This window comes from Polaribacter sp., from assembly GCF_965660385.1.
Lineage (GTDB): Bacteria > Bacteroidota > Bacteroidia > Flavobacteriales > Flavobacteriaceae > Polaribacter.
The window spans coordinates 283-57,953 of sequence record NZ_CBFHZT010000006.1; the positions used below are offsets into that span (position 1 = coordinate 283).

The window sequence follows — 57,671 nt, forward strand, 5'->3', positions numbered from 1 at the left end:
ATTTGTATATTGTATTTAGAAAAAACCGTGCCAAAAAAACTTTCGACATTACAAATGTACAGTTTTCCTAGAATTGTCTTCCGATAATAAAATGTGTTTGCCAGCCAGATTTTTCGGTAAACCCTGGTAAAGGATCAAACCCGTGCGCAAAATCTATACCTAATAAACCAAAGGCAGGCATAAAAATACGAACTCCAACACCAGCTGAACGTTTTAAATTAAACGGATTAAATGTCTCAAAATTGTTATAAGAGTTACCAGCTTCTAAAAATCCTAAAGTGTATATAGAAGCAGAGGGTGCATCTGTAATAGAATATCTTAATTCCAACTGAAATTTATTATAAATAGATCCTCCTTCTAAAGGTGATAATTGATTGTTTTCATAACCTCTTAAACCTACAACTTCTCTACCATCTAATTGAAAAACAGCAATACCATCACCACCCACAAAATAACGTTCAAAAGGAGAAAGACCAACATCAGAATTATAATAACCCAAATACCCCATTTCAGCATTCGTCATCAATACTAATTTATCTGTAAAAGAGGTATACCATTTCCCTTTTAAACTTAATTTATAATATTCTAACCATTTGTAGTTATCTGCTATTTTTGCGCTTGCTTCAGCCTCTGATATTCCATCAGGTATTGAATAATCTTTATTGTTTACTAAAGAATATGGGAAAGTAGCCTTTACACCAAATGTAAACTCAGATCCGTAGGTTGGAAAAATTAGACTAGGTCCTGCTGAGTTTCTTGATAATGTTGCACTATAAGATAAATTATTAAGTGTACCATTACTTAAAATATTGCCACCTACTCTAAAACCATAATCGTTTAATTGAAAGCTTTGATAACTGATAGATTGCGATAATTGAAAATAATCATCTGGCCATTTTAAACGTTTCCCTAAACCAACAGAGGCACCTGTTATTGCTAAACTTCTAGTTCTATCCACATCAAAAGTTTGTGGATTTAATTGAAATTGCTTTGATTGATACACAGAAAAAGATAACGATTGAGGTTTTCTACCTCCTAACCAAGGTTCTGTAAAAGAGAAACTGTAGGTGCTAAACGTTCTACTGGTTTGTAAACGTAAGGCTAAATTTTGACCATCACCCATTGGTAAAGGTTTATATGCATCTTTATTAAATAAATTTTTGATAGAGAAATTGTTAAAAGATAGCCCTAAGGTACCAATAAAAGCTCCACCTCCATAACCACCTTGTAATTCGATTTGGCTACCACCTTTTTCTACCACATTAAAATTAATGTCAGCAGTTTTATTACCATAATCAGGAATCACATCTGGAGTAACATTTTGGTCAAAGAAGCCCAATTGCCCAATTTCTCTAATAGATCTAATAATGTTACTTCTACTAAATAAATCACCAGGTTTAACTCGTAATTCTCTGAAAATTACGTGATCGTTGGTTTTGTCGTTTCCAGAAACTGTAACTTTTTTAATTCGTGCTTTTTCATCTTCTCGAATTCTAATTTCTACAGTTATCGAGTCGTTTTCAACTTTAGTTTCAACAGCATTTACTTGAGAAAATAGAAAGCCACTGTCTTGGTATAGGGTAGATAAATCTTCTGAAGTTGGAGAGCCATCTCCTTTTACTCTTTCTTTAAGAACTTCACCATTGTAAACATCTCCGTTTTCAATTTTTAAAACCTTTCTTAACTGGTCATCTGTATATTCTTTATTACCTACAAACAGTATTTCTGAAAAGCGGTATTGCTTACCTTCTTCTAAATCAATGGTAATGTTTATGGTGTTATCTTCATTCCATGTAATACCTTCACTTAAAATACGAGCATCTCTATAGCCCAGTCTGCTATAGGTTTTTATAATTTCTTCTAAGTCTTCTTGGTAGTCTTCTTCGATGTATTTAGATCCTTTCCAGAAACGACCAACAAATTTTTGTTTGGTATTTTTCATTGCTTTTCGTAGCTTTTTATCGGAAAGCGCTTTATTACCATTAAAAAAAATGTATTTAATTTTAATTTTAGACCCTTTGTCTATAAATACGTTCATATTTACAGCATTGATATCTGAAGTGTCTTTTTTTACATCAAGATTTACTTTAGTTTTTAAAAACCCTTTATCAGTATATTTTTTTGTGAAGTAGTTTTTTGTGGTTACCACTAAGTTATCTGTAACCATTGCACCTGTTTTTAACTCTGCCTCTTTTTTTAGTTCTTTAGCTTTTGATTTTTTTATACCCGAAATCTTAACTTCATTTAATTGCGGCAGTTCTTGTACATCAAACTGAAGATACACAGTGTTTCCATCAACTTTAGCTAAATAAACATCTACATTGCTAAATTGCTTACTTTCATATAGTTTTTTAATGGCGCTTGTTAGTTTGTCACCAGGTAATTTAATAGGTTGTCCATTTCTTAAACCTGTAAAAACTTTTACAGTTTCTTCGCTAAATTTTCTTAGGCCAGTTACTGAAATGCCTCCTAGAATGTATTCTTTGCCTTTTTCAAAAGAAAGATTAGCATTAGAAACAGTGTCTTTTTTAGATTGTGCAGTTGCATTAAAAGTAAAAAATAGTGCTATGAGCACTACTGTAGCAGAAATTAAATTAATAGATAATTTATTCTGTAATTTGTTCGCTTGTTTTTCCAAATCGTCTTTCTCTATTCTGATAATCTATGATGGCATCATAGAAATGTTCTTGTCTAAAATCTGGCCAAAGTACATCTGTAAAATATAATTCGGCATACGCCATTTGCCATAATAAGAAATTGCTGATACGTTTTTCTCCACTAGTTCTTATCATCAAATCAACATTGGGCAAATTAAATGTATATAAATGGTTATTAATAGTATTTTCGTCTATTTTTTCTAAATCAAGTTCTTTATTAACAACTTTTTTAGATATGTTTTTGATTGCATTAACAATTTCTTCTCTTGCTCCATAGCTTAAAGCAAGTGTTAATACAATTCTATCATTATTTTTAGTTTTTTCAATAACACTAGCTAAGGTATTTTGTGCTTTTTCTGGTAAACTTTTTATGTTTCCAATAGCATTTACTTTAACTTGGTTTTCTTGAAAAGTTTTTAATTCGTTGTTTAATGAGTTAATTAAAAGTGTCATTAAAGCTTTAACTTCACCTGCTGGTCTATTCCAATTTTCAGTAGAAAATGCATATAGGGTAATGGCTTCTGTACCAATTTCTGCAGCAGCCTCAATAGATTGTCTTACCGCAGTTAACGCGTTTCTATGGCCAAAAACACGACTCATACCTTTACCTTTAGCCCAACGTCCATTGCCATCCATAATAATGGCCACGTGTTTTGGTACTCTTTGTAAATCGATACGTAGTTTTTTATCCATATATTAAAATCCTGTGGTGTAACATGGTGGTCTTCCAAAAGTGTAAATTAAAGAAATTCCTGTAAAGGTATACCAATCATTACCAGTTCCGCCAAAATTTAAATCAGCAATTTTTTCTGTGGTGTAATCTAAATCATCAGCAAATGAGTATCTAAATTTTGTTTCAACAGCAAAAGCAAGATTACCTAATAATTTAGATTTGTAACCAATACCAAAAGGAATGGTAATTGCGTTTTTGGTATCGTATTCGTATTGATTAGGTGTTGGTTCTGCAACAATATAGTTGTAATTGAATGCAGCAAGGTCTAGTGTAATATAAGGTGTCCATGTTTTACCTGGTGTAGATAAATCATATTCATAAAAATTATATTCTATTCCTACTGCCAATTCGTGTATAGTGTTAGTAAAACGTAAACCTCTATTTTGTTTAAAATCTGTATCAGCCTCCAAATCGTTTCCTGTAATAGGTAAAAAACTGTAAGTTGCTCTATAGGCTATTCTAGGATTTTTGTTATATTTAAAAAAAACAGCTCCAGCAGGTTTATTTGGGTAAATGTAATTGGTGCTACCAATATCTCCAATGTAATTAGAGCCTCCTAAAAACACTCCTACTTCATAAACTTGGCCAGATAAAACACTAGCAAAACATACAAAAACTATTATTAATATTTGTTTTTTCATCCTAAAAAATAGCGAGCAAATATAGGCAATTCAATTTGCTTTATAAAGTTAATATTCGGTCTTTTTTGAATAACTATTTTTTTGGTGTTTTATTGTAATGTATAGATTATAAGTTGGTTTCGTTTCGTGTATCTTCTCCCCATAACAATTTGGTACGTAATGTTTGTAAAAATGATTGATTATTTGGGATAATTGTTTTTACGGTAAAATTAGCTTTTTTAATAAAAATTGCTGTGTTTTTTGTTACTGAGGTTATTCTAGAATCTAATGAAATTAAGAAGTCTTTTTCTCTAGAATCTATAGTTAATTGGATGCTGGTTTCATCTGAAATAACCATAGGTCTTGCATTTAAATTATGTGGTGCAATTGGAGTGATAATTACATTTTTAGAGTCTGGCGAAATTACAGGGCCATTACAACTTAAAGAATAACCTGTAGAGCCTGTTGGGGTTGCAATAATTAAACCATCTGCCCAATAATTGGTTAAATATTCGTTGTTTAAACTTGTTTTAACACCAATCATAGATGTTGTGTTTTTTCTGGCGATGGTAACTTCATTTAAAGCAAAATTTAACTCACTAAATTCTGCTGTTTTGGGTGATGTTGCTACTTCTAATAATGTTCTTTTTTGAATGGTATATTCTCCTTTTAAAATAAGGTTTATACTTTCTCTAATTGTTTTTTTATTGATGGTTGCCAAAAAACCCAATCTACCAGTGTTAATACCCAAAATAGGAATGTCTAAATTTCTAATATAAGTTACTGCTCTCAAAATTGTACCATCACCTCCTAAAGTAAATAAGGTTTCGAAAGAAGCGTTTAAATCGTTAAAATGAGAAAATGTTGGGTATTTTTTATCTAAAATATTGCCTGCTATTAATAAGTCGTAAAATTCTTTTTCTATAAAACTAACAATATTATTTTCCTCAAGAACTTTAAGTAAAATTTGAATTTCCTTTTCTGCTGAAATTGAATAAGACTGACCGTAAATTGCAACTTTTTTCACTTTACTCTTTTATTTTTTATCATTTAACTTCCAACATCCAACATCCAACTTCCAACTTCCAACTTCCAACTTCCAACTTCCAACATCCAACTCATCAACTACATTTCTAGGTATTTTTGCAAATATTCTGACCTGTTTTTCAAATCTTCTAAATAAATATCATTTTCATGAGTAGAAACTATTTTATAATCATAACGCCTAAAGGTTTGAATGATTTCGTTTACTTCATCAGAAACAATTTTTAGGGTTATTTGTACAAAACTATCTTGTTGTGAAGAGATGTAAAGCCCTAATAATTTTGCGCCATTGGCTTCTACAATTTGAGTTACCTCACTCATAGAATACTCTAAAGCTAGTTTTTCTATGATGAGTGTTTCGCTTTGCTCTATCATAAATGGGCTTGTAGAAAAAACATCTAAAACATCACACAAATCATAATACCCTATGTAATTTTTATCTTTATTTAAAACAGGTATTATGGTGGTGTCATTATCAGCAAAAATCTTTAATAATTCTAAAACTGTTGCTTTTTCATCAGCAAAAAAAGAATTTAGTAAATGCGAATAAGCACCTAATTCAGCTTCATTATTTTCAATAGTTTGTATGTCATCTTCAGCAAAAGAACCTAATAATCTACCTTCTTCAACTACAGGAAAATGGGTAATAGGGTAGTTCTTAAAAAGATTTTGCCCTTTTTTAACCTTGTCTTTTAAATGAAAAGTTTTAATCTCTTTTAATATGTAATCGTTAATATTCATACTCTACGAATATAGGATAAAATGATTTAATAAATTATCTTTGCAAGCTAATTTTAGACCATGACAAAGTTAAGTGTAAATATTAACAAAATTGCAACTTTACGCAATTCTAGAGGGGGTAATGTGCCAAATTTGTTAAAAGTAGCTTCAGATATTGAAAATTTTGGAGGCCAAGGTATTACCATTCATCCTAGGCCAGATGAACGTCATATACGTTATCAAGATGCTCGAGATTTAAAAAATACGGTTACTACCGAATTTAATATTGAAGGAAATCCGATAAAATCTTTTATGGATTTAGTGTTAGAAACTAAACCTACACAAGTAACTTTGGTGCCAGATGCTGTAGATGCAATTACATCCAATGCAGGTTGGGATACAATTACACATCAATCTTTTTTACAAGAGGTAATTGCTGAATTTCAACAAAACGGAATTAGAACTTCAATTTTTATTGATACCGACAAAAAATTGATAGAGGCAGCTGCAAAAACAGGAACAAATAGAATAGAATTGTATACAGAGCATTTTGCAAGCGAGTTTGAAAAAGGCAACAAAAAGGCTGTAAAGCCATACACAGAGGCCGCTATTTTAGCGCACGAATTGGGTTTAGGAATTAATGCTGGTCATGATTTGAATTTAGAGAATATTAATTTTTTTAAAGATAATATACCAAATTTAGCTGAGGTTTCTATTGGTCACGCCTTAATTGCAGAAAGTTTATATTTAGGTTTAGAAAATGTGGTGAGCATGTATTTGCACCGACTTAAATAGTAGGCAGTTTTCAGGCATCAGTATTCGGTTAAACTTGCCATCAATAAAAAACTTTTTTGAGCTGTTGATAAATCTAATAATCTAATAATCAAACAATATAAATGTCTAATCAAATTTTACACTCAACTATAAAAGGAGAAGGGAAACCGTTATTGATTTTGCACGGTTATTTTGGGATGTCTGATAATTGGAAAACATTAGGCAATCAGTTTGCAGAAGATTATCAAGTGCATTTAATAGACCAAAGAAATCATGGGCGTAGTTTTCATACAGATGATTTTAATTACCAACTTTTAGCAGAAGATTTGTACAATTACATTGATCATCATCAGTTAGAAAATGTGTTTTTAATTGGTCATTCTATGGGAGGTAAAACAGCGATGCTATTTGCGGTTACGTATCCTAATTTAGTCGATAAATTAATTATTGTTGATATTTCTCCAAAAGCTTATGAACCTCATCATAATGCAATTTTAGCAGGCTTAAATTCTGTTGATTTTTCGATTCAAAATTCAAGAAAATTGGTTGATAAACAACTATCATCTTATATACCTGAATTAGGCATTCGTCAATTTTTGATGAAAAACGTATACTGGAAAGAAAAAGGCTTGTTAGGTTTTCGATTTAATTTAAAATCTTTGACTGAAAATAACGATGAAGTTGGAAAATCGTTACCACAAAATACATCATTTAGCAAGGAAACTTTATTTTTAAAAGGAGAAAAATCGGGTTACATTGTTTTAGAAGAACATTTAATTATCGATAAGCATTTTCCTAATAACAAAGTAGTTGAAATAGCAAATTCCGGGCACTGGTTGCATGCTGAAAATCCTAAAGATTTTTATACAGAAGTTTGTAGTTTTTTAAATTAAGTTATTTCAATTTATTGATTATTCTTGAAAATAATTGATGCTTTATTAGTGTCTAAAACACAATTGATAACTTCTAACTTTATTTTAAAAAAATCAGATTACCTAAAAAATGATAAAGAAAGAGTATAGACCATAATAAGGTACGAAACCAATTTCTTAATATTAGTTGTTTTAATAGTTTCTGAGAGTGTGTTCCTTTTGATATTTTAAAGTGAACAGGTGCAAAACTTAAAAATGTAAAAACCCATAGCAAAACAACAATACACAAAGTAATAATTGTGGCAGTACTAAGGCCTAAGTACACATCTAAGAGAGCAATTGCTAACTGTACAACCATTAATGGAGCTACAATAACAGTGATACGTTTCGTATATTTTTGATGCCAAGAAATTAAGTTTTTAGCATCGAAAAACAAGAAACTGGGATACACAATTAACTGAACCATCCAGATTAAAACTACCAAACCAAAATCTACAATTAGTTGTATTTGTGAGATGTTAAAATGACTAACTTCCAACATATTGATATTTTTGAAGTAATTCTAAAGTGGTGTATTGTAAAGTTTTAAGATGAGTAGCTTCCAAAATAATTGGAGGTGCTTTCCCTGCTTTTTCAGCCTCTAACCATCTAGAAATGCATAAACACCATTTGTCTCCTGGTTTTAATCCTGGAAAATTCCATTGCGGAATAGGTGTCATTAAATCATTTCCTTTAGCTGCTGAATAACTCAAAAATTCTTGGGTAACGATTGCACAAACTGTATGCGTGCCAACATCTTCAGAAACAGTTCTGCAAAATCCATCTCTAAAATATCCGGTTGCTGGGCTTGTGCAACAAGATTGTAAAGGATTGTTAAATACATTTAATTCCAAAATAAACTAGTTTTAACTAAAAATATAAAGATACGAAATGTTAGGTTTTAAAACTCCTTAGCTCCAAACTCACTCTTAATAAACTTTGATTTATTTTTATTAGAATTAAAATTATAAGACAAGTTTAATGTGATCATATCAACCTCATACACATAATTGGTGGTGGTAAAAAAAGATCCTGGTTTAGATGTTGTAATTCTTTGCTCATTGGTATCTAACAAGCCTAAATCCATATGCTGCCATTGTAAAGTAGCTGCTAATCTATTGTTGTAAAATGTTTTTCGAAAGGTTAGATTTGGCGAATAAAACCTAGAATCTTCACCTTGTGCTGTAACTCTATTTGATAAATAATTTAACGTAAATTGTAAAGAAGTAGTAGTATTAAATTGATAGGTAGAATTTATATTGATGGAATATTGGGTAGCATTTGTTTCAATTTTATCACCATTATAAGCGCCATCAATATCAAAATTGAAAATATTAGCACCAATAAAATTACTCCATTTTTCTGTTGGTTTTAATTGCGCACCGAGTTCTAAACCTAAAGATTTTCCTCTACCAACATTTGAATAGATTCTATCTAGAATGGTGTCGTTAAATACTTTGTTTACTCTATTTACCAGGTTTTTTACATTTCTATAATAAGCAGTTGCATATACTGAATTTCCTTTTTTGTAACGTTTAGAAACTCTGATTTCAACCAAATCTACAAATTCTGGCTTTAAGTTTTTGTCACCTTGCTCTAAGGTTTCAGAGTGTTCTCTTTCACGAAAAGGATTCATTTTAAAAGTGGTTGTTCGCTGTACTCTTCTGCTGTAGGCTGCTTTTAATTTGGTTTTATTTTCGAGTGAATATTCAACACTGGCAGATGGAAATAATTGTAAATAATCAAAAAGAATTACTTCTGGTGTTAATTGATCTGCTCCTTGTAAAGTTAATTCTCGATCCATTTTTTCTAAACGAACCCCAGCAGCATATTGCCATTTTTCTTTTTTGTTGGTTAAGTTGATGTAACTAGAATGCAAGGTTCTTTTCAAATCAATTTCACTTGTAAATTCAGGAACAGTTGCAAAAACTCCTGTTGTGTTATTTCTTCTGGTATATAAAAAATCTCCTTGATGATCTAAAAAACGATATTGGTAACCTGTTTCTAATTTTCCGAAAGAAAAATTAGCAAACTCATAATCTACACGAAATAATGTTCCAAAAAGAGGATTGTCGTTTGTGTTAAATTCATCTTGAATGATTTGAGTTGTATCAGGAAACCCTAAATTTCTATTGGTTGTTGGCCCACCTAATAACGTGTATTCATACAGTAATGATGCTGAAAGTTTAGATTTATCAGCGAATTTATGAGTATAATCAAAGCTACCTAAAGCAAAATCACTTTTTCGAATACGTAAGTTTTCATTAAAGTATTGAAAGGTGTATAACCTATCATTGCTATTGGCTGGTTGTACAGCATTATTATCAAAGTATACAATATCTGCTCTTCTGTCTTTGCTTCTTTTTCCTGCAAAGAAACCTAAAGAAAATTCGTTATTTTCATTCGGAGTGTAGTCTAAAGTGATGTTTCCACTATAATTTTCTTCATCAAAAGAACGCTCTCCATCAGAAGGGAAACTTGTTTTTATATCGTTAATAATGGTAAAAACATCCCCTTCGCGTCTTCCAGATTTATCATTTCTTTGATAGCTTGCGCCTAAAGAAAAGTTCCATTTGTCTTTTCTGTAATTGTAAGTAGCATCAATTCCATAACGTTTTGCACTTTCAGAATTGTTATAATCTTCAATAGAAGGTGCACCAATTCTTGTATTTATTTGTGCAAAAGTTCCGTTTAAAGCGCCTTTTTTGGTAAAAATATTTAGAATACCAGCTTTTCCTTCAGGATCAAATTTGGCTGATGGGGCTGTTATTACTTCTACTTTATCAATGGCATTAGCTGGTAGTTGATTCAAAATTGTAGCAGGATTTCCCTGAACTGGTTTTCCATTTAATAAAACTACAAAACCTGTAGTTCCTCGAACAGAAATGTCTCCAGTTCCATTGATAGAAACCGAAGGCAAGTTTCTAATAACATCAGTACCAGAACCTCCTTGGCTATTTTGAAATTTAGTGGCATCAAAAACTTGTTTGTCAATTTTGCTAACAACAGTAGCTCTTTCTGTGGTAATAACAACTTCGTTTAAGGTGTTTCCTAAAGATAATTGTAATGTTCCTAAATCTTTTTTATCACCAGTAAAAATAATACTTACTATTTTTTTAGGTTGATATCCAATAAAAGAAATTTCAATACTGTAGCTTCCTTTTTTAAGTTTGTCGAAAGTGAAAACACCATTTGCATTGGTAACAACCCCTGTTAATAGTTTTTTAGGAGATTGTTTATACAATGCAACAGTTGCATACTCTAAGGGTGTGTTGTCTTCCTTATCTGTAACTGTACCTGTAATTTGGGCAGCGATTGTTTGGCTAATTGACAACAATACTATGGCCAATAGGTGTTTTTTAAAACTTCTTGTCATTTTTATATGCTGATGCTAATTTTTATTCTGATGCTAACATTTGTGGAGTGGCAACTGTTCTAAAACCCATATGATCCGATCCTGAATCTATAGCAACTCCCATTTTTGCAGATATTCTAAAACTAGCACAATACGAATCATGGCATAAAAATGAACCACCCTTCATAACATGCTCAACTTGATAAGGATTACTAGGGCTATATGATTTTTTTGCGCCTTTTGGGTTTAAAATTGGCTGAGAAGTATCTAATTCTTGGTAGTGATTTACATTAAATAAATCGGCTGTTAATTCCCAAACATTCCCTAACATATCATATATGCCTATACTATTTGGTGGATATGATTTTACACTAGCTATAAACTCAAAACCATCTTTAGATTCATTTTTTGTTGGAAAAATTCCTTGCCAAGTATTGGCATTACTATTCAAAATAGAGGCGTCATTTCCCCAAGTATAAATAGTGCTATTATTACTTCCTTGTGCAGCAGCTTCCCACTCAGCTTCTGTTGGTAAGCGTCTATTTGCCCATTTACAATATGCCAAAGCATCCTCTAAAGCAATATGAACTACAGGGAAATTCTCTTTACCTTCAATTGAAGAATCTGGTCCAGATGGGTGTTTCCAGTCTGCTCCAATTTTCCAAGTCCACCATTGTGTGTAGTTGTTCATATTAACAACCGCATTAATATTTTTATTAAAAATTAAACTGCCTGGCTGTAAAATAGAATCGTGGGGTTTTGGAGTATTAGGAGGAAGCTGATTTTTCATATCTTCCCATTCAATTTTTCTTTCTGCTACAGTAATGTAATTTGTGGCTTTAACAAAATCTTTGAATTGCTTGTTGGTTACTTCTGTGGCATCAATAAAAAAACCAGAAACAGTTACTTTGTGAGCGGGTTTTTCTCTTCGCATAGCAAATACATCACCTTTTTTTGCTCCTCTTAAAAAGGTTTTTCCTTTAACCCAAACCATATTTTTGGGAGCTTTTATGTTTTTTTCTGATTTACTTTTAAGGGGCTTTTCTTTTTGATTATTACAACTAATTGTGGTGAAAAGAAAGACTAAAGACACTAAGGTAAAATTAATAAATGTTTTTTTATAAGAATAGATCATACTATTGTTTGAAATGTTTTTGGTCAGTAAATGTAATAATTTATGGGATCGAAACGCTTTGATATACTGTTTATTTTGTGATGTTCTGTAAAATAAACTATACTAGTACATACTAGTATATTTAATTAATAAAAATTGTACATTTGCTTTATGGAAATTATTTTTCTTCGAAATAAATCAGGAATGCCTAAGTATAAACAAATTATTGCTTCAATAGAGGAAGCAATAGCAAGTGGCATTTTAAAAAAAGGAGATCAATTACCATCTTTAAATAAAATTAAAAACAAGCATAAACTTTCTAGGGATACTGTTTTAATGGCTTTTAATGAGCTCAAAAATCGTGGAATTATTTATTCTGTAGTTGGTAAAGGCTATTATGTTTCAACCGAAGATATTGCTGTAAAGCAAAAAATATTTTTACTTTTTGATGAGTTAAATTCTTTTAAAGAAGATTTATACAATTCATTTCTTCAAAATTTAACAAAAAACATTCAAGTAGATATTTTTTTTCATCACTTTAATACTGATCTTTTTGCGAAGCTAATTAATGATAATATTGGCGATTACAGTTATTATGTAATTATGCCAGCGAATCTTAAGGATACCGAAAAAGTAATTCAAAATTTACCCGATGATAAAGTGTATATTTTAGATCAGTTGCATAAAGATTTAGAGAAATATCCTGCAATTTATCAGAACTTCGAAAAAGATATTTTTAAAGGATTATCATCAGTTTTACCAAAAATTTTGAAGTATAAAAAAATTATTTTGTTATATTCGGAAGATAAACAACCAAAAGGAATTTTAAATGGCTTTTTACAGTTTTGCAATCAGTATAACATCACTTCCGAAGTCATATCATCTCTAAAAGATAGGGTATTACAAAAAGGTGAAGTCTATGTGCTTTTAGAGGATAAAAACCTGTTAAGATTTATAAAAAAAGTAAAACAGAGTACACTAATTTTAGCTAAAGATATTGGTGTAATTTCTGTGAATGATACCATTCTTAAAGAAGTTGTTGAAGATGGTATAACTGCAATTTCTACTGATTTTAATTTAATGGGACAGAAATTAGCAGAAATGATCTTAAATAACCAACGTATAAAAATAGAAAACCCAAGTAGTTTAATCTTAAGAAAATCTATCTAAAAGTGTATAAAATTAACACCCTCAAAGAAAACGGAATGCGTATTATTGAATTGGTAAACGCATCAAAAACCACATCAGCAAAAATTAACCTTGACCAAGGTGCGCGATTACAAGAATTAAAGTTTAACGATATTTATCTTATTAAAGAGCAAGAAGGTTTCGATTATGCAACTTCGTATGCATCATCCCTACTATTTCCATTTGCAAGTAGAATTGAAAATGGTGAGTACAACTTTCAAGGATATGACTATAAGTTTAATTGTAATGATGGCAATAATGCTTTACATGGTTTAGTACATAATAAACCCTTTGAACTTTTTGAACCAGAAGAGCACATGCATTGTTGTTTTGCTACATTTAATTATTTTGAAAAAAAGAAAAGTGAGGGTTTCCCATTTCCATACTTTTTCTCTGTTACCTATACACTATTTGAAGATAAATTAGATGTAAGCATGAGTATTCAAAATACAGGTTCTTATGCTTTTCCTTTTACTTTAGGATGGCATCCTTATTTTAATTGTGATGATTTCGACAATAGCTTTTTAACTTTTAAAAGTGATAAAAAAGTAGTGTTGGATAAAAATTTAATTACAAAAGAAATTAAAGAAGAAAAAACACCTGAAGTTTTTAAAATTAGTAATAAACAATTAGACGATTGTTTTGTATTAAATGATAATAAAGTTGGTTTTACAACACCTAATTACAAAGTAGAAATTAGGCAAAACTCAGAAAATAGTTTCTTACAGCTTTATACTCCTAAAGATTTTCCTGTAATTGCTATAGAACCCATGACTGGTATTTCTAATAGCTTTAATAATAAAATAGGCCTAAAAGTTTTAGAACCACGTAGAAATTACTCACTTAAATGTAGTGTAAAAATAATCAACGAATAACCAGGAATTAATGAGTGCAATATTAATTAAAGATGTAAAGGAAAAGTTTATTAAAACTTTCGAGACAGAGCCAATATTAATTTTTTCTCCTGGAAGAATAAATATTATTGGAGAACATGTAGATTACAATGGAGGTTTTGTTTTTCCTGCAGCTGTAGATAAAGGAATTGCAGCCGCTATTCAAAAAAGTGATCAGGGTTGTTGTACTGCAATTGCATTAGATTTAGAGAGTACTATTGAGTTTGAATTAGATAAACTTAAACCATCAAAAGAAGGTAGTTGGGAGAATTACGTTTTTGGGGTGGTTGCAGAAATTAAAAATAGAAATAAAGTAGTTGGCGATTTTAACATCATCTTTAAAGGTAATATTCCTGGAGGTGCAGGGATGTCTTCATCTGCAGCTTTAGAAAATAGTGTGGTTTTTGGGTTAAATGAATTGTTCGATTTAGGATTAACCAAAACAGAAATGATTTTAATTTCTCAAAAAGCAGAACACAATTATGTTGGTGTAAACTGTGGAATTATGGATCAATACGCAAGTATGTTTGGTATTAAAAACAATGCATTATTGTTAGATTGTAGAACTATTGAATCTAAACCTTATGAAATTGATTTTAAAGAGCATCAACTAATTTTAATCAACACCAATGTAAAGCACAGTTTGTCTGATAGTGCATATAATGATCGACGTTCTGCCTGCGAGAGTATTGCTACATTATTAGGCGTAGATACTTTACGAGAAGCATCAGAAGAAGATTTAGAGAAAATTATTGATAAAGTAACACCAGAAAACTATCAAAAAGCGTTGTTTGTAATTCAAGAAATTGCAAGAACTCAAAAAGCTGCTAAAGCTATCGAAGATAATGATTTAGAAAAATTAGGGGCTTTAATTTACGGTTCGCACAATGGGTTACAGCATCAATATAAAGTAAGTTGTAATGAGTTAGATTTTTTAGTAGATCAAGCCAAAAAAAACAAAAGTGTTTTAGGAGCTAGAATGATGGGGGGTGGCTTTGGTGGTTGTACCATTAATTTAATTGAAAAAAATGAAGCAAATGCTTTTGCGGAATCTGCAGCAAAGGCCTACAAAAATAAATTTGATAAAGAGTGTTCTGTATATTTTATCGAGTTGGCAGAAGGAACACATGTTGTACAGTAAATAATAAGCGATAAGAAAGCATCATGGAAAATACAAATTTGCAAGATTATTCTCATAAGAGATTTAATATTTTAACTGGAGAATGGGTTTTGGTTTCTCCACATAGAGCAAAACGCCCTTGGCAAGGTCAAAATGAAGAAATATCAAAAGAAAAAAGACCTGCTTATGACGAAAAGTGTTACCTCTGTGCAACAAATACAAGAATTAGTGGTGATGTAAATCCAGATTATAAAGACGTATTTGTTTTTACAAACGACTTTGCAGCCCTACAAAAAGATTCTCCTACATTTAACGTAAATGACGGATTATTTAAAGCACAAAGCGAAACTGGTATTTGTAAAGTTATTTGTTTTAGTCCAGATCATTCTAAAAGTTTAGCAGAGATGGATGTGGAAGATATTAAAAAAGTGGTGCATGCTTGGCAAAAAGAATATACAGAGCTAGGCGAAAATGAGATGATTAATTATGTGCAAATCTTTGAAAATAAAGGTGCTGTAATGGGCTGTAGTAACCCTCATCCTCATGGACAAATCTGGAGTCAATCTACATTACCAAACGAAGTAGAAAAGAAAGATAAACAACAAGCCAACTATTTTGCAGAAAAAAACAGTAGTCTTTTAGAAGACTATTTAGCACAAGAAATAAAAGCCCAAGAAAGAATCATTTTTGAAAATGATGACTTTGTAGTATTAACTCCTTTTTGGGCAGTTTGGCCTTTCGAAGTTATGATTGCGCCAAAAAAACAACAGAAAAACATTTTAGCTTTAACAGATGAAGGTGCCAAAAATTATGCAGAAGCCATTTCTGTAATCACAAAAGCGTATGATAAGTTGTTTAATACTTCTTTTCCATATTCTAGTGGAATTCATCAAGCGCCTACAAATGGTGAAGATAATAAGCATTGGCATTGGCATATGAGTTTTTATCCACCTTTATTAAGAAGTGCAACCGTTAAGAAATTTATGGTGGGTTATGAAATGTTTGGTACGCCACAAAGAGATATTACTGCAGAAATTGCTGCAAAAAGATTAAAGGATTTAATATAGATATTACATTTAATTTATTGATTTTTAATTTTTAATTAAAATAATTTAGTAAATGGATTATTTTTTAAATTTTTCGTAAAAATTAGTAAACTTTATTAATAATATTTGCACATAAAAATTTAATCTTTAGATTTGTCACTCAAAACAAAGAGCATTAAGATGTTAAATAACAATTTTACTCGTTTCTATTTTTACTTTTACTTTTTTAGTAAAAGAAGAGGCTTTGTATCATGTTGTTAAGAAACAAATAAAATATATAAAGTCTCGAATTTACTTCGAGGCTTTTTTTTTGATATTAAATGAATAAAATTATTGCCATACAAGGAGCAGAAGGCTCAAATCATCATAAAGTTGCTAGAGATTTTTATGGTAAAACCATCAAACTAAAAGAATGCATGTCTTTTGATATTTTGGTTGATAGTTTGCTGGATAAATCTGCAGATTTAGGAGTCATGGCTTTAGAAAATACCATTGCAGGTTCAATCATTCCCAATTATGCCTTAATTGATAAATACAACTTACATATTATTGATGAAGAATATTTAAACATTCACCATCATTTAATGGCATTAAAAGGGCAAAATATAAATGATATTAAAGAAGTTTGGTCGCATCCAATGGCATTATTACAGTGTAAAGAATTTTTTAAAAATCATCCGCATATCAAATTGGTAGAAGATGTAGATACTGCTGAAGTAGCCAAAAGAATTGCTAAAGAAAATTTGAGAAGTATTGCTGCAATCGCTCCAAAAATCGCTGCAGATATTTTTGGGTTACAAGTTTTAGAAGATGATATACAGACTATTAAAGATAACTCAACACGATTTGTAATTGTACAAACCACTGAACCAAAAAATGGTGTTTATCAAATTAATAAAGCCTCTTTAAAATTTCAATTAGATCATAAAAGAGGAAGTTTAGCCACAATTTTAAATGTTTTGAGCGATTGTAAAATGAATTTAACCAAAATACAATCGTTACCAGTTATAGAAACACCTTGGAAATATTCGTTTTTTGTAGACATTACTTTTGATGATTACAAAGACTACCAAAAAGCTGAATCAATTATAAAAATTATGGCACAAGAATTTAAAATTTTAGGAACCTATAAAAACGGAAGAAAATAGCGTAGCTATCCTGAACTTGTTTCAGGTTCTCATCAATATAATTATGATACAGCCAGCCAAAAGATTAGATACAGTTCAAGAATACTACTTCTCAAAAAAATTAAGAGAAGTTAGAGGTTTAGTTGCTGCAGGAAAACCAATTATCAATATGGGTATTGGTTCTCCAGATTTACAACCACCAGCAAAAGTTTTAGTAGCAATTTCTAAGAGTTTAGGTGATGCAAATGCACATAAATATCAATCGTATCAAGGGTTACCTGAGTTAAGAAATGCAATAGCTACTTTCTATAACAATAAGTTTTCAGTAGATGCTAATCCAGAAAATGAGATTTTACCTTTAATGGGTAGCAAAGAAGGAATTATGCATATTTCTATGGCTTTTTTAAATGAAGGCGATAAAGTATTAATTCCAAATCCAGGATATCCAACATACACCTCTGTAACCAAATTAGTGGGTGCTAAACCTTTATTTTATAATTTGGATGCAGCTACAAATTGGCAACCAAATTTTGATGAATTGGAGAATGAAGATTTATCTGATGTAAAAATCATGTGGGTAAATTATCCACATATGCCAACAGGTACAGACGCTACTTTAGCAACTTTCGAGAAGTTAATAGCTTTTGGAAAAAAGCACAACATTTTAATCATTAATGACAATCCATATAGTTTTATTTTAAATGATAATCCAATAAGTATTTTACAGGTTGAAGGTGCAAAAGACATTGCTTTAGAGTTAAATTCGTTGAGCAAAACTTTTAATATGGCAGGTTGGCGAGTTGGCATGTTATTAGGAAATGCAGCTTACATCAACGAAGTTTTAAAAGTAAAATCGAATATGGATTCTGGAATGTTTTACGGAATTCAAAAAGGTGCCATAGAAGCTTTGCAATTATCTGATGACTGGTTTTCAACACAAAATAAAGTGTACGAAAAACGCAGAAAACTCATTTGGCAATTGGCTGATAAGTTAGAAGCAAAATACGACACAAACTCAACAGGATTATTTGTTTGGGCAAAAATTCCTGAAGGAAAAAAATCTACAGCAGTAACAGATAAAGTATTGTATGAAAACGATATTTTTATCACACCAGGAACCATTTTTGGTTCTCAAGGAGAAGGGTATATTCGCTTTTCATTGTGTGTTACAGAAGAGGTTATTAAAGAAGCAATTGATAGGCTATAAGCAATAAGTTTAAGCCTATGGCATATTGCCTAATGCTTAAAGCATAAAGAAAAAAAATGAAAAATATCTATATGATTGGTATTGGTTTAATTGGAGGTAGTTTTGCTATCGACTTTAAAAAACACAATCCAGAAGTTGTTATTCACGGCATCAGTAGAAAAGAGGAAACCCTAAATAAAGCGTTAGAATTAAATTTAATTGATAAAAAAGCAACCTTAGACGATTTAGAAAAAGCAGATTTAGTAGTCATTTCAATTCCTGTAGATGCAACCGTAAAATTATTGCCTACAATTTTAGATAAAATTTCGGATAATACTTTAGTAGTTGATGCTGGTTCTACAAAAGAAGCCATTTGTAAAGTGGTTGAACATCATAAAAGAAGACGTAATTTTTTGGCCTGTCATCCAATTGCAGGAACAGAAAATTCTGGGCCAACAGCAGCGATTTCTGGCTTATATAAAGGGAAAACGAATATTATTTGTGAAGTTGAAAAAACAACTTTTAAATTACAAGAAAAAGCTTTAGACCTTTTTAGAGCCATTGGAATGCGTATTCGTTATATGGATCCTGTTTCGCACGACAAACATATTGCGTATGTTTCGCACCTTTCTCACATAAGTTCGTTTATGTTAGGAAAAACAGTGCTAGAAAAAGAAAAAAATGAACGCGATATTTTTGATATGGCAGGTTCAGGATTTGCATCTACAGTGCGTTTGGCAAAAAGTTCGCCAGCAATGTGGACACCAATTTTTAAACAAAATAAAGAAAACGTCATAGAAACGTTAGAAGAATACATTAATAATTTACAACAATTTAAAGAGTTGATGCAACAAGATAATTTCTCCGAAATTTTTAATGAAATGGAGAACACAAATTATATAAAACAAATATTAAACGGCATAAAATAAACGCCACAATCGTTGAGTATTAAGTTAAGAGTACGTTTGTCATTCTGAGCTTGTCGAAGAATCTCAACACAAATTAATTATCAAAAATGAAGAATACAGCAGCATTAAGAACATGGTTGGATGATATGAAGTTAGCACATCCACTAGTAATAGCAGGGCCTTGTAGTGCAGAAACCGAAGAACAGGTTTTAAAAATTGCACACGAATTAAAAGATTCTGATGTAAACTACTATAGAGCAGGAATTTGGAAACCAAGAACAAGACCAGGAAATTTTGAAGGTGTTGGCGCTTTAGGTTTAGGCTGGTTAAAAAAAGTAAAAGAACAAACAGGTATGAAAACCTGTACAGAAGTGGCTAATAAAGACCACGTAAAGTTAGCTTTAGAGTACGATGTTGATTTATTGTGGATTGGAGCACGTACTACTGTATCTCCTTTTATTATGCAAGAAATTGCAGATGCTTTAGAAGGTACTGATAAAATTGTTTTGGTAAAAAATCCAGTAAATCCAGATTTAGCCTTGTGGTTAGGAGGAATCGAAAGATTATACACAGCAGGAATCAAAAACTTAGGAGCTATTCATAGAGGTTTTTCTACCTATGATAAATCAAAATATAGAAACAATCCTAATTGGCAATTAGCCATTGAGTTTCAAGATAAATTTCCAGATTTACCATTAATCTGCGATCCATCACACATTACAGGAAACAGAGAAATGATTCAAGATGTTTCTCAGGTAGCTTTAGATCTAAACTTTGACGGTTTAATGATCGAAACACATTGGGATCCAGAAAACGCATGGTCTGATGCAGCACAACAAGTAACACCATCAAAATTGAAATCAATTATGGAGGAGTTAAAAATTAAAAAACCAACTGAAAGTGCAGCAGATTACAGAGAGTCTTTAGAAAATTTAAGAGCACAGATTAATGTGGTGGATGATCAATTAATTGACCTTTTAGGAAAACGTATGCAAGTTGCTGACAAAATAGGTGAATTAAAAAAAGCTAAAAATGTAGCTGTTTTACAATCTAGACGTTGGAATGAAATTCTTGGAAACATGGTTTTAGAAGGTAACAGCAAAGGTTTAAGTGAAGAATTTGTTTTAAAAATGTTTAAAGCTATTCATCAAGAATCTATAAATCATCAAGAAACAATTATTAACGGATAAAATTCTGTAAATATTTTTATGCTATTTGGGCGTTACTTTATCCTGAAAGCATTCAGGAATAAAGTCAGGCTTTCGTTACTCGCTTCCCGATAAAAATCGGGAGAGCTCAAACAGTCCACTCAATCCTTAACGCATATTGCTTACTAAAAAAACAAGTAATTAAAATTTACTTTTAGATTTTTACATAGTCCCTTCAGGTTGTTGAAACCTGAAGGGACTTCTATTCACGAGATACTAAAACGTATTCCAGAATAAAACAACTTGTGATTTTTTAGCATTTTTTCCAAAATCAATTTTAATTCTGCATCTTTGTAAGAATGACAGGAACTATTTATAAATCTACAGGAAGTTGGTATTTTGTAAAAGACCACAATGGTAATTTTCATCAATGTAGAATTAAGGGAAAATTTAGAATAAAGGGTATTAAAAGCACCAATCCAATTGCGGTTGGTGATAAAGTTGAGTTTGAATTAGAAAAGAAAGGAGATGAAGAAATTGGAGTAATCAAAAAAATTAAAGATCGTGAGAATTATATTGTCCGTAAATCTGTAAACTTATCCAAGCAAACACATATTATTGCTGCAAATGTAGACTTGGTTTTTTTGCTCATCACCATAAACAATCCACCCACTTTTACCGCTTTTATAGATCGTTTTTTAGTAACCACAAGAGCCTACAGAGTAGATACAGTACTGGTTTTTAATAAAATTGATGCTTACGAAATTGAGGAACGCGCAGAGATTTTATACCTAAAAGATATTTACGAAGCTATTGGGTACACCTGTCTAGAAGTATCTGCCACAGAAAATAAAAATGTAGATGGCATAAAAGAATTAATGACAGGAAAAACATCAATGTTTGTTGGGCATTCTGGTGTTGGTAAAACCACATTGGTTAATGCTATAGAACCCAGTTTAGACTTAAAAACCAAAGAAATTTCAGAGCAGCATAAACAAGGGCAACATACCACAACCTTTGCAGAAATGTTCGATTTAAGTTTTGATGCAAGAATTATAGACACTCCAGGAATCAAAGGTTTTGGTGTGGTTGATATGAATAAATACGAACTTGGTGATTATTTTCCTGAGTTTTTTGAATTAAAAGAACATTGTAAATTTAACGATTGTTTGCATTTAAAAGAACCAAAATGTGCTGTAAAAGAAGCGTTAGAAGATGAAGAAATTTCATGGTCTAGATACAGAAGTTATCTGCAAATTTTAGAAGGAGAAGAAGAAACCGAACACTACAGAACTGATATTTGGAATGAAGAAGATAATGATTAGCCTATGAAAATTGTAATTCAAAGAGTTTCAAAAGCAAGTGTTACCATTGAAGGTAAAAAAGTAGCAGCAATACAAAAAGGATTATTAATTCTTTTGGGTGTTGTTAATGAAGATACTCAAGAAGATATTGATTATTTAGTTCGAAAAACTACAAATCTTAGAATTTTTAATGATGAAAATGATGTGATGAATAAATCACTTCTTACCATTGATGGCGAAGTAATTGTGGTAAGTCAGTTTACGCTGTATGCATCAACCAAAAAAGGCAACAGGCCAAGTTACCTAAAAGCAGCAAAACCTGATGTTGCTATTCCAATTTATGAGAAATTCGTAGCTACTTTAGAAAAAGAAACTTCTAAAAAAGTACAAACAGGCAAGTTTGGTGCAGATATGAAAGTAGAATTCTTAAATGATGGACCAGTTACCATTATCATCGACTCAAAAAATAAAGAATAACAACAGCTTTGTTAAAGTTATATTAAAAAACATTGAAATATTTTCCTTGGAAAATAAATAAATCATATATTTGCCATGGAAAATAAATTCTAAACAAATCAAATTTAAAAAACATGAAAAAAATAGTTTTATCATTAGTGGTTATTGCATCAGTTTTAACTGCTTGTAAAGGTGAGAAAAAAGAAAAAGCTGTAGAAACCAAAGAAGAAGTAAAAGTAGAAACTAAGGTTGCAGATTTAAATAATGTAGATACAGCAATATCTGTATTAAACTGGAAAGGAACAAAACCAACTGGTGCTCATAATGGTACTGTAGCCTTAAAAAGCGGAGGTTTATTAGTAGAGAATGGTGAGTTACAAGGTGGTGAGTTTATTGTAGATTTAGCTACAATTACCAATGTAGATATGGCAGGAAGTGAAGGTGCAGGAAAATTAGAAGGTCACTTAAAAAGTGCTGATTTTTTTGATGTTGAAAAATACCCAACTTCAAAATTTGTAATTACTAACGTAGAAGATAAAGGTGATAATATTCATGTTACAGGTAACTTAACTTTAAAAGATGTTACTAAGAGTATTACAATTCCTGCTACAATTTCTACTGAGGGTGGAGTAACTACTTTTGAAAGTGAGAAATTTATGGTAAATAGAGCAGATTTTAACATAAAATACGGTTCTAAATCATTTTTTGACGACTTAAAAGATAAGTTTATTGATGATAACATGGAATTATCTTTCGTAGTTAAAACAAAAGCTTAATTTAACCTTTAAATTTTGTTACTATGAAGCTAATAAAAGCAACAAGACCTTGTGGATGTGGTCAAACATTAGATCCTAATGGAAATTGTGACGGATCACACGCAAACAGATAAAGAATGCCTTATTCTTAATTTTATAACCCAAAACTTTTAGTTTTGGGTTTTCTTTTTTACATTGTGCTGCTATTAAGAAGAAAATATTTCTATGAAAATAATCCCTAAAATTCTATTCCCTTTTCTTTTTTTATCGATAACTTTTTTTGCCCAACAAGTAGAGCTATCATCCTTAACAATTCCATTACCATTAAGAGAAAATGCGAATGCAGTTATTCGAAATAACGCTATAAATATTATTATAGATGACGTAAACAAAATGGTGGTTTCTAAAAGAAAAGTTATCACCATATTAAATAAATCTGGTGATAGATATTCAGGTATGTACGAGAGTTATGACAATGACACAAAAATTACAAATCTCTCTGCCATAATTTACGATGCTTTTGGCAACCAAATAAAAAAATATAGAGAAAGAGATTTTTTAGATGTAAGTGCAGTAGATGGTGGTACATTATATTCAGATTCGAGGGTAAAATATGTCGATTATACACCCATTTCATATCCATATACTTTAGTTTTTGAATCTGAATACAAAACATCAACCACAGGTTTTATACCTTGGTGGTTTCCTGTTAGTGGCTATTATGTTGCTGTAGAAAAAAGTAGTTATACCATAAATAATCCAACAGCCATACCTTGGCGTAATAAAGAAACCAATTTTGATGGTTTTGATATAGAAAAGTCTCATGTTGATACACACTTAAATTATGTCTTAAAAAATCAACCTGTTTTTGAATATGAAAATAGCACCTTGCCAGCAAGAGATATTTTACCTATGGTAAAAGTAGCTCTAAATAAATTTTCACTAAAAGGCGTTGATGGCGAAGCTACCAATTGGGAGGAGTTTGGTAAATGGTTACATAAATCGCTCATTGAAGGTAGAGATATTGTTGATGAAGCTACTAAGGTTAAGGTTTTAGAATTAGTAAAAGGCATAGATAATCCTATTGAAAAAGCAAAAATTATTTACCAATTTATGCAAAATAAAACGAGATACATTAGTGTGCAAGTTGGCATTGGAGGTTGGGAACCTATCCCTGCAAATGAAGTAGACAAAGTAGGTTATGGAGATTGTAAAGGTTTAACTAATTATACAAAAGCATTGCTAGATATTGTTGGGGTAAAATCTTATTACACCTTAGTTTATGCAAACGAAAAAAGAAATATCGACAAGAACTTTTCTTCTATGCAAGGCAATCACGCCATTTTAAATATACCAAATAATGGTAAAGATATTTGGTTAGAATGTACAAGCCAAACCATGCCTTTTGGTTTTTTAGGAGATTTTACAGATGATAGAGATGTTTTAGTGGTTACCCCAGAAGGAGGAATTATTAAGAGAACTCCTTCATACAAAAATGAAAAAAGTATTCAAAATATAAGAGCAGATATTGAATTAAAAACAAATGGTAATATAAAAGCAACTTTGCAAAGAATTTCTGAAGGAACACAATATGATGATAAATCATATTATGACAGATACACAGAAGAAGAATTGATTAAAAACTACAAAGCTAACGTTTGGGATTATAACAATAACCTTCACATAGATTCTTTTAAGTTAAATAATGATAAAGAAAAGGTTGTTTTTACAGAGGATTTATCGATTTCAATAAATAATTATGCCTCTATAAATGCGTCAGAATATTTGTTTAGAGTAAATGTATTTAACAGAGAGAGTTATCTTCCAAAAAGATACAGAACAAGAAATTTACCTTTAAAAATAAGTAGAGGTTATAAAGATGTAGATGTATATACCTTTAAAATTCCTGCATCTTATAAAATAGAATATTTACCAGAAGAACGAGAAATCAACTCAAAGTTTGGTTCTTATAAAATCAGTTTTCAAAAAGTCGATGCATCTACTTTCACCTATAAAAAAAGTATTTTAATGAAAGAAGGGATTTATCCTAAAGAAGATTATAAGAGTTACCGAAGTTTTAGGAGAAAAATCGTAAAGTCAGAAAATTTAAGAATAGCCCTAATAAAAAAATAGTTATGTTAAGAAAAATTACAGTATTCATTATTTTATGCATTCAAGTATCCATATCAGCCCAAAATTATAAGTTTGGTAAAGTTTCTAAAGAAGAAATAGCAGAAAAGTTTTATCCCTTAGATTCTACTGCTGATGCAGCATATTTGTACAAGCATCGAAGATCATATTTTGATTGGGATCAATCAGCAGGTTGGTTTCAATTAATTACAGAGATACATCAGCGCATAAAAATTTACAATAAAGAAGGTTTTGAATTTGCAAATCAAGAAGTGGTTTATTACAATCCAGATTCTGGTAAAAGGGAAAAAGTAACCAGTATTAAAGGTTATACCTACAATTTAGAAAAGGGAAAAATAACCGAAGAAAAATTAGCTAAAAGTAATATTTTTAAAGAAAAAATAAATAAATATAATAGTAAAGTTAAATTAACAATGCCGAATGTTAAAGAGGGTAGTGTTGTAGAATTTAGGTATAAAATATATTCTCCTTATGCTACCTCTATTGCAGATGTTGAGTTTCAAAAAGGAATTCCGATTAAAAAATTAAAAACTCAAATAGAGTTTCCTGAGTATTTTAAATTTAATAAAACCAATAAAGGTTTTTTTAGTATACCAATGAAAACCAGCTACAAAAATGGCAATGTTGGTAGTACAATGTATAACGTATCAGTTTTTAATTTTGAAGCAGAAAATATTGAAGCTTTAAAAAATAATGAGCCTTATGTAGCTAACGTAAACAATTATAGAGGGGGTTTAAAATTTGAATTAGCACAAGAAGATTTTGTTTCTATAGGTGGAAATATCACTAATTACGTAACAAGCTGGACCAATATTAGCAAAAAAATATTTGAATCTTCATCATTCGGATCAGAATTAAATAAAACGAGTTATTATAAAAACGAGTTAGAAAATATTTTAAAAACCGCCAAAACAGATACCGATAAAATTAATAGTATTTTTCAATTTGTGAAATCCAAAGTAAAATGGAATGGTTTTTACGGTAAATACACAGAAAAAGGAGTTCGTAAGGCATTTAAAGAAAACGAAGGTAATGTTGCAGATGTTAATTTAATTCTTACATCTATGCTACGTTCAGCAGGTTTAAATGCAGATCCAGTTTTGGTTAGCTCCCAAGGCAATGGAATACCTCTTTTTCCAACTCTAAAAGGCTTTGACTATGTAATTTCTATAGTAAGATTCCCAGATAATTCTTATGTGTTATTAGATGCCACTGAGTTATATAGTATGCCAAATATTTTACCATCAAGGGCTTTAAATTGGCAAGGAAGAATAGTAACTAAAGATGGTAATTCTTCTTGGGTTAAATTAGCATCTCCCAATCCAGCTACAGAAAATAATATAGTGATGGCTAAAATTTCTGATGATTTTTTAATAGAGGGGCAAATCAGAACAAAGTTTGATAATTTAAATGCATTAAACTATAGAAAAAATAATAACCATATTAAAGAAGAAGAATTGATATCGAGTTATGAGGAAAAAAATAACCTTGAATTAGAGGAATTTAAACTTTTAAATGAAAAAGATTTAAGTAAATCTTTAATTAGAAATATCAAATTTTTGAGTGAAGATTTAATTGAAGAAATTAACGGCAAACTTTATATCGAACCACTTTTGTTTTTAACGCAACATCAGAATCCTTTTAAACTAGAAGAAAGAAAATTTCCTGTTGATTTTATAACTACTTGGAAAGACGTAAATAGAGTTTCAATCGAGCTTCCAGAGGGTTACACTTTAGAGAAACTACCAGAGCCTATGGCTATTGCACTTCCAAATAATATTGGTGTGTTCAAATACCAAGTTACTACAAGAGGTAATAGAGTAAATACATTATGTATTTTAGAGTTTAATCAATCTTTGGTAGCTCCTCAATACTATGTAGCTTTAAAAGACTTTTATGAGAAATTGGTAAAAAAAGAATCAGAAAAAATTATACTAACAAAAATTTAAATTTAGATTGAGGTGGTCTAAAAAGTATTAAATTTTGTCATTTTTAACGTTACTGAAATCAAAATATATTTTGATAGAAAGTAGCTAGCGAAGCTAAAAATGGAGTCGAAATGAAAGGATTAAAAAACTTTTCAGACAGCCTCTTTTAAATGGTTATAGTAGTAGTATTCTTTACTTTTTCAATAGTAAAAGTACTTTGCGTACTGCCAATATATTTTATTGCAGTAAGTTTGTTTACCATAAAAGCTCGGTATTCATCCATATCTTTTACGTAAATTTTTAAAATATAATCGTAGTCTCCACTCACATGAAAACATTCAGAAACTTCAGGTAATTTCAGGATTTCTTTTTCAAAAGTAGTTACATATTCTCTGGTATGCTGAATCAATTTTATATGGCAAAAAACTAAAAAAGATTTATCAATTTTGTTTTTGTTGATGATAGCCACATACTTTTCAATAATTTTTTGATGTTCAAGTTTTTTTATGCGTTCATACACAGCAGTAACCGATAAATTTAATTGCAGAGAAAGTTGTTTGGTAGTCTGTTTACAATCGTTTTGTAATAAATTAATGAGTTTTTTATCAGTAGTATCTAACATTATATATTTTCTAAAAATTAAGACTTAGTGAGTATTTTATGGTTTTTAAAATTACTAATTAAATTATTATTAGAAAAATAAACTATATTTTTTAATTTATATTGATTTATTTTCTAATCAAATTTATTTTTGTTTGATAAAATTCAAGCAACATGAAATTCAATCCAGCAGAAAATATTCAAGATTTACAATATTTTGGCGAATTTGGAGGCGTAAATCCGTCTATTTCAGATTCATCAACTTATACCTTTTTATCAGCAAAAACCATGTTCGATACTTTTGAAGGAAATGCAGAGGGTTGTTATTTATATTCTCGTCATTCATCACCAAGTAATTTGTATTTAGGTGAAGCTTTAGCAGCAATGGAAGGTACAGAAACAGCCAATGTAGCTGCTTCAGGAATGGGAGCAATAACTTCAGTTTTATTACAATTGTGTAATGCTGGCAATCACATTGTATCAAGCAGAACTATTTATGGAGGTACTTATGCCTTCTTAAAAAACTTCACTCCAAAATTAGGCATAGAAACAAATTTCGTAGATATCACAAAGTTAGAGCTGGTAGAGGCTGCCATTACCAAAAACACGAAAGTGTTGTATTGCGAATCTGTAAGTAATCCGCTTTTAGAAGTGGCAGATATCAAAGGCTTATCAGCTTTAGCTAAAAAACACAATCTAAAATTAGTGGTAGATAATACATTTTCTCCATTATCAATTTCTCCAGCAAAATTAGGTGCAGATATCGTTTGCCACAGTTTAACAAAATTCATCAACGGCTCTTCAGATACTGTTGGTGGAGTTGTTTGTGGAACTCAAGAATTTAATAATGATTTACGAAATGTAAATGATGGCGCAAGTATGTTGTTAGGTTCAACTATGGATAGTTTACGAGCAGCATCTGTTTTAAAAAATATGAGAACTCTACATATTAGAATGAAACAGCACAGTTACAACGCAGCGTATTTGGCAGATAAATTTCAATCAGATGGATTAAAAACAGTGTATCCAGGATTAGAATCGCATCCTTCACATCAACTTTTTAAAAAAATGATGAATGCAGAATACGGTTTTGGAGGCATGTTAACCATTGATGTGGGTTCTCTAGAAAAAGTAAATGCATTAATGGAGTTAATGCAACATAAAAACTTGGGTTATTTAGCTGTAAGTTTAGGGTTTTATAAAACCTTATTTTCTGCTCCTGGAAGTTCAACTTCATCAGAAATTCCAGAAGAAGAACAAGTTGCAATGGGTTTAACAAATGGACTAATTCGTTTTTCAATAGGTTTAGATAATGATATAGAACGAACTTATAAAATGATGAAAGGTTGTATGTTGCAAGTTGGGGTTTTGTAGAAAACGTCAAAAAAAGCTAGAAAAAGCATTTATTTAAGAGTTAAATAACCTCATTAAACAAGAAATTTTGCAATATTTGTAGTACTTATATAATTTGACGATTAATCTTTAAGATTTTACAGTTTTAAATAATCAATTATGAAAATACTAATACATATTGCAAGAATTATTGTAGGGGCCTTGTTCATTTTTTCGGGCTTTGTAAAACTGGTAGATCCAATTGGTTCTCAATATAAATTTGAAGAATATTTTTCTGAAGGCGTCTTAAATCTAGAGTTTTTAATTCCGTATGCATTGCCTTTTGCAATCTTTTTAATTGTGGCAGAAATTGTGTTAGGCGTTGCGTTATTGGTAGGCTGGAAAGCCAAGTTTACAGTAAATAGCTTAAAAATTATAATTTTATTATTCTTGTTTTTAACTTGGTATTCAGCATATTACAATAAAGTTACAGATTGTGGTTGTTTTGGAGATGCTATTAAATTAAAACCTTGGGAAACCTTTTATAAAGATGTGCTTTTAACGGTTTTAATCTTTTTAATCGGGGCTAAAATTAAATGGATTAAACCAATATTCTCAAAAAATAATAATGGTATCATTGTATTATTATCATTAGTTATTTCTTGTGGTATAACTTATTACTCTTTAGCACATTTGCCAATTATCGATTTTAGAGCGTATGCCATTGGTAAAAATATTCCTGAAGGAATGGAGTATAAAGATGATGGCGAAATTCCTCCAATACACGATTTCTTTTTAGAAGATGCTCAAAACGATTTGGCGCCTCAAATTTTAAAAATGGACAAGGTTATTTTAGTAATCATGTCTAGTTTAGAAAAATCGGAATACGCTGCTTTTCCTGAAATTAAAAAAATGGCAGATAATGCTATTGCAAAAGGATACAAAGTATATGGTGTTTCTGCATCATTTACAGACATCATTCAATTAACCAAAAAGAAGTTCAAGCTTCCTTTCGAAATTTTGTTTTGCGATGAAACTACTTTAAAAACCATGATTAGGGCCAATCCTGGAGTTATGATATTAAAAAAGGGGACAATTGTTGAGAAAAAAAACTGGACAGATATTGATGATATAGAACTGTAATGAAAAGTGTATTTTTAGTTTTTATTGGTGGTGGTTTTGGAAGTGTACTACGTTTTTTAATTGGAAAATGGCTTAATAACTCCGAAAACGGAATTCCTTATGGTACGTTTGCCGCGAATATTTTAGGCAGTCTTTTAATAGGTTTTATTTTAGGGTATGCAGCAAAAACCGAAACTTTTACCCAGCATCATACAGTATTATTGGCTACAGGTTTTTGTGGTGGTTTTACAACATTTTCAACTTTTGCTTACGAAAATCATATCTTTTTAAAGTCTGGAGATTTTGCTTCTTTTGCGTTGTATGCAATTACCAGTTTTGTAGTTGGTTTTTTAGCTGTTTTTGCAGGGATGTATTTGGTGAAATTTGTATAAATTTTATTTCGATTGATGGTTGTTTTTCTAAAAATTTTGTACCACAAAATAAGAGTTAACCTTAATTCTTACCAATAAAAATATATAAGATGAACGAATTTGTATCCTATAAATCCGAAGAAAATTTCGCAATAATTACCATTAATAACGGTAAGGCAAATGCAATATCTCATGATGTGATAAAAGGCATCAACCAAAGTTTAGACAAAGCAGAACAACAAGGTAAAATTGTTATTTTAACAGGTAAATCAGGTATTTTTTCTGGTGGTTTCGATTTAAAAGTGATGACAAAATCGCCTGAAGCAGCTATAGAACTTGTTATAAAAGGTTCTCAATTATCTCTCAGGATGTTGTCTTTTCCGAAACCAATTATTATTGCTTGTAATGGGCATGCCATAGCAAAAGGTGCTTTTTTACTATTATCTGCAGATTATAGAATAGGTGTAAAAGGCGATTTTAAAATAGGATTAAATGAAGTTTTGATTGGCATGACAATGCACAATGCTGGTATTGCCATTGCAAAATCGCGATTATCTGAAGTGTATTTAAACAGAAGTGTAAACAATGCAGAAATATTTAATTCAAAAGATGCTATACAAGCAGGATTTTTAGATACCATTGTTTCAGAAGATCAATTGCTACCCACAGCTATAAAAGTCGCACAAATGTTTACAAAATTGAATGCAAAAGCTCATGCTGCAACCAAATTGAGCGTTAGAAAACCACATTTAGAAGCTTTGGCAAAAGCAATTGAATTGGATGCCAAAGGAAGTATTTCTTTAGATTCGTAATCTCATTAATAAATTGAGTATTTTTGCCAAAATTAAAACGATTAAACGTTTAAACAATTAAACAAAAACAAATGAAAGCATATATTTTTCCAGGTCAAGGAGCACAGTTTACAGGAATGGGATTAGATCTATACGAAAAATCACCTTTAGCACAACAATATTTTGAAAAAGCAAACGATATTCTTGGTTTCTCAATCACAGATATTATGTTTGAAGGTACTGCAGCGCAATTAAAAGAAACCAAAGTTACCCAACCCGCAATATTTTTACATTCTGTAATTTTAGCAAAGGTTTTAGGTGATGATTTTCAGCCAGAGATGGTAGCTGGGCATTCTTTAGGAGAATTTTCTGCTTTAGTTGCAAACGGAGTTTTAACTTTTGAAGACGGTTTAAAATTGGTGTCTAAACGTGCATTAGCCATGCAAAAAGCTTGTGAAAAGCAAGAGTCAACAATGGCAGCAGTTTTAGGTTTGGCAGATACTGTAGTAGAAGAAACTTGTGCTGAAATTGATGGAGTAGTGGTGGCTGCAAATTACAATTGTCCTGGGCAATTGGTAATTTCTGGTGAACTTGATGCTGTTAAAAAAGCTTGTGAAGCATTAACTGAAAAAGGAGCAAAAAGAGCTTTGCTATTGCCTGTTGGTGGTGCATTTCATTCGCCTTTAATGGAACCTGCTAGAGAAGAATTGGCTGCAGCAATAAAAGCTACTGAGTTTAGTGAACCTACTTGTCCTGTTTATCAAAATGTTGCAGCAATGGCAATTAAAGATGCAGAGACTATTAAGAGTAATTTAATTGCGCAATTAACAGCACCTGTAAAATGGACACAATGTGTACAAGCCATGATTGCAGACGGAGGAACTGAATTTATAGAAGTTGGACCAGGTAAGGTATTACAAGGTTTAATGCGTAAAATAGATAGAAGTGTTGCTGCTAGTGGAGTAACCATTTCATAAAAACTAAAAAGCCATTCTATTAGAATAGTTTTTTTTTCAAATATTCTTTAATCCAAGATTTTAAGGGGTTTACTTTTTTTGGAGTGTAATTAATATCGTGAGTTCGATGTAAATTCCCAGACCTAAATGGGGTTATTTTTTTGAAAATCAAATTATTGTCATTTTTAACGAAACGCAGTGTAGTTGAGAAATTTCAAATTTAGACTAAGATTTCTCCATTTTAGTCGAAATGACATTCGTTTCGAATAATGTAAAAAGTAACTAACTGATAAGTAGTATTTTACAGGTGAAACTCACGTTAATAATACAATACAATTAAAACTAGATAAATATCAGAATAGTATCAAAAAATGTTTTTAAAATTATAGTAAAACTGAGTTCTGTGTTTACGCTTTAATTTTAAAACTATTCTTTTAAAGCAACCTGTTGCTGTATTTCATTGCCAAAATTATCTACTACTGTAAACGTGTATTCACCTGTTTTAGGGGTAATTGCAAAATTGTGTATTTCTTTTGTAGTACCCAAAAATCTTTGGTTTGCATACCAGTATAAAATAGCATCAGGATTTGAGTGTGCTACTTTTAAAATCAGTTCATTTTTTTCACCATTAAAATCTTTAGGTAAAAAAATGCTGCTTTTTTCTGTAGGATATAAAAACTTCATCTCATTTTTAAAATCACCCAAACAGTCACTTCGAAACTTGGGTAAACTTTTGTAAAATGGATGCTGTTTTTTATAATAATATGCTAATAATGGAGGTAATGTAAACCACGATTTTTGCTTTATATTATCTAAACTTTCACAAGAGGTATTAATTTGATAGTGCTCTGTCATGTCAACATTTACTAAAATATGATAAGGGCAAGGAGCAGTTTGCAAACCCGAATTCTGAATAAATTCAAGTCGTTTTTCTTCACAAATTTTGGTGGCTCTGTAACCACTTTTGGTGCAAATTTCTACTTGTGTCATCTCGTCAAAGGGTTTTTCAAACCATTCCGAACGTGGTAATTTATCAAACACATCAAACAAAATAGGACCAGCAGTTTCTACACCCACTAAACCAGGCCTACCTTCGCCATCTGCATTACCAACCCAAACCCCAACTACATAATCTTTGGTAGAGCCAATTGCCCAAGCATCTCTATAACCAAAACTTGTGCCTGTTTTCCAAGCAATTTGTTTTGAGGAATCAAAAAAATCCCAGTTTTGTTCAGAATCGGGTCTGTTTACATCTTTTAAACTTTCAAAAGTGAGGTAAATAGAAGCTGCATCAAAAATTATTTTTTCGGGTGATTTTTCGCCAAAATCAATTTTGGTGTCGTCATAAAAAGTTGGTTCAGAAAATTCTTGGGTAAAATACCTACTTGATGTTTCTGTATAATGATTTACGGTTGATGCCAAAGATGCGTAGCTTTTGCATAAATCCCACAAATTACTTTCTGCACCACCTAAAGCCAAGGTTAACCCATAATGATTTGGATTGTTCTTTAGATTTCTCAATTTTAATTGTTGTAAATAATGATGGAATTTTTCCAACCCAAAATCTTTTAATAATCTTACAGTAGGTACATTTAAAGATTTTGATAACGCTAATTTTGCAGAGATGGCACCACTATACTTTTTATCGAAATTCTCTGGTTGATAACTTCCGTAATTGGTAGGTACATCTGCCACTAAAGTGTTGGGCAACAGCTGGCCATTATCTAACATTGCAGCATATAAAAAAGGTTTTAAAATACTGCCTGTACTTCTTGGTTTATCAATAACATCAACATTTTTTTGATGTTTGCTAGTTGTAGGTGAGTTGCCAACATAACTCAACACTTGTCTTGTTTTTACATCTAAAACCAGCACAGCAATATTATGAATTTCATTTTTTGACAATTGATTGTAGTGATTTTTTACAATCTCATTGGTCTGATGTTGTAGTTTTTTGTCAATCGTAGTTTTTACAAATTGTCCTTTTTTTGATTTGTTGATTTTCTGTAATAAATGTGGTGCAATTTGAGGCAATCTGTAGGGTTTTTGAGGAATATCTTCTAAAATTGATAAGCGATAAGTTAACGAATCAATAATTTTTTTAGTTAGTAATTTTTTTAATAACCGATTTCTTTTTGCTAATAATTTTTGTTGATTTTTTCCAGGATAAATCAATTTTGGTGCATTGGGTAAAACTGCTAAAGTTGCAGCTTCTGCCCAAGATAAATCCGATGCTTTTCGATTAAAAAACCGCCAAGAAGCTGCATCTAAACCCACAACATTTCCACCAAAAGGGGCATTACTACTCCAATACGCCAATATTGCTTCTTTACTTGCGCTAAACTCTAATCTTGAGGCTAAAATGAGTTCTTTAAATTTCTCAAAATAGGTTCTTGGCCTATCATTTCTACTCAAACGCATTACTTGTTGCGTAAGTGTGCTACCACCTCTTACAACCTTACCTGCTTTTATATTTTGTTGTAATGCATTAAACATAGACACAGGATTAAAACCTGGGTGACTGTAAAAATACTCATCTTCAAACTGAATTAAACAGGTTTTAAATTTATGAGGAACATGATCATTATGAGGAAATCTCCACTGTCCATCAGTAGCAATTAATGCACCTAATAATTCGCCATTAGTACTCGTAATTACTGTAGATGTTGGTTTTGTAAACAATTCTTTTGGCAAACAAAAAGCGTAGAAAATCAGCAGAAAAACAAGTAGCATTGTTTTCTTTTTGTGTTTTAGTATGTAGTTTTTGATTTTCAATTTTTATTTTTTAAGTACTGATGTCATTTCGACGATAGGAGAAATCTCAAACTCAGTGAAGAGATTTCTCAACTCCATTTTATTGCGTTTGAAATGACATACTAACTTTAGATTTGCATTATTTCACCACCTCAATCCAGCGTCCTTTGGTTCTAACCAAATAATCGTTGTCGTACATGGCTTCAACTTGTACACCTGGTAAATAGTAGTTTCCTAAATACGCTGCATTTAAAAGCACAGTAAACGTTTTGGTTTTTGTTGTGTTTTGAATCCTGTTTAAATCGAAATAAAAATTCACACGATCGTCTCTAATATCTGTATAACGTGCTTCACTTTTTGCAGTAGTTCCAAAATCGGTGAAACGTGTGTTTACAATTTCCCATCCTGAAGGAAAAATTTGCGTTAAAGCAATATCTTTTACAGTTTCATTTTTAGGATTACTTACTGTAATTTTGGCCACCAAATCTTGCCCTTGTTTTAACTTGGTAATATCAATAGTGTTTCCTTTTAAATCTGCATAATTTACAGAAACTGTAAAACCTCTACTTTCAGTTATTTCATCACCCAAAGGCAATTTTCCTGAATTTACAATTCTTGCAAAAACAACATTATTTTCTTTGTTTTTTAGGGTGATTTCATTCGCTCCTTCACTCAAATCAATTGTTCTTTGCACCATAGAACTCGAAGTTTGAATAGCTTCTTTATTGCCTTTTTGTGTAAAATCTATATGAATAGCTTTTCCACCATTTTTTACTACCATTTTACCAATGGCTAACAAACTATAGGCAGTGGCTTGTGTGCTCATCCATTGATTGCTAGATAAATCTTTTGCAATACTTTTTGCCACATCTTTCACGTCTGCATTATTCGTTATCAACATGGTTTCTAAAGCCATTGCTCTATTTCTGGTTTCAGATCCGTAATTGTAATAATTGTACCCAGAAAAATTAAGATTTGCCTTGCTCATAATTTCGTCTGCAGCTTCTTTTTGACCCACTAAAGCATAAGTTGCAGCCAACCTCCATTTGGCTTCGTTAGAAATTGATGTAAATTCTCTCAGTCGATTCATGGCAGATAAATCTGGAGTTCCAGCCAAAGCTAAAGTGTATAATCTATAGGCTTGTGCCAAATCTTTTGAATGTTGGTTGTAAGATGGTCGCCAATTTCTAGCCGCTTCTTTTTGATATTTGATAAAATTATTTTTAAATGTTAATGGCAAGACAAATCCTTTTTGCTCAGCTTCTAACATAAAATGACCTGCATAGCTTGTTCCCCAATCACTTATATAGCTTTCTCCTAACCAATAGCTTAAACCACCATTTGCTTTTTGAAAATCACCCAAACGTGCAATTCCTTTTTCAATATTTTGCTGAATTTCTTGTTTTTTTGCAGATGATATATCAAATAAGTCTGTTAAAAATAACTGAGGAAAAACACTTGAGGTAGTTTGCTCTACGCAACCATGTGGATATTGAATTAAGTACTCTAATCTTCCAGAAAAATTGATATTCGGAATGGTAGATAATTCTAAAATTGCACTATTAGAACCCTTTACACCAAAGGTACTAAAGTTGATAACCTTCGTTTGATTTGCTGCTATAGTATTGTCAATAACTTTAGTGGTTATTGGGTTTGGATTCACCACATCTAACTCCACTTTATAAGTTGATTTTTCTCCTGCTCCTGATGCAACAACTTCAACTGTGTTGATTCCTTTTCCGTTTAAAACCTCCAATTCAAAATACACCATTTTTTCATCTGGTTTTTCGAAATTGATATTCTGAGTTTGGTTACCAAGTACTTGTATTCCATCTGAAGTGATTACTTGAACAGTTACAGAATTCACTTTTTTATCCATAGCAAAAACAGAAATCGGCAAGGTTACTTTTTCTTTAGGAGATAGTTTTCTTGGCAAAGTTGCTAAAACCATTAATGGTTTTTTAACGGGTGTTGCTTTTTCTGCATTTCCAAAAGCTTCTGTTTTTATATCACCTGCAACAACCATTGTTTTTACGGAGCCAATATAGTTTGGTAAGGTTATTTTATGAGTTTTGGTACTGCCAGATTTTAGCTCAAATGGCCCTAAGAATTTTACAACAGGTTTAAATCGGTTTGCTTTTTGGTTTTTACCTTTTGCCAAACTTCCATCACCACCAATAGCATAAACTTGATCTATACTTCCTGAATAAGCACCAATTACATCATCAAAAATATCCCAAGTTTTTACACCCAAAGCTTCTCTTGCATAAAAAGTATGATATGGATTTGGTGTTTTAAATCGTGTTAAATCTAATAAACCTTCTTCTACAACTGCCAAAGTATAGGTCATGGGTTTGTTGTTTTGCTCAGATACTTTTACTGTAAATTCTTTCTCAGGTTTCAGCTCATCTGGCATTGCAATTTGAGGCTGTAATTTGGTGGTTTTATCTTCTACAAGAATCGGAATTACACCAAATAAACGAATAGGTAAATCGTTTTCAGTAACTAAGTGAGGTTGCAATAAGGAAATATTGACAAACACATTTGGCGTCATGTTTTTGTTGATAGGAATTTCTACAGACGTTGTTCCTTTTTTGGTTTTAATCCATTTTGTTTCTAAAACTTTTGTGCCATTTTCTATGCTAATTAAAGCGCGTCCTTCAGAACCAGAAGGAAAGGTAATTTTTGCAGTTTCACCCACATTATACGTTTCTTTATCTGCAGAAAATACCAGCATTTTTGCAGCTTCTTTATCTCCAGAAGCACTGTTTTGCCACCAATTTTTATAAAAGTAGGCAGTTCTTCCTGTTGCATGTCCGCTTTTTTTATTGATAACTCTAATTAAAAAACGGCCTCGATCTCGTTCTGGAATATTAAGTGTAAAAATTCCTTTTCCGTTTGAATTTGTAGTTACTTTTAAGGTTTTATAACGATTACGATAACTACTTGAGGTGTATTTTGATAAGTTGTCATAAGACGAACTCCACCACCAACGCCATTGAATTTGATACACTTCAACCTCTAAAGTACTATTGGGTATTGTAGTTCCTTTTTCATCTACAGAAACTACTTGGAAAGTTTGGTTTTCATCCGTAAAAAAAGAACCATATCTGTTGCCTTCAGGAGATTTTAAGCCCACAAAACTTTTAAAAGGAGCATATTTTTTGGTAAAGGCGTCTATAGAAAAATCACCTCCATTTTCAAAAGCCCTTACTAAAAATTGTACGTTTAGCATTCCAGTTGCATTCTTGCCTACTTTTAAATTACTGTTGATGTTTGCCATTCCATTTTCATTCAGTTTGCCTTCAAAAATGTTCATTTCTTCAGTTGAAAATGTTCTTGATGGATCTGTAAAAATGTAATCTTTATAAGCTTTAAAACTGTAATTAGTTGATGAAACTTTGGCCTTAATTTCTGCTTTTAAGTTTTTTGCAGGTGTACCATGTAGCCATTTTACAGCTAAAGTTCCGTTTATTTTTTCATCACTAGTTAAAATTTCATTATCAAAATCTACCTTAATTTTAAGTCGGTTTGGTTTTACAGTTTCAACTTTTAGGTTTTTATAAAACTTTACACCACCAACAGTAACTTTAGCACGATAATTTCCTGTTTGTGCCTCATGATTTGTAGTTACTGTAAATTTGTAAAAATTATTAAGGTTTTCTGATGTTACTTTTTTGTAGATAAGCTTTCCACTTGGATTACTAACTTCAAGTTTTATGGGGTGGTTTTCGGGTAATTTATTATCAGCATCATTTAATAAAAAGGTGATATGCATCTTATCTCCAGGTCTCCAAACACCACGTTCTCCGTAAATATATCCTTTTAAACCTTTTTGGGTTTTGCTACCAGAAACATCGAACTTGCTTAGTGAAAGTGAATTACCATCAAATAATCTTATATAGCCTTTATGTTGTCCTTTGGATGCAATAGCAAAAGCAGCATTTTTTGAAGAATTGATGGTTACAAAACCTTCTGAATTTGTTTTCCCAGAAGCGATTTCTTGTTGCTGAAAATTGTACAATTTTACAGTTGCATCTGCCTCTATATTGGTATTTACAATGTCGGTTATCGCAAAAAAATAGTTATTATTTGTACCTTTTTTAGCGATAATACCCAAGTTGGAAGCCAACAAGTTTTGAGCTACCATTCTGTCTTCATTATAATAAGCATCATTACAAGGATTGTCTCTTTGCCTCCAATTGTAGCTGTAATTTTTATATTGATAAAGTTTATTATCCCAATACAATTCTTCTCTTAAATCTTCTTCTTGTATCTCATTTAAGTTGTCGTAATTATTTTCAAAATCATTTGTTTGGTCTGGATTCTCTGAATCACCTGAACAATTGTATAATGTTTGATTTTTGTCGAAACTCAACTCAATTCTATAAATGGCGCCAGGTTCTGTAGCAACCATATTTGCAATATCTATACTATAAGCTTTCCATTTTTGGTAATAATTTTCATCGTTTTTAACAAGAGTAATCGTTTGTTTTGCAACCCTTCTTCCAACTCGCTTAATATCGTATTTATTATTACTATTGATATTGTTTTCTTGCAAAAACTGCAATACATTATCTTCAAAAATTTTAATGATTCTTACAGTAACTTCTTTTACGTTTATGGCTTCGAAATTGTAGGTTAAATCTTTAGAATTCGGTAAGATTGTTCCGCTAGAAATGGCTCTAATTTGTGGTTTTTTTTGCTGAAAAGTAATGCTCTCCTTAAAACTTTCTTTCAGTTTATAATTGTCGGTATTTTTTATCCCAGGAAAAACAGAAACGGTAATATTACCTTGAAATTTTTGGTCTGAAAATACCTTTAGTTGATTGCCATTGATGATAAAACGTGGGTTTTTTACATTCTGAATATTTACTAAACCTCTTAGGGTTTGTTGTTTTTTTAAGGGATCAGAAAAATTTATCGAAATATATTGTTCGTTGTTGTTAATGATATGAATACCAATTACTTTAAAATTGTTTTTACCAGGAATTAAAATTTGATTTTCTCCTGTATTATTGGCATTGATTGCATCGCCATTCCATTTTACAAAAAGTTGACTATCTTCTTCAAAACGTTGAATGCTATCAATTTTGAATTCAAAATGTTTTGATTTTTCAAAAGACTCGTTCCAACCAATATTTTTTTGATTGCCTTTTTGTGATGCCTTTATCATTTTTTTTGCAGCTGTTAACGAAATTACATCTGCTGATTTTAAAGTACCTGTGATGTATTGATACTCTTTTGAATAGGATTGTAAAGGTTTTGTTTGAATAGAAAAATTTGGAGTAATTGTTTTAAATTGAAACGTATATTCTTTAAATTCTTGAGGTGTATTTTTATAAATATTGCCCAATTTTACAACCACTGTATATGCTGTATCTGCTTTTAAATTTTCATCAGGTATAAAGAGAAACGAATGATTATTTGCTGTTTTTATGGTGCCCTCTACATAAGGTTGTATTGAAATTACATCTGTAGTAATTTCTTGGTTTGCTTGCCAACCTTCTACTTCTTTTGCTAAATTAATGTTGATATTTTCTGTTACAGAAACTACTCCAGAAGTTGTGTAACTAATGTATTCTTTGAATTTGTAAATGTTGTCTGTTTTTACAGGTTCTTTTTTACAAGAAAAAATCAATAGAAAAATGGTGAAGGTTAGAAGAAGGTATTTTGGTTTCATAGTTGTGGGTTTTTAAGCACAACTCAAAAATAAGGATTTAAGTATCTAAATAATTAATAAATGAGAATTCGTAACGATTTAATTAGCATTTGATAAACTCAATTTACATAAAAATGAGTTTAAGTTCATTTCTGAAGAACGATTTAGGTTGAAATTATAGAATTAAATTTTGGAAAGGGTTCGTTTAAAAGATAAACCATTATGGCCTGAGAAAGATTTGATAAATTAGGAAAAACAAAAAGTAGATTGAAAAGTATTTTAACTTATATTCTAAAGGGAAGGTAAAATACTTTTCAAACTGTCTTTTTTTTAATCTATGACTATTTTATTATTTATTATTTTTCCTGTTTCTAACTGAACAGAAACAATATACAAACCTTTAGGTAAGTTTACATTAATTTCATCATTTGTAGAAGAAATTTGAGGATTAAAAACAACTCTTTTTCCTAATAAATTATAGACGTTTAAATTTGCTTTTATATTTTTTAAGCCTTTGATATGTAATTTATCAGCATAAAATATTTTAATGTTATTGGTTTTATTTATTTCATAAATGGATGCTGTATTATTTCCTTCATATTTATAAAGTTCTCTACCCAATTCGCTAGTTTGTTCTAAATTGATTAGTAATTCGTTTTCTGTTGGATAAAATTCATAAAATGTAGTGTTATTAGACCCAGTTGCTAAATCTTGAATTAGTTGTGTGCCATTTTCGGTTCCATCTGTTTTCCATAATTCTGTTCCTGTAACACCAAACTGTGTGGCTTCAAAAATGAGTTCGTCATTATAAACAGTAAAATTACCAGGAAAAGAACCTTCTAAAGCACTATTATTATCAAGGTCTATTACTTTAGTAGTCCCAGATTCAGATCCATCTGTTTTCCAAAGCTCTACATTATCTCCATCATTTCCTCTAAAATAAAGATTGTTTTTAAAAACAACCATTTCTTCACTTTCATAATCTAAATTATTTTTTAGGACTTTGGTACCATTTAAAGTACCATCTGAAACAATTAAATTACCATCTTGCCCAGCAATTGAACCTTCAAAATAAAGTAAATCATTATGGGTTTTAATTAACTTTTTACTCTTTATAGAACTGTTTGACATTGTAGTTCCTGCAGTTGTACCATCAGAAATATAAAGTCCATCAGTAGCACCATTTTTTTTAGCAATACATATTTTATTGCTTAATTCTTTTATATAGAAACCACCACCAGAAGTACCTGAGTAAAAATCTTTTAACATAAAAGTTCCGCTTTCTGTGCCATCTGTAACATATAATTCTCTACCATTAGCATCAGTTTTTGCGGTAAAATACATTTTTCCATTAGCGGCTGCATAAAAATCTTCAGGATCAGAACTTCCAGTGCCAATATTAATATCTTTTACCAGTTTTGTTCCTTCACTAGTGCCATCTGTAACCCAAAGTTCTCTGCCAGCATCTGAATTTTTACCAACAAAAAATAGTTTATCACCAACAACACTATTTTCATATCCTGATCCTAAAAAACTATATACCTGTAGGTTTAAAAACTCTTTTGTATTTTCTGCTGTACCATCAGTAACCCATAAAGTAAAATTACTTGAGTTTTTTTGATTATAAAAGTATATTTTATTGTTTACTATTTTGGGTAGATAAAAGTAAGGTTCTGTTAACTGTGTAAAGTTAGTACCATCAAACTTATAGGCACCTAAAACATTATTTATTCTAGCGTTTAAATAAAGGTTGCCATTTAATTCTATAGGTTTTGCAGATGATTTTACTTCGTAGTTATTCTGGTCTGTAACTACCTCTACATTTCCATCTGCATATTTAAATAAGTAATTACTAAAGTTTTTTGAAGCTGTAAAATATACATCATTTTTATAAGTGATAAAATTCGTGGAAAAGCTATCTCCACTGCCAGTATTAATATCTTTAACGAGTTCTATTTGAGTATAAAAAACTGTTGAATATAATAAAGTAAATACGGAAAATAATAATTTATGTTTCATGTCTTTTTTGTTTTAAAGTTAAATTGACTTGATACCTAAAATGAAAATGAATGAAGAACTTAATAAGATAAATATTGTAATTTCTATTTTGTTTTTAGGCGTGTGAGTATTCTTTTTTTTGACAACAAAATGTTGATAAAAAAAGTATAGAATGTGATTTTTAAGTTATTTTATGAAATTAGTTTACCAAACTAAACATTTGATCTGCATTAGATGGGCTTAATTCGTTGATGTTAATTGAAAAACTTAAACTAAATAGGGTCTTATTATCAATTGGGGAAACAGCACTTGATGATAATTGAACATCTATAACTGTAAATGTAGCTATACCATTATCAACAGTAACTTTTAAAGCTGCAGTTGGTCTAGAATTTACAAAAGGAGCATACCATTCTTGATTTCCTGCGTTTCCAATCCTTGCAACAGTAAAAAAATACTGACCAGCCTCAACATCAAAATCTGCATCTGGCCTGTGTGTAAATGTGGTATTTTGATTAGGTAAATCTTTGATAAACAAACGTACGTATGTGCCTAAATCTGTACTTTGTGTACTTAAAGGATCTTTTTCTGAAACAGTAAAATCAAAAACTTTACCATTAGAAAGATTGTAGGATGTAAATGAATAAAAGTTTAAATTGCCAGTGTTGGTTATTGAATTTAGTGAGTTTTTAGATAAAGAAGATGTAAAATTGTTGATTATTTCTTCTTCAGTCTCATTACTTGTACAAGAACTTAAACTAAAAGCAAAGCATATTACATAAAGAAAGATTTTATTTTTTTTCATAATTTATTTTTTTAAATTAAAAAACACTGTCCATTTTAATAAGATTAATTCAATCTAAAAAAGAAATCTCAGCACGATAATATTAGTTGAGTATTTATTAAGTCTTAGAACACAATGAATTAACAATGTAAATATAGGGAAAAAAGAGCATTAATATATAGGGTGTAAAACGTAATTAACTAGGGTAATTACCCTGTTTTTAAGAAATTAGACCATTTTGAAAAGCAAAACGGATTAAAGAAGCCACATTGTGAACATTTATTTTTTTCATAATATTAGTTCTATGTGAGTCTACCGTTCTTGGACTTATAAAAAGTTTTTCCCCAATTTGCTTGTTAGTGAAACCTTGTGAAATGTATTTAATAATCTCTTTTTCTCTTGGAGTTAGTTCGTTTAAAAGAGGTGAAATATTTGAATTTTGAGAAAAAGAATTGCTAGAATAATTAGAAATTAACGCTTTGGTTACATCTGCATTAAAGTATGCATCACCTTTATAAATTTTTTTAACTGCCGTTAATAATTCGTCACTTGGTATGGTTTTTAACATGTATCCTTTAACACCAATACTAACCAAGTTTTTTATTATTGATGCCTCTTGATGCATTGAAAGCATGGCTACTTTAACTTTTTTAAATTTAGCTGTTATAAGTTTTGCACATGCTATTCCATCCATAATTGGCATATCAATATCTAATAAAACAACATCAACATTATTATTTGTGATAAAATGCAATGCTTCTTCACCATTATTAACAACTGCTAGAACCTTAAAATCAGGTTGATTTTCAAACGTACTTTTTATACCCTCTGCTATTAAAGGATGATCGTCTGCAATTAAGATGTTAATAGCCATTTATAAAGGAATTTTAATAGTTACTAAAGTACCACTTTTAGGGCTTGGCTCAAAATTAACCTTTCCATTTACCATGTTTAACCTACTAGAAATATTGAGCAAACCAATGCCTTTTTTCTTTTTATCTGTAGAAAAACCAACTCCATTATCTTCTACAATTAAAATAACGGTATTGTTGGTGTTAAACAATTGCACACTAACCAGGTTTGCTTTACTATGTTTTATTATATTATTGATGAGCTCTTGAGTAATTCTATAAATAGTTATTTCAATTTTTTCTGATAAACGCTCAGTAATATTAAAATGCTCTAAACTATATTTTATGTTTGATAGTGCTAAGCTACCTTCTAATAAATCTTTTAAGGCAGGTATTATTCCCAATTCTTTTAAAGCTCTTGGCATCATTTGATGTGAGATATTGCGTAAATCTTGATTCGAGTTTTCTAACCTTTCTAATAATTCTTTAGCGTCTTTTTCATCAACTACATCTTTTTTAGAAAATATTTTTCTCGATTTTAAGATAATACTTCCTATTTGTTGCACAACACCATCATGCAGTTCTCTTGCTATTTTACTACGCTCTGCCTCTTGGGCTTCAATAATAGCTTTAAACCCTTTTTCTCTTTCTTGAGTTATTTGTTCTTGTGCTTTTCTTTTATTTCTTTGAGATATAGCAAGAAAAGAAATAATTGTAATACATAAACTTCCTAATAGAATAAAAATCCAATTTTTAGTTTTTGCTAATGATAATTCTGTTTCTGCTTTTTCTGTTCTTGTTTTTAGTAATTCTTTTTCCGTTTCTGCGGTTTCAAATTGAATTTCTAATTCTCTAATTCTATTTTCAATTTTTACAGTGCTTGTGCTATCGTTAATCTGTTTATTATTTTTTAAATATTGGTATGCTTTTTTAAATTCTCCTAAATTTTCATAACTTTTGTATAGCGATGCTGTTAAATCATTTCTCATATAATTAAATGAATAGGTAACTGCCATACCTAAAGCTTTTTCATAAAATTGAATAGCTTTTTTATATTCAGAATTTTCATAATAAAAATTCCCTAAATTTTCGTAAGAATCTACAGTCCCATAGGTGTCGTTTATGGTTTGTCTAATTTTAAGTGATTCTTCTAATAGGTTCTTAGCTTTTTCTTTTTGGTTTAAATTATTATAAATTATCCCCATTTCTACCATGGCATAAGGCATTCCAATACTATCATTTAAAGAGGTACTTAGATTATACGATTTTTTATGATAATATAAAGCACTGTCTAATTGAAACTTTCGCTGTTTTAATACTCCATAATTGTTATAAGCTCCTATTCTTAAAAAAGAAGTTTTTTTGGCTTTTTTTTCTAAAATATTGATTCCTTTTTTCATGTAATAGATACCCTTGTCTAAATCTCTTCTGTTAATTCGCCAGCCTAATTTTACATAACAATCTCCATATTTTTCATAATTATGAATCTTATCATATAAATTAGCTGCCACAATTGTTTGTTCAATCGCTGTATCAAACTGATTGGTAAAGTGATAAGCTAAGGCTAAATCTTCTGTGGTATGGGCTATTTTTAAGGTGTCTTTTAAACCTTTTGCTATTGAATTAATTTTTTTGGCAAGTATTAAAAACTTTTTACTGTCGCTGGTTTTATCTGCAAAAGAAAGCGCTAAAACAGTATCTAAAAATTGTGTTGCATTTAAGGTCTTTTCTAAGTCAAGGTATTTATTCAGTTTACTTTCTTGAGAAAAAGTAGCCATATAAAAACAACTGAATATTATGAGTAGTTTTTTCTTAAACATTTTACAATATAAAAATAAATTACTTTTCTAAAAAAAAGTAAAGCATCCAAAATTTGGATGCTTTTAAAATTAAATTAAAAATAGAGAATTTACTTTTTCTTTGACTTATCTAAATTTTTGAATTTTTTTAAACCGACTAATAAATCGTCTGAAATACGTTCTGTTACTAAATCTAAATCATCTAAATACCATTTGGTTATCTCCCCAGTTTTTCTTTTCATATCTGCAATTTTAAATGCTTCAGGTTGTACTAAAACCGATGAAAATACAAGACCATCTCTGTATTGGTTCATCATTTTAGCACCAATTCTACCTTTGTATTCAATAGATTCATCATCATTTATAGGGCCAGATATTACTACATCTACACCTCTAAAAACTAAAGATTTACCTCCTCTTTCTATACTTACTTTAATGCCGATAATCAACACAGCATCTAAATCAAGCTTTTCGGCTATTTTTCCTATTTGCGCAGGTGATTTTATGTCAGAAGAATACACATCTGCTCCAACAGGAAAAAAGGTGTAATTTGTTGCAGCTGTACTTCCTTGCCCACTTCTCATTCCTTGTAATCTTCTAAAAATACTATTATTAGCAAATTTTGTAATTCCACTTAACTCAATATTTGGAATATCATTACTGTAAATTTTTTTCTTTTCTTCACTATCTAAGAATTTTGTTGGTTGTTGTAGCTTTATGCCTTTGTTTTGAAACTCTTTTTCTAAAACAGGGTACATTATGTCTAATAGTTTATCTGCAATTATATTGCTTCCACTATCTGTAAGCCAGTGTTTTTCATAATACCTCCAATTACCAGATTTTCTACTTTTTGTAATAGATTCGTCCCATATTTGAAAAGACAATAAACCTATTTTTTTGGGGTTTGGAACATCGTTTTTATCAAGAACTTTTATACCAATTAAACCTTCTAACTGTGGTATAAAATTTGAATTATTGGCATAACTTTTTGTTACTTTTTTCCATTTTCGGTCTTTTAAACTACCTAAATCAGAAAAGCTTTTTTGGGCTTGACTGTTTAAAACAAAAACCAAAAGAAATAAAACAGTAATTACAGCTTTAGATTTGTTGATTAAAAAATTAATTGTACCTATTAAATGATGTTTTGTTTTCATTTTTATATGTTTAAAATTAAAACACAGTATCCATCTCGAGAGTTGTTAATTCACCCTAAAAAGGATTTCGAGTTGAATACTGCTTTAATTTTTTTCTTTTTTTAGGATGAAATGAATTAACACCTCAAAAGTAGTCTAGATATGAACAGTTGTAAATGGAGTGATTTACGTAAATCCCTAAGGGGATTACCGTATTTTATTCTTAAAAAAGATACTTAGCTCAAATTACGATATCAATTTGGGTACTGTTTTAGAATATTAAAACAAGTTTATATAGGCTTATTAAAAACCAAAAAGAGCGAATTTTTAAATTCGCTCTTTTGTAAAACATTATAAAATATGTTAATTTTTAATAAGCTCTTTTATCATTACCTTCATAAAAGTTAATAAATGCATTATTAACAACTCGCATTCCACCAGGAGTAGGATAATCACCCGTAAAATACCAATCGCCTAAATTATCTGGGCATGCTTTGTGCAAACCTTCTATAGTTTGATAAATTACTTCAACTTCGGCTTTAATATCTTCGGTTTTTAGCATTTGAGCAATTTTTGCCGAAATTTGTTCGGCTGTAAAAGGGTTGTAAACTTCTTTTACATAGTTTGTAATTTCACCATCTTCCTTAGTTTGCTGTGCTTTACATTTTTTATAAACTTTATCAATAATTGAATATTGATTGGTTTCTTTTAATAATTCTAATGCTGCTTTAAAAGCAATAAAAGCATCGATTCTGGCCATATCAATACCATAACAATCAGGATAGCGAATTTGTGGAGCAGAAGATACAACTACTATTTTTTTAGGGTTTAATCTATCTAAAATTTTAATGATACTCTTTTTTAAGGTTGTTCCACGAACAATACTATCATCAATAATTACTAAATTATCAGTTGGTTTTACTACACCATAAGTAATGTCGTAAACGTGCTCTACCAAATCATCACGAGAATTATCATCAGCAATAAAGGTTCTTAGTTTGGCATCTTTAATAGCAATTTTTTCAAAACGAGGTCTTTCTGATAAAATTTCGGTAACTTTTTTTGCGGATAAATTTTTACCCCCTGCCAAAATTTGTGCTGTTTTTTGTTGATTTAATAAATCTTCTGCAGCTTCTGTCATTCCATAAAAAGACGTTTCTGCTGTATTTGGAATGTAAGAAAAAACAGTATTAGAAACATCACTATCAATAGATTTTAAAATCTGCGGAAATACATATTTACCCAAATTTTTGCGTTCTTCATAAATCCTTGCATCACTTCCTCTAGAAAAATAAATGCGCTCAAAAGAACAGGCTTTATTTTCTCTAGGTTCTTTTATTTTTTTTATGGAAGTTACTCCATTTTTTTTAATAATTAAGGCATGTCCTCTTTCTAATTCTTGAACTTTATCAATCTTAACATTAAAAACAGTTTGAATTACGGGTCTTTCAGATGCCACAACTACAACTTCTTCATCTTCATAAAAATAGGTGGGTCTAATTCCGTTTGGATCTCTTAAAACAAATGCGTCTCCATGACCCACTAAACCAGCCATAGCATAACCACCATCCCAATTTCTAGAAGATCTTCTAAGTACTTTTTTTAAGCTTAAATGCTTTTCTATGAAAGGTGAAGCTTCTCTTTTATTAAATCCTTTTTTCTTTGCTTTTTGATACAATTTTGCAACTTCATCTTCTAAAAAGTGACCAATTTTTTCCATGACAGTTACAGTATCTGTAAATTCTTTAGGATGCTGACCTAAGGCTATCAATTCTTCCAAAATTTGGTTAGAGTTTGTCATGTTAAAATTACCAGCCACAATTAAATTTTGGTGTTTCCAATTACTTTGGCGTAAAAATGGATGTACACTTTCAATAGAGTTTTTACCAAAAGTTCCATAACGCACGTGGCCTAAAAATAAATTACCTATGTAAGGCATATTATCTTCTTGCCACTTTACATCGTCTTTTTTAGTTGGGTTTTGTTCAAAAACGCCATTAATTCTGTCGTTAATTTGCGCAAAAACATCTTGTATGGGTTGCGATTTGTTAGAGCGTACTCTACTTACATATCTTGTACCAGGTTCTACATCAAACTTTACACTTGCAAAACCAGCACCATCTTGCCCACGATTGTGCTGCTTTTCCATCAATAAATACATTTTATTAATACCGTAAAAAGCAGTTCCATATTTGTCTTTATAAAACTGTAAAGGTTTTTTTAGTCTTACTAATGCAATTCCGCATTCGTGTTTAATTGCGTCACTCATTTAATTGTGTGTTATGTTGTGTTTTGTATAAAAAAAATCCGCGTGTTTAGACGCGGATTTTTATTTATGATAATTTTATATCAAATTGTGTTAATTCCTTAAAAGCTTGTAAGCGCCTTTCCACTTCTTCTTTTTTTAAATTTTGCATTCGTTCTGTTCCGAATTTTTCTACACAAAAGGAAGCCAAATTAGAACCGTAAATAATGGCATTTTTCATGTTTTCAAAAGAAATGTTTTCGGTTTTTGCTAAATATCCACAAAAACCACCAGCAAAAGTATCACCTGCTCCTGTAGGATCAAAAACTTCAGCTAAAGGCAAAGCTGGTGCAAAAAACATTTTACCTTCATTAAATAATAAAGCACCATGTTCTCCTTTTTTAATGACTACATATTGTGGTCCCATAGCATGAATTTTCTTTGCAGCATTTACCAAAGAATATTCTCCTGAAAGTTGTCGTGCTTCTTCATCATTAATAGTTATTACATCTACTCTTTTTAAAACCGTCTGTAAATCATCAAGTGCAATATCCATCCAAAAGTTCATGGTGTCTAAAACAATTAATTTTGGTTTTGTTGTCATTTGGTCTAAAACTGAAGCTTGTACTAAAGGATGCAAATTGCCTAACATTACAATGCCAGCAACTTGAAAATTATCTGGAACTACAGGTTGAAAATTTTCCAAAACATTGAGCTCAGTAATTAGCGTATCACGCGAATTCATATCATTATGATATTTTCCGCTCCAAAAGAATGTTTTTCCATCTTCTATAACTTCTATACCATCTGTGTTGATTCCTTTGCTATTCATCATATCTAAATATGATTGAGGAAAATCGCCACCAACCACAGAAACTACACCAGTTTCGATTCCAAACTGGCTGGCTGCTAACCCAACAAAAGTACCAGAACCTCCTAAAATTTTATCGGTTTTACCAAAAGGCGTTTCAATAGCGTCAAAAGCTACTGTACCAACTGCTAATAACTTACTCATATTTTTATGTTAAACTCTTTATAAGTAGAGATTTGAAAACGTATTATAATTCTATTCTATAACACATTGTTAATATTTATTTGCATATCAAAATATGTGGCTTTTAATGCCTAATTTTGTATATTATAATAAAGAGCAAAAATAAGTTTTAAAAATGACTATCAAAGAAATACAAGAAGAAATTATTGATGAGTTTTCTATGTTCGATGATTGGATGGAGCGTTATGAATACATTATAGAATTAGGAAAATCATTACCAATAATTGATGAAGCATATAAGTTAGATGAAAATTTAATAAAAGGTTGCCAATCTAAAGTCTGGTTGTATTCTGAGTTAGATAATGATGTTATAAAATACACTGCAGATAGTGACGCCATTTTAACGAAAGGTATTGTAGCCTTATTATTACGTGTTTTTTCAGGGCAGACACCAACTGATATTTTGAGGGCTGAGACTGATTTTATTGATGAAATTGGACTAAAAGAACATTTATCACCAACTAGAGCCAATGGCTTAGTGTCTATGGTAAAACAAATAAAAATGTATGCTATAGCGCAAAAAACTAAAATAGAAAATTAAGATGACAGATAAAGAATTAGAAGAAATTGGAGATAAAATCATTAGAGTCTTAAAAACAATTTACGATCCAGAAATTCCTGTAGATATCTATGAATTGGGTTTAATTTACGATGTTTTTGTTTCTGACGAAAATAATGCAAAAATTTTAATGACCTTAACTTCGCCAAATTGTCCTGTTGCAGAAACTTTACCAGTTGAGGTAGAGGACAAAGTAAAAACGTTAAAAGATATCAACGAGTGTGAAGTAGAAATTACTTTTGATCCTACTTGGACACAAGATATGATGAGTGAAGAAGCAAAACTAGAGTTGGGCATGCTTTAAAATAATTTACGGTTACTCTTTTTTAAAAAAGACAAACTTTACAATACGAATAAATGGCAGACGAAATCATAAATAGAGTTGAAAACAGCAAATTAAAAACTTTTGATTTAGAGGAAATTTACCCAGAAGGCAAAAGGGTTGTTTTTGATATTAAAGACTGGTTGTTTCAAGAGATGATTCTTAAAGAAAAAGATTTTAGAGTTTCTGTTAAAAATCACGATTGGGCCCAATACAAAAACACTTTTGTGGCAGTTACCTGTTCAGTTGATGCTATTATTCCTTCGTGGGCATTTATGTTAGTGGCTTCAGAACTCATGCCTTATGCAAATAAAGTAGTTGTGGGTGATTTAACTTTACTAGAAACAGTTATTTATCAAGAACTAATTTCTTTCTTAGATTTTAAAGATTTTGTAGGTACCCCAGTAATTATTAAAGGCTGTGCAGATAAACCCATACCAGATTCAGCGTTTGCGTTTCTCATAGAAAAATTGCAACCTATTGCCAAATCAATTTTGTTTGGTGAAGCCTGTTCTACAGTTCCTTTATATAAATCGAAAAAATAATTTTATTTTTTAGGAGATAAACTTACTTTTGCATCTTAAAGGTTATTTGTGAAAAGGTTATTTCTGTTTTTATTAATTTTATGTTCTTTTACCACTTTTTCTCAAAAGAAAAAAAAAGAAGCAGCTCCTCAACCAAAATGGAAAATAAAAGGAAGGTTTGCTTTTATTTTTAATCAATCTTCATTTTCTAATTGGGCTTCAGGTGGTGAAAATACTATTGCAGGAAATTTTAATGTTAACTACGACTTTAATTACAAGCAAAATAACATTAACTGGGATACCAGATTAATTACTGGATATGGTTTAAGCCATTTAAGTGAAAAAGGGCTAAGAAAAACAGATGACCGTTTTGAATTGAACTCTGTTTTGGGGATAAAAACTACAACATATTGGTTTTTTTCGTTCATCAGTAATTTTAAAACACAGTACACAAAAGGTTTTAATTATAAAAAAGAACCTAAAGAAGTTGTTTCAGACTTCTTATCACCTGCCTATTTAACCTTTGGTCCAGGAATGTTATGGAAAAAGACCGATGATTTAAACGTAAACATTGCACCTGCTACAGCAAGATATACCTTTGTAAATGATGTTTTCTCAGGACAATTTGGTGTAGATGAGGGTAGAAATACAGCTTTCAGTTTAGGGTTTAACCTATCTGGATATTATAAATTCAATTTGATGAAGAATATTCAAATGGAAAATATCTTAACGCTTTATTCAGATTATTTAGCCAATGTAGGTAATGTAGATACAGATTATCAAACCAATATTCGTTTTAAAGTGAATAAATCTATTAAAATGTTGATGACTTTTCAAACTATTATAGATGATAATGCTTCGAGTAGAATTCAATTTAGACAACTTTTTGGTTTGGGCGTCAATTATAATTTCCATGATAAAGTGACTTATTAAGATTTTTATTGTCTAAAGGATAAAAGTGTATTTTTACAAGTTGAATTAAATAGACAAAAAATGAAAAAACTATCAATTTTACTATTATTAGTGTGTATTAGCTTTACTACATATGCACAAACTGCAGAAGAGTTAAAGAATGAAATTGCTCCTAAAAAAGCACAAATTTCAAAATTACAAGGTGAGGTAAAAGCTTTACAAGCAAAAATTGATGCACTTCCAGGTTGGAGAAAAGGAGCATTTGGTACCATAGGTGCAAGTTTATCTGGCTTTAACAATTGGTATGCAAGAAAAGCACCTGATGCAAATGCAGGAAATATAGGCGTTACTGTTAACGCATTTGCAAACCTTATTCAAAAAGATTTTTTCTGGAGAAATTCTGGAACTTTAAATTTAGGTTGGGTAAAATTAGACGATAAATCTGTTGCAGGTGATGAAGGGTTTGATACAGCTACAGATGTTTTTACCATTTCTTCTTTATATGGTAAACGATTAAATAAAAAATTTGCAATTTCTGCTTTGGGAGAATACAGAACTACAATTATAGATAATTTTAACAACCCAGGGTATTTAGATTTAGGTGCTGGTGCCACTTGGACACCAACAAGTCATTTAGTAGTAGTTATGCATCCAGGAAACTATAACTTTGTGTTTAGCAGTGGAGAAACTATTTTTGAATCTTCTTTAGGTGCTAAAATAGTTGCAGATTACACCAATAAATATGGAGGTTTAAGTGTGAAATCGAACCTATCTGTTTTTCAAAGTTATGAAAGTTCAGAATTATCAAACTGGACGTTGACAAATTCTTTTGGATACACCATTTGGAAAGGAATTGGTTTAGGATTTGAGTTTGGTTTGCGTAATAACAGACAAGAAGCAGCTAAATTTCAAAATGTTGCTTTAGGTGCAGAAGATAACGAACTGCAATCGTATTGGTTATTTGGTTTAAGCTATGCTTTTTAACTAAATACTAAAAAATAAAAAGATAAATAAGCCTCAAGAATTTCTTGAGGTTTTTTTATGAATAGAATTTTTAACTAATAGTTTATTATTCTTTATTTTTGTAACTTAAATTTCTGTGGATGACTTTATTAATTCTTTACGCAACCATTTCTATTTTCTTTTCATTTTTGTGTTCTATCTTAGAAGCAGTATTGTTAAGTATTACCCCAACTTTTATCAATTTAAAAAAGAGTGAAGGAGAAACTTACGCTGCTGAATTAGAGACTTTAAAGAAGGATGTTGATAAACCTCTAATTGCTATTTTAACTATAAATACCATTGCACATACAGTGGGTGCAATTTTAGTTGGTGTGCAAGCAAAAGTAGCTTACGCAGAAAACTATGGTACCACAACAAGAACTGTTTTTGGGGTTGAATTTACAGAAGATATTATGGTAGGTGTAGTTTCTACAATAATGACCATTTTAATTTTAGTAGCTTCGGAAATTATACCAAAAACCATTGGTGCTACCTATTGGAAAAATTTGGCTAACTTTACTTCAAAAGCATTAAATGTAATGATTTTTCCTTTAAAATACACAGGTATTTTGTGGCTTTTACAATTAACAACCAAATTAATTGGAGGTAAAGGACATGGCAGTATTTTAAGTAGAGAAGGTTTTTTGGTGATGACGGAAATGGCAGAAAAAGATGGCGTTTTTCAAAAAAATGAAAGTAAGGTAATCCGAAATTTACTAGGTTTTAAAGAGATAAAAGTAAATGATGTAATGACGCCAAGAACCGTTTTAGAAACTGCAGATGAAAACGAAACCATACAATCTTTTTACAATAGGCATAAAAGTTTACGTTTTTCAAGAATACCAGTTTTTAATGGAAATCCTGATGGAATTACGGGGTATTTTTTAAAAGACAGTTTGTTAGAAGCTATGATTAATGGCAAAGGAGAGGAGTCTTTAGCTACAATTCGTAGAGATATTTTAATTACAAATAGAGATTTATCAATTCCAGATTTATTTGACAAATTGATTAAAGAAAGAGAACATATTGCTTTAGTGGTTGATGAATATGGCTCTGTTAGTGGTTTGGTATCTCAAGAAGATGTAATTGAAACATTGTTAGGTTTAGAAATTATGGATGAAACAGATAATGTAGCAGATTTACAGGCTTTAGCTAGAAAATCTTGGGAAACTCGTGCCAAAAGAATGGGAATTATAGAAGAGGATTCTAAAGAGTAAAAATTGTTTTTTTATTATAATATTCAGACCTCACAGGTGTTAAAAACCTGTGAGGTTTTTGCTTTTTTACCAATTAAAAAAGCTAAAAACTGAAATAAGTACCAAGGATTTTAAAGAAGTTTAGCCGTGATTGCAGTGGAAATCCTTTTTTTATGCTAATAAAGAATCAATTTCTTACTTTTTATTCTAAAACTTCATTGTTATACTTGCTTCTAAGTTTTACAAAAAAAAGATTGAAACGAAAAGCGCGAATAGCTTCAAAAAAAATTATACTTCAAAAATAGCATCATCTGTAAAACCATAATTTTTACAGTTTTTTGGTGCATTTTTAGTATTTAGGCCAGTAAACAAACTAAACGCAGGTAAAATCAACTGATTTTCGGTTATTTGAAAACAAGGCAGTTTTATGCGTTGCTTTCCTAAACCTTTTATAAAAACACCTGGATGTGTATGCCCAGAAATGGTGAAAATATTGTTTGTTGGCTTTACATCATCGTGCACAAATTTTAGTCCTTCTATAACTAATTCTTTTTGATAAACTTCAATATTAAACTGATTGTAAATTCTGTTTGATAATCGATCATGATTTCCTTTGATTAATACTAGTTTTAGATTTGAAAATTCTGCCAACCAATTTTTAAATTTATCCAAATCAGAATTGTATTCAGCGTGAAATAAATCACCTACAATAATGAGTTTTTTTACATTAAAATACTTTACTAATTGTTGGAGTCTACCTAAATCATTCTGCAAAACAGAGGAGGGAATTGGAATGCCACTTTTTTGAAAATGTGCAGATTTTCCGACATGTAAATCGCTTAAAATGAGACTTTCTTGTGTTTTCCAATAAATAACACGTTGATTGGTGAGCGTTAAAACCTCTTGATTACAAGCTACGTTTTGTGTTACAATAGTGAGTGGTTTCATTATTTTAAAGCTTGCTTTTGAATACGTGCTATACGTTTGCTGAGTTCCTCATTGCTCATAGTGCCTCGCAAACTATCTACTTTTAAAGGAAAACTTAAAGGTGTAAAATCTTTAGCTCTTTTTAAAATCAATTTACTTTCAGAAATTCTTTGAAACGCTTTTTGCAAACGTACTTTTTCTAGCTCATAATCAAAAACCTCATTATAGGCTTGTTTTAACAATAAGTTATTAGGCTCATGATCATTCAATACTCTAAAAATTAATCCTGAGGATGATTGTAAACTCTTATTGGTTTTTTTATTTCCAGGTTGAGATTGAATAACAAGCCCAGCAATTACAGCAATATCTCTAAATTTTCTTGATGCCATTTCACTAGCATTTATACTAGCTGTAACATCTTGCATTAGGTTTTCTTTGGATAAAATTTGCTGGATATTATTTTCATTTACAGGAATTTCTTGATCGCTTAACAACTCAAACCCATAATCGTTTTGTGCAATCGTAAAGGTTAATGGCGTTAATTTGCTAATTCTATAAGCAATTAAACTTGCCATAATTTCATGAACTAATCTCCCCTCAAAAGGATACATAAAAAGGTGAAATCCATCTCTGGTTTTAATGAGTTCTGTTAAAAATTCATTGTGTTTGGGAATGTGAGATTTTTCTGCCTGACGTTTTAACAACGGATGTAAAAAATTCAACTCTTTCTCTTTCTTTTTAGCAGTAATCGCATCACTTAATTTTAAACGTAAAAAGTGCGTTAAATAAGATGTTAATGGCAAACGACCACCCAACCAACTTGGTGTAATTGCTTTTTTAGACTTGCTTCTTTTTACCAAAGCAGTCATGTCTCTGATTTGTTTTAATTCTACCACTTTTCCGCCAATTACAAAAGCTTCTCCTTTTTTTAATTTAGAGATAAAGAACTCTTCTACCATGCCAATATAACCGCCAGAAAAATATTTTACATACAACATTACTTCACCAACAATTACCCCAATATTCATTCTGTGCATCATGGCAATTCTTCTATTTTTTACGCGGTAAACGCCATCATCATCTAAAATAACTTTATGAAATTCTTCGTAAGCTTTTAGCGTATTTCCACCTTTGGTAATAAAGTGGATGCACCAATTAAACTCCTCTTTGGTTAAGTAATGAAAAGCATGACTTTGTTGTATTAAAGCAAAAGTTTCATCAGTTTTAAAACCCTCACCAACAGCAAGTGTAACTAAAAATTGTACCAGAATATCATAAGTTAACACATAAGGATATCTCGCTTCTATTTCGTTTTGTTTTACAGCTTCTTTAACTGCTGCCACTTCAATTAATTGTAAAGAATGTGTAGGAACTGCGTACATTTTTGAGATTTCAAAAGGCGAGTGCCCACTTCTTCCTGCACGTTGTAAAAAGCGCGCAATTCCTTTTGCAGATCCTATCTGTATTACACAATCTACAGGTTTAAAATCTACACCCAAATCTAAAGAAGAGGTACAAACTACGGCTTTTAAAATTCCTTCAGCAATAGCATCTTCTATAAAATTTCGTTGTTTTTTATCAATAGATCCATGATGAATGGCAATTTGCCCAATTAAATCTGGCGCTTCTTCTATAATGA

General features: G+C 30.7%; 47 protein-coding genes (1 of these 47 running past the window's edge). 26 read left to right on the forward strand and 21 right to left on the reverse strand.

The features are described from left to right. Positions 1–67: 67 nt before the first annotated feature. The 5 genes from bamA to ACTG3V_RS03140 form a co-directional block, all read right to left on the reverse strand. Positions 68–2,638, reverse strand: a complete 2,571-nt coding sequence (gene bamA / locus ACTG3V_RS03120) for an outer membrane protein assembly factor BamA (protein ID WP_439130673.1) — start codon at positions 2,636–2,638, stop codon at positions 68–70. Continuing rightward, positions 2,607–3,350, reverse strand: coding sequence for an isoprenyl transferase (locus ACTG3V_RS03125; RefSeq protein ID WP_439130674.1), 744 nt, complete (start codon positions 3,348–3,350; stop codon positions 2,607–2,609). Before ACTG3V_RS03125 ends, bamA begins: the two co-directional genes overlap by 32 nt. 3 nt (positions 3,351–3,353) lie before the next feature. Beyond that, positions 3,354–4,031, reverse strand: coding sequence for a DUF6089 family protein (locus ACTG3V_RS03130; protein ID WP_439130675.1), 678 nt, complete (start codon positions 4,029–4,031; stop codon positions 3,354–3,356). A 106-nt stretch (positions 4,032–4,137) separates the two neighbouring features. Beyond that, the gene (locus tag ACTG3V_RS03135) at positions 4,138–5,037 is read right to left on the reverse strand and encodes an NAD kinase (RefSeq protein WP_439130676.1); all 900 of its coding nucleotides are present in this window, start codon (positions 5,035–5,037) and stop codon (positions 4,138–4,140) included. A 98-nt stretch (positions 5,038–5,135) separates the two neighbouring features. Then, complete coding sequence (locus ACTG3V_RS03140) at positions 5,136–5,795, reverse strand: CBS domain-containing protein (RefSeq protein ID WP_439130677.1); 660 nt, start codon at positions 5,793–5,795, stop codon at positions 5,136–5,138. Positions 5,796–5,855: 60 nt separating this feature from the next. On the opposite strand from ACTG3V_RS03140, the gene ACTG3V_RS03145 reads away from it, so the two are divergent. Both ACTG3V_RS03145 and ACTG3V_RS03150 read left to right on the forward strand, forming a co-directional pair. Beyond that, on the forward strand, positions 5,856–6,569 hold the full coding sequence (locus ACTG3V_RS03145; RefSeq protein WP_439130678.1) for a pyridoxine 5'-phosphate synthase: 714 nt from the start codon (positions 5,856–5,858) through the stop codon (positions 6,567–6,569). Positions 6,570–6,670: 101 nt separating this feature from the next. Next, a complete protein-coding gene (locus ACTG3V_RS03150; RefSeq protein ID WP_439130679.1) occupies positions 6,671–7,441 on the forward strand; it encodes an alpha/beta fold hydrolase in 771 nt (256 codons plus the stop codon). 79 nt (positions 7,442–7,520) lie between these two features. Here ACTG3V_RS03150 and ACTG3V_RS03155 read toward each other — a convergent pair whose 3' ends face one another. The 4 genes from ACTG3V_RS03155 to ACTG3V_RS03170 are packed head-to-tail and all read right to left on the reverse strand — an operon-like array spanning position 7,521 to position 11,808. After that, positions 7,521–7,961 (reverse strand): hypothetical protein, encoded by a 441-nt coding sequence (locus tag ACTG3V_RS03155; protein ID WP_439130680.1) that lies wholly within the window; start codon positions 7,959–7,961, stop codon positions 7,521–7,523. Further along, positions 7,948–8,313, reverse strand: a complete 366-nt coding sequence (locus ACTG3V_RS03160) for a DUF2237 family protein (protein ID WP_439130681.1) — start codon at positions 8,311–8,313, stop codon at positions 7,948–7,950. The genes ACTG3V_RS03155 and ACTG3V_RS03160 overlap by 14 nt, the downstream gene beginning before the upstream one ends. A gap of 47 nt (positions 8,314–8,360) precedes the next feature. Beyond that, positions 8,361–10,835: a TonB-dependent receptor domain-containing protein gene (locus tag ACTG3V_RS03165; protein WP_439130682.1), complete on the reverse strand. Its 2,475-nt coding sequence runs from the start codon at positions 10,833–10,835 to the stop codon at positions 8,361–8,363. 22 nt (positions 10,836–10,857) lie between these two features. Beyond that, positions 10,858–11,808: a formylglycine-generating enzyme family protein gene (locus ACTG3V_RS03170; RefSeq protein ID WP_439130683.1), complete on the reverse strand. Its 951-nt coding sequence runs from the start codon at positions 11,806–11,808 to the stop codon at positions 10,858–10,860. 291 nt (positions 11,809–12,099) lie between these two features. Between ACTG3V_RS03170 and ACTG3V_RS03175 the strand changes: the two genes are divergently transcribed. The 13 genes from ACTG3V_RS03175 (at position 12,100) to ACTG3V_RS03235 (ending at position 27,159) form a co-directional block, all read left to right on the forward strand. Next, positions 12,100–13,098, forward strand: a complete 999-nt coding sequence (locus tag ACTG3V_RS03175; protein WP_439130684.1) for a GntR family transcriptional regulator — start codon at positions 12,100–12,102, stop codon at positions 13,096–13,098. Between the two features lie 2 nt (positions 13,099–13,100). Next, a complete protein-coding gene (locus ACTG3V_RS03180; protein WP_439130685.1) occupies positions 13,101–13,991 on the forward strand; it encodes an aldose 1-epimerase in 891 nt (296 codons plus the stop codon). Between the two features lie 10 nt (positions 13,992–14,001). Continuing rightward, complete coding sequence (gene galK / locus ACTG3V_RS03185) at positions 14,002–15,150, forward strand: galactokinase (RefSeq protein ID WP_439130686.1); 1,149 nt, start codon at positions 14,002–14,004, stop codon at positions 15,148–15,150. A 23-nt stretch (positions 15,151–15,173) separates the two neighbouring features. After that, on the forward strand, positions 15,174–16,196 hold the full coding sequence (locus ACTG3V_RS03190) for a UDP-glucose--hexose-1-phosphate uridylyltransferase (RefSeq protein ID WP_439130687.1): 1,023 nt from the start codon (positions 15,174–15,176) through the stop codon (positions 16,194–16,196). A gap of 299 nt (positions 16,197–16,495) precedes the next feature. Further along, positions 16,496–17,323, forward strand: a complete 828-nt coding sequence (locus ACTG3V_RS03195; protein ID WP_439130688.1) for a prephenate dehydratase — start codon at positions 16,496–16,498, stop codon at positions 17,321–17,323. Between the two features lie 43 nt (positions 17,324–17,366). After that, positions 17,367–18,509, forward strand: coding sequence for a pyridoxal phosphate-dependent aminotransferase (locus ACTG3V_RS03200; protein ID WP_439130689.1), 1,143 nt, complete (start codon positions 17,367–17,369; stop codon positions 18,507–18,509). A gap of 56 nt (positions 18,510–18,565) precedes the next feature. Beyond that, the gene (locus ACTG3V_RS03205) at positions 18,566–19,417 is read left to right on the forward strand and encodes a prephenate dehydrogenase (RefSeq protein WP_439130690.1); all 852 of its coding nucleotides are present in this window, start codon (positions 18,566–18,568) and stop codon (positions 19,415–19,417) included. An 86-nt stretch (positions 19,418–19,503) separates the two neighbouring features. Next, complete coding sequence (locus ACTG3V_RS03210) at positions 19,504–20,586, forward strand: chorismate mutase (protein WP_439130691.1); 1,083 nt, start codon at positions 19,504–19,506, stop codon at positions 20,584–20,586. A 317-nt stretch (positions 20,587–20,903) separates the two neighbouring features. Beyond that, positions 20,904–21,869 (forward strand): ribosome small subunit-dependent GTPase A, encoded by a 966-nt coding sequence (rsgA, locus tag ACTG3V_RS03215; protein ID WP_439130692.1) that lies wholly within the window; start codon positions 20,904–20,906, stop codon positions 21,867–21,869. A gap of 3 nt (positions 21,870–21,872) precedes the next feature. Further along, a complete protein-coding gene (gene dtd, locus ACTG3V_RS03220) occupies positions 21,873–22,325 on the forward strand; it encodes a D-aminoacyl-tRNA deacylase (RefSeq protein WP_439130693.1) in 453 nt (150 codons plus the stop codon). A 113-nt stretch (positions 22,326–22,438) separates the two neighbouring features. Next, a complete protein-coding gene (locus ACTG3V_RS03225) occupies positions 22,439–23,080 on the forward strand; it encodes a YceI family protein (RefSeq protein WP_439130694.1) in 642 nt (213 codons plus the stop codon). A 204-nt stretch (positions 23,081–23,284) separates the two neighbouring features. Beyond that, positions 23,285–25,192 carry a DUF3857 domain-containing protein gene (locus tag ACTG3V_RS03230; protein ID WP_439130695.1) on the forward strand — a complete coding sequence of 636 codons (1,908 nt, stop codon included), beginning with the start codon at positions 23,285–23,287 and terminating at the stop codon, positions 25,190–25,192. A gap of 2 nt (positions 25,193–25,194) precedes the next feature. Beyond that, entirely contained in the window at positions 25,195–27,159 is a 1,965-nt protein-coding gene (locus ACTG3V_RS03235; protein WP_439130696.1) for a DUF3857 domain-containing protein, read from the forward strand. Positions 27,160–27,304: 145 nt separating this feature from the next. Here the strand turns inward: ACTG3V_RS03235 and ACTG3V_RS03240 are convergent, their stop codons facing one another. Next, positions 27,305–27,763 carry an Lrp/AsnC family transcriptional regulator gene (locus ACTG3V_RS03240; RefSeq protein WP_439130754.1) on the reverse strand — a complete coding sequence of 153 codons (459 nt, stop codon included), beginning with the start codon at positions 27,761–27,763 and terminating at the stop codon, positions 27,305–27,307. A 149-nt stretch (positions 27,764–27,912) separates the two neighbouring features. On the opposite strand from ACTG3V_RS03240, the gene ACTG3V_RS03245 reads away from it, so the two are divergent. The 5 genes from ACTG3V_RS03245 to fabD all read left to right on the forward strand — a co-directional run bounded on the left by ACTG3V_RS03245 (position 27,913) and on the right by fabD (position 32,331). Next, positions 27,913–29,112: an aminotransferase class I/II-fold pyridoxal phosphate-dependent enzyme gene (locus ACTG3V_RS03245; RefSeq protein WP_439130697.1), complete on the forward strand. Its 1,200-nt coding sequence runs from the start codon at positions 27,913–27,915 to the stop codon at positions 29,110–29,112. Between the two features lie 138 nt (positions 29,113–29,250). Further along, positions 29,251–30,213, forward strand: coding sequence for a BT_3928 family protein (locus ACTG3V_RS03250; RefSeq protein ID WP_439130698.1), 963 nt, complete (start codon positions 29,251–29,253; stop codon positions 30,211–30,213). Beyond that, complete coding sequence (crcB, locus tag ACTG3V_RS03255) at positions 30,213–30,584, forward strand: fluoride efflux transporter CrcB (protein WP_439130699.1); 372 nt, start codon at positions 30,213–30,215, stop codon at positions 30,582–30,584. The genes ACTG3V_RS03250 and crcB overlap by 1 nt, the downstream gene beginning before the upstream one ends. An 89-nt stretch (positions 30,585–30,673) precedes the next feature. After that, positions 30,674–31,375 (forward strand): crotonase/enoyl-CoA hydratase family protein, encoded by a 702-nt coding sequence (locus tag ACTG3V_RS03260; protein WP_439130700.1) that lies wholly within the window; start codon positions 30,674–30,676, stop codon positions 31,373–31,375. Positions 31,376–31,446: 71 nt separating this feature from the next. Next, a complete protein-coding gene (gene fabD / locus ACTG3V_RS03265; protein WP_439130701.1) occupies positions 31,447–32,331 on the forward strand; it encodes an ACP S-malonyltransferase in 885 nt (294 codons plus the stop codon). Positions 32,332–32,736: 405 nt separating this feature from the next. Here the strand turns inward: fabD and pbpC are convergent, their stop codons facing one another. From pbpC to ACTG3V_RS03310, 9 genes are all read right to left on the reverse strand, one after another. Beyond that, positions 32,737–35,043 (reverse strand): penicillin-binding protein 1C, encoded by a 2,307-nt coding sequence (gene pbpC / locus ACTG3V_RS03270; RefSeq protein WP_439130702.1) that lies wholly within the window; start codon positions 35,041–35,043, stop codon positions 32,737–32,739. Positions 35,044–35,203: 160 nt separating this feature from the next. Next, a complete protein-coding gene (locus tag ACTG3V_RS03275; protein ID WP_439130703.1) occupies positions 35,204–40,747 on the reverse strand; it encodes an alpha-2-macroglobulin family protein in 5,544 nt (1,847 codons plus the stop codon). 309 nt (positions 40,748–41,056) lie between these two features. Beyond that, positions 41,057–42,745: an ELWxxDGT repeat protein gene (locus ACTG3V_RS03280; RefSeq protein WP_439130704.1), complete on the reverse strand. Its 1,689-nt coding sequence runs from the start codon at positions 42,743–42,745 to the stop codon at positions 41,057–41,059. 178 nt (positions 42,746–42,923) lie between these two features. Beyond that, positions 42,924–43,529: a hypothetical protein gene (locus ACTG3V_RS03285; RefSeq protein ID WP_439130705.1), complete on the reverse strand. Its 606-nt coding sequence runs from the start codon at positions 43,527–43,529 to the stop codon at positions 42,924–42,926. Positions 43,530–43,728: 199 nt separating this feature from the next. Continuing rightward, complete coding sequence (locus tag ACTG3V_RS03290) at positions 43,729–44,382, reverse strand: response regulator (protein ID WP_439130706.1); 654 nt, start codon at positions 44,380–44,382, stop codon at positions 43,729–43,731. Then, on the reverse strand, positions 44,383–46,137 hold the full coding sequence (locus tag ACTG3V_RS03295) for a tetratricopeptide repeat-containing sensor histidine kinase (protein ID WP_439130707.1): 1,755 nt from the start codon (positions 46,135–46,137) through the stop codon (positions 44,383–44,385). It lies immediately after the preceding gene. Between the two features lie 131 nt (positions 46,138–46,268). Beyond that, on the reverse strand, positions 46,269–47,312 hold the full coding sequence (locus ACTG3V_RS03300) for a hypothetical protein (protein ID WP_439130708.1): 1,044 nt from the start codon (positions 47,310–47,312) through the stop codon (positions 46,269–46,271). Between the two features lie 349 nt (positions 47,313–47,661). Continuing rightward, positions 47,662–49,560, reverse strand: coding sequence for an amidophosphoribosyltransferase (locus ACTG3V_RS03305; protein ID WP_439130709.1), 1,899 nt, complete (start codon positions 49,558–49,560; stop codon positions 47,662–47,664). Between the two features lie 64 nt (positions 49,561–49,624). Continuing rightward, entirely contained in the window at positions 49,625–50,551 is a 927-nt protein-coding gene (locus ACTG3V_RS03310; protein ID WP_439130710.1) for a PfkB family carbohydrate kinase, read from the reverse strand. Between the two features lie 154 nt (positions 50,552–50,705). Here ACTG3V_RS03310 and ACTG3V_RS03315 point away from each other — a divergent pair, with 154 nt between their 5' ends. The 6 genes from ACTG3V_RS03315 to ACTG3V_RS03340 all read left to right on the forward strand — a co-directional run bounded on the left by ACTG3V_RS03315 (position 50,706) and on the right by ACTG3V_RS03340 (position 55,126). Next, positions 50,706–51,131: a SufE family protein gene (locus ACTG3V_RS03315; protein ID WP_439130711.1), complete on the forward strand. Its 426-nt coding sequence runs from the start codon at positions 50,706–50,708 to the stop codon at positions 51,129–51,131. 1 nt (position 51,132) lies between these two features. Beyond that, positions 51,133–51,453 (forward strand): SUF system Fe-S cluster assembly protein, encoded by a 321-nt coding sequence (locus tag ACTG3V_RS03320; RefSeq protein ID WP_439130712.1) that lies wholly within the window; start codon positions 51,133–51,135, stop codon positions 51,451–51,453. 53 nt (positions 51,454–51,506) lie between these two features. Next, the gene (locus ACTG3V_RS03325) at positions 51,507–52,016 is read left to right on the forward strand and encodes a DUF2480 family protein (RefSeq protein WP_439130713.1); all 510 of its coding nucleotides are present in this window, start codon (positions 51,507–51,509) and stop codon (positions 52,014–52,016) included. Positions 52,017–52,064: 48 nt separating this feature from the next. Then, the gene (locus ACTG3V_RS03330; protein ID WP_439130714.1) at positions 52,065–52,928 is read left to right on the forward strand and encodes a DUF3078 domain-containing protein; all 864 of its coding nucleotides are present in this window, start codon (positions 52,065–52,067) and stop codon (positions 52,926–52,928) included. 60 nt (positions 52,929–52,988) lie between these two features. Next, positions 52,989–53,891: a DUF3078 domain-containing protein gene (locus ACTG3V_RS03335; RefSeq protein ID WP_439130715.1), complete on the forward strand. Its 903-nt coding sequence runs from the start codon at positions 52,989–52,991 to the stop codon at positions 53,889–53,891. Positions 53,892–54,010: 119 nt separating this feature from the next. Continuing rightward, entirely contained in the window at positions 54,011–55,126 is a 1,116-nt protein-coding gene (locus tag ACTG3V_RS03340) for a CNNM domain-containing protein (RefSeq protein ID WP_439130716.1), read from the forward strand. A gap of 267 nt (positions 55,127–55,393) precedes the next feature. Here the strand turns inward: ACTG3V_RS03340 and pdeM are convergent, their stop codons facing one another. After that, positions 55,394–56,053, reverse strand: coding sequence for a ligase-associated DNA damage response endonuclease PdeM (gene pdeM / locus ACTG3V_RS03345; RefSeq protein WP_439130717.1), 660 nt, complete (start codon positions 56,051–56,053; stop codon positions 55,394–55,396). After that, on the reverse strand, positions 56,053–57,671 hold the 3' portion of the coding sequence (locus ACTG3V_RS03350; RefSeq protein WP_439130718.1) for a ligase-associated DNA damage response DEXH box helicase. The gene runs 829 nt beyond the window's last position; 1,619 of the gene's 2,448 nt are visible here — the last part of the coding sequence; its start codon lies beyond the right edge, outside the window — the gene reads right to left on this strand; it ends in the stop codon at positions 56,053–56,055. The genes pdeM and ACTG3V_RS03350 overlap by 1 nt, the downstream gene beginning before the upstream one ends.

Excerpts from the sequence above, each read along its gene's own strand:
- pbpC (WP_439130702.1), bottom strand. The coding sequence starts at position 35,043 with ATGCTACTTGTTTTTCTGCTGATTTTCTACGCTTTTTGTTTGCCAAAA.
- ACTG3V_RS03200 (WP_439130689.1), top strand. The coding sequence starts at position 17,367 with ATGATACAGCCAGCCAAAAGATTAGATACAGTTCAAGAATACTACTTC.
- pdeM (WP_439130717.1), bottom strand. The coding sequence starts at position 56,053 with ATGAAACCACTCACTATTGTAACACAAAACGTAGCTTGTAATCAAGAG.
- ACTG3V_RS03210 (WP_439130691.1), top strand. The coding sequence starts at position 19,504 with ATGAAGAATACAGCAGCATTAAGAACATGGTTGGATGATATGAAGTTA.
- ACTG3V_RS03175 (WP_439130684.1), top strand. The coding sequence starts at position 12,100 with ATGGAAATTATTTTTCTTCGAAATAAATCAGGAATGCCTAAGTATAAA.
- ACTG3V_RS03335 (WP_439130715.1), top strand. The coding sequence starts at position 52,989 with ATGAAAAAACTATCAATTTTACTATTATTAGTGTGTATTAGCTTTACT.
- ACTG3V_RS03315 (WP_439130711.1), top strand. The coding sequence starts at position 50,706 with ATGACTATCAAAGAAATACAAGAAGAAATTATTGATGAGTTTTCTATG.
- fabD (WP_439130701.1), top strand. The coding sequence starts at position 31,447 with ATGAAAGCATATATTTTTCCAGGTCAAGGAGCACAGTTTACAGGAATG.
- ACTG3V_RS03285 (WP_439130705.1), bottom strand. The coding sequence starts at position 43,529 with ATGAAAAAAAATAAAATCTTTCTTTATGTAATATGCTTTGCTTTTAGT.
- ACTG3V_RS03170 (WP_439130683.1), bottom strand. The coding sequence starts at position 11,808 with ATGGTTTGGGTTAAAGGAAAAACCTTTTTAAGAGGAGCAAAAAAAGGT.
- ACTG3V_RS03125 (WP_439130674.1), bottom strand. The coding sequence starts at position 3,350 with ATGGATAAAAAACTACGTATCGATTTACAAAGAGTACCAAAACACGTG.
- ACTG3V_RS03275 (WP_439130703.1), bottom strand. The coding sequence starts at position 40,747 with ATGAAACCAAAATACCTTCTTCTAACCTTCACCATTTTTCTATTGATT.
- ACTG3V_RS03325 (WP_439130713.1), top strand. The coding sequence starts at position 51,507 with ATGGCAGACGAAATCATAAATAGAGTTGAAAACAGCAAATTAAAAACT.
- ACTG3V_RS03245 (WP_439130697.1), top strand. The coding sequence starts at position 27,913 with ATGAAATTCAATCCAGCAGAAAATATTCAAGATTTACAATATTTTGGC.
- ACTG3V_RS03300 (WP_439130708.1), bottom strand. The coding sequence starts at position 47,312 with ATGAAAACAAAACATCATTTAATAGGTACAATTAATTTTTTAATCAAC.
- ACTG3V_RS03250 (WP_439130698.1), top strand. The coding sequence starts at position 29,251 with ATGAAAATACTAATACATATTGCAAGAATTATTGTAGGGGCCTTGTTC.
- ACTG3V_RS03190 (WP_439130687.1), top strand. The coding sequence starts at position 15,174 with ATGGAAAATACAAATTTGCAAGATTATTCTCATAAGAGATTTAATATT.
- ACTG3V_RS03205 (WP_439130690.1), top strand. The coding sequence starts at position 18,566 with ATGAAAAATATCTATATGATTGGTATTGGTTTAATTGGAGGTAGTTTT.
- ACTG3V_RS03145 (WP_439130678.1), top strand. The coding sequence starts at position 5,856 with ATGACAAAGTTAAGTGTAAATATTAACAAAATTGCAACTTTACGCAAT.
- ACTG3V_RS03195 (WP_439130688.1), top strand. The coding sequence starts at position 16,496 with ATGAATAAAATTATTGCCATACAAGGAGCAGAAGGCTCAAATCATCAT.
- galK (WP_439130686.1), top strand. The coding sequence starts at position 14,002 with ATGAGTGCAATATTAATTAAAGATGTAAAGGAAAAGTTTATTAAAACT.
- ACTG3V_RS03155 (WP_439130680.1), bottom strand. The coding sequence starts at position 7,961 with ATGTTGGAAGTTAGTCATTTTAACATCTCACAAATACAACTAATTGTA.
- ACTG3V_RS03140 (WP_439130677.1), bottom strand. The coding sequence starts at position 5,795 with ATGAATATTAACGATTACATATTAAAAGAGATTAAAACTTTTCATTTA.
- ACTG3V_RS03295 (WP_439130707.1), bottom strand. The coding sequence starts at position 46,137 with ATGGCTACTTTTTCTCAAGAAAGTAAACTGAATAAATACCTTGACTTA.
- ACTG3V_RS03310 (WP_439130710.1), bottom strand. The coding sequence starts at position 50,551 with ATGAGTAAGTTATTAGCAGTTGGTACAGTAGCTTTTGACGCTATTGAA.
- rsgA (WP_439130692.1), top strand. The coding sequence starts at position 20,904 with ATGACAGGAACTATTTATAAATCTACAGGAAGTTGGTATTTTGTAAAA.
- ACTG3V_RS03150 (WP_439130679.1), top strand. The coding sequence starts at position 6,671 with ATGTCTAATCAAATTTTACACTCAACTATAAAAGGAGAAGGGAAACCG.
- ACTG3V_RS03225 (WP_439130694.1), top strand. The coding sequence starts at position 22,439 with ATGAAAAAAATAGTTTTATCATTAGTGGTTATTGCATCAGTTTTAACT.
- ACTG3V_RS03130 (WP_439130675.1), bottom strand. The coding sequence starts at position 4,031 with ATGAAAAAACAAATATTAATAATAGTTTTTGTATGTTTTGCTAGTGTT.
- dtd (WP_439130693.1), top strand. The coding sequence starts at position 21,873 with ATGAAAATTGTAATTCAAAGAGTTTCAAAAGCAAGTGTTACCATTGAA.
- ACTG3V_RS03290 (WP_439130706.1), bottom strand. The coding sequence starts at position 44,382 with ATGGCTATTAACATCTTAATTGCAGACGATCATCCTTTAATAGCAGAG.
- ACTG3V_RS03230 (WP_439130695.1), top strand. The coding sequence starts at position 23,285 with ATGAAAATAATCCCTAAAATTCTATTCCCTTTTCTTTTTTTATCGATA.
- crcB (WP_439130699.1), top strand. The coding sequence starts at position 30,213 with ATGAAAAGTGTATTTTTAGTTTTTATTGGTGGTGGTTTTGGAAGTGTA.
- ACTG3V_RS03305 (WP_439130709.1), bottom strand. The coding sequence starts at position 49,560 with ATGAGTGACGCAATTAAACACGAATGCGGAATTGCATTAGTAAGACTA.
- ACTG3V_RS03320 (WP_439130712.1), top strand. The coding sequence starts at position 51,133 with ATGACAGATAAAGAATTAGAAGAAATTGGAGATAAAATCATTAGAGTC.
- ACTG3V_RS03235 (WP_439130696.1), top strand. The coding sequence starts at position 25,195 with ATGTTAAGAAAAATTACAGTATTCATTATTTTATGCATTCAAGTATCC.
- ACTG3V_RS03280 (WP_439130704.1), bottom strand. The coding sequence starts at position 42,745 with ATGAAACATAAATTATTATTTTCCGTATTTACTTTATTATATTCAACA.
- ACTG3V_RS03260 (WP_439130700.1), top strand. The coding sequence starts at position 30,674 with ATGAACGAATTTGTATCCTATAAATCCGAAGAAAATTTCGCAATAATT.
- ACTG3V_RS03340 (WP_439130716.1), top strand. The coding sequence starts at position 54,011 with ATGACTTTATTAATTCTTTACGCAACCATTTCTATTTTCTTTTCATTT.
- ACTG3V_RS03165 (WP_439130682.1), bottom strand. The coding sequence starts at position 10,835 with ATGACAAGAAGTTTTAAAAAACACCTATTGGCCATAGTATTGTTGTCA.